Annotated in this window: 51 protein-coding genes and 4 pseudogenes; 36 read left to right on the forward strand and 19 right to left on the reverse strand. The window is 61.1% G+C overall.

What is annotated here, in order from left to right; all coding sequences use genetic code 11:
* Window positions 1–220 precede the first annotated feature (220 nt).
* Window positions 221–946 (forward strand): annotated as a pseudogene (locus tag NKI49_RS21750) (IS6 family transposase).
* A gap of 231 nt (window positions 947–1,177) precedes the next feature.
* Here the strand turns inward: NKI49_RS21750 and groL are convergent.
* The 11 genes from groL to NKI49_RS21805 form a co-directional block, all read right to left on the reverse strand.
* Window positions 1,178–2,842, reverse strand: a complete 1,665-nt coding sequence (groL, locus tag NKI49_RS21755) for a chaperonin GroEL (RefSeq protein WP_352695762.1) — start codon at window positions 2,840–2,842, stop codon at window positions 1,178–1,180.
* Between the two features lie 66 nt (window positions 2,843–2,908).
* Window positions 2,909–3,205, reverse strand: a complete 297-nt coding sequence (gene groES, locus NKI49_RS21760; protein WP_019863563.1) for a co-chaperone GroES — start codon at window positions 3,203–3,205, stop codon at window positions 2,909–2,911.
* A 430-nt stretch (window positions 3,206–3,635) separates the two neighbouring features.
* Complete coding sequence (bioZ, locus tag NKI49_RS21765) at window positions 3,636–4,619, reverse strand: 3-oxopimeloyl-[acyl-carrier-protein] synthase BioZ (RefSeq protein ID WP_352567803.1); 984 nt, start codon at window positions 4,617–4,619, stop codon at window positions 3,636–3,638.
* Complete coding sequence (locus NKI49_RS21770) at window positions 4,616–5,881, reverse strand: adenosylmethionine--8-amino-7-oxononanoate transaminase (protein ID WP_352695764.1); 1,266 nt, start codon at window positions 5,879–5,881, stop codon at window positions 4,616–4,618. Before NKI49_RS21770 ends, bioZ begins: the two co-directional genes overlap by 4 nt.
* Window positions 5,881–6,516, reverse strand: coding sequence for a dethiobiotin synthase (gene bioD / locus NKI49_RS21775; protein WP_023762822.1), 636 nt, complete (start codon window positions 6,514–6,516; stop codon window positions 5,881–5,883). The genes NKI49_RS21770 and bioD overlap by 1 nt, the downstream gene beginning before the upstream one ends.
* Window positions 6,513–7,661, reverse strand: a complete 1,149-nt coding sequence (locus NKI49_RS21780) for an 8-amino-7-oxononanoate synthase (protein ID WP_352604130.1) — start codon at window positions 7,659–7,661, stop codon at window positions 6,513–6,515. Before NKI49_RS21780 ends, bioD begins: the two co-directional genes overlap by 4 nt.
* Entirely contained in the window at window positions 7,658–8,656 is a 999-nt protein-coding gene (bioB, locus tag NKI49_RS21785) for a biotin synthase BioB (RefSeq protein ID WP_352604139.1), read from the reverse strand. Before bioB ends, NKI49_RS21780 begins: the two co-directional genes overlap by 4 nt.
* A gap of 100 nt (window positions 8,657–8,756) precedes the next feature.
* Window positions 8,757–9,611: a carboxylating nicotinate-nucleotide diphosphorylase gene (gene nadC / locus NKI49_RS21790; protein ID WP_352604128.1), complete on the reverse strand. Its 855-nt coding sequence runs from the start codon at window positions 9,609–9,611 to the stop codon at window positions 8,757–8,759.
* On the reverse strand, window positions 9,611–11,152 hold the full coding sequence (locus NKI49_RS21795) for an L-aspartate oxidase (protein WP_352604126.1): 1,542 nt from the start codon (window positions 11,150–11,152) through the stop codon (window positions 9,611–9,613). Before NKI49_RS21795 ends, nadC begins: the two co-directional genes overlap by 1 nt.
* Entirely contained in the window at window positions 11,149–12,123 is a 975-nt protein-coding gene (gene nadA / locus NKI49_RS21800; RefSeq protein WP_352567806.1) for a quinolinate synthase NadA, read from the reverse strand. The genes NKI49_RS21795 and nadA overlap by 4 nt, the downstream gene beginning before the upstream one ends.
* Window positions 12,124–12,190: 67 nt before the next feature.
* The gene (locus NKI49_RS21805; RefSeq protein WP_352604125.1) at window positions 12,191–13,159 is read right to left on the reverse strand and encodes an NUDIX hydrolase; all 969 of its coding nucleotides are present in this window, start codon (window positions 13,157–13,159) and stop codon (window positions 12,191–12,193) included.
* A gap of 170 nt (window positions 13,160–13,329) precedes the next feature.
* Here NKI49_RS21805 and panB point away from each other — a divergent pair, with 170 nt between their 5' ends.
* From panB to NKI49_RS21840, 7 genes and pseudogenes are all read left to right on the forward strand, one after another.
* Window positions 13,330–14,190 (forward strand): 3-methyl-2-oxobutanoate hydroxymethyltransferase, encoded by an 861-nt coding sequence (gene panB, locus NKI49_RS21810; RefSeq protein WP_352487472.1) that lies wholly within the window; start codon window positions 13,330–13,332, stop codon window positions 14,188–14,190.
* Complete coding sequence (gene panC, locus NKI49_RS21815) at window positions 14,187–15,050, forward strand: pantoate--beta-alanine ligase (RefSeq protein ID WP_352567808.1); 864 nt, start codon at window positions 14,187–14,189, stop codon at window positions 15,048–15,050. Before panB ends, panC begins: the two co-directional genes overlap by 4 nt.
* Window positions 15,051–15,142: 92 nt before the next feature.
* A complete protein-coding gene (locus NKI49_RS21820; RefSeq protein WP_352604122.1) occupies window positions 15,143–15,868 on the forward strand; it encodes a LuxR family transcriptional regulator in 726 nt (241 codons plus the stop codon).
* A gap of 93 nt (window positions 15,869–15,961) precedes the next feature.
* Window positions 15,962–16,594 (forward strand): acyl-homoserine-lactone synthase, encoded by a 633-nt coding sequence (locus NKI49_RS21825; protein ID WP_352567810.1) that lies wholly within the window; start codon window positions 15,962–15,964, stop codon window positions 16,592–16,594.
* 22 nt (window positions 16,595–16,616) lie between these two features.
* Window positions 16,617–16,991 (forward strand): transcriptional regulator domain-containing protein, encoded by a 375-nt coding sequence (locus NKI49_RS21830; RefSeq protein WP_352567811.1) that lies wholly within the window; start codon window positions 16,617–16,619, stop codon window positions 16,989–16,991.
* A gap of 58 nt (window positions 16,992–17,049) precedes the next feature.
* A complete protein-coding gene (locus NKI49_RS21835) occupies window positions 17,050–17,460 on the forward strand; it encodes a DUF2285 domain-containing protein (RefSeq protein ID WP_352604119.1) in 411 nt (136 codons plus the stop codon).
* Window positions 17,461–17,627: 167 nt separating this feature from the next.
* Window positions 17,628–18,142: pseudogene (locus tag NKI49_RS21840) on the forward strand (hypothetical protein); the annotation flags it as partial.
* Between the two features lie 46 nt (window positions 18,143–18,188).
* Here the strand turns inward: NKI49_RS21840 and NKI49_RS21845 are convergent.
* A complete protein-coding gene (locus tag NKI49_RS21845; RefSeq protein ID WP_023762808.1) occupies window positions 18,189–18,365 on the reverse strand; it encodes a class I SAM-dependent methyltransferase in 177 nt (58 codons plus the stop codon).
* Between the two features lie 35 nt (window positions 18,366–18,400).
* The gene (locus tag NKI49_RS21850; protein WP_352604117.1) at window positions 18,401–18,574 is read right to left on the reverse strand and encodes a hypothetical protein; all 174 of its coding nucleotides are present in this window, start codon (window positions 18,572–18,574) and stop codon (window positions 18,401–18,403) included.
* A 255-nt stretch (window positions 18,575–18,829) separates the two neighbouring features.
* On the opposite strand from NKI49_RS21850, the gene glmS reads away from it, so the two are divergent.
* Window positions 18,830–20,650 carry a glutamine--fructose-6-phosphate transaminase (isomerizing) gene (gene glmS / locus NKI49_RS21855; protein ID WP_352604115.1) on the forward strand — a complete coding sequence of 607 codons (1,821 nt, stop codon included), beginning with the start codon at window positions 18,830–18,832 and terminating at the stop codon, window positions 20,648–20,650.
* A gap of 520 nt (window positions 20,651–21,170) precedes the next feature.
* Window positions 21,171–21,425 (forward strand): helix-turn-helix domain-containing protein, encoded by a 255-nt coding sequence (locus NKI49_RS21860; protein WP_023735822.1) that lies wholly within the window; start codon window positions 21,171–21,173, stop codon window positions 21,423–21,425.
* Window positions 21,426–22,353: 928 nt separating this feature from the next.
* Here NKI49_RS21860 and NKI49_RS21865 read toward each other — a convergent pair.
* The gene (locus NKI49_RS21865) at window positions 22,354–22,743 is read right to left on the reverse strand and encodes a hypothetical protein (protein ID WP_023735820.1); all 390 of its coding nucleotides are present in this window, start codon (window positions 22,741–22,743) and stop codon (window positions 22,354–22,356) included.
* Between the two features lie 403 nt (window positions 22,744–23,146).
* On the opposite strand from NKI49_RS21865, the gene queC reads away from it, so the two are divergent.
* From queC to queE, 3 genes are read left to right on the forward strand one after another with little or no spacing between them, the layout of a single operon-like run.
* On the forward strand, window positions 23,147–23,845 hold the full coding sequence (queC, locus tag NKI49_RS21870; RefSeq protein WP_023766604.1) for a 7-cyano-7-deazaguanine synthase QueC: 699 nt from the start codon (window positions 23,147–23,149) through the stop codon (window positions 23,843–23,845).
* Entirely contained in the window at window positions 23,845–24,201 is a 357-nt protein-coding gene (gene queD, locus NKI49_RS21875; protein ID WP_023673552.1) for a 6-carboxytetrahydropterin synthase QueD, read from the forward strand. Before queC ends, queD begins: the two co-directional genes overlap by 1 nt.
* Window positions 24,198–24,932 (forward strand): 7-carboxy-7-deazaguanine synthase QueE, encoded by a 735-nt coding sequence (gene queE / locus NKI49_RS21880; RefSeq protein ID WP_023735817.1) that lies wholly within the window; start codon window positions 24,198–24,200, stop codon window positions 24,930–24,932. Before queD ends, queE begins: the two co-directional genes overlap by 4 nt.
* A 335-nt stretch (window positions 24,933–25,267) precedes the next feature.
* Here queE and hemN read toward each other — a convergent pair whose 3' ends face one another.
* A complete protein-coding gene (gene hemN / locus NKI49_RS21885; RefSeq protein WP_352604111.1) occupies window positions 25,268–26,617 on the reverse strand; it encodes an oxygen-independent coproporphyrinogen III oxidase in 1,350 nt (449 codons plus the stop codon).
* Window positions 26,618–26,771: 154 nt separating this feature from the next.
* Here hemN and NKI49_RS21890 point away from each other — a divergent pair, with 154 nt between their 5' ends.
* From NKI49_RS21890 to NKI49_RS21945, 12 genes and pseudogenes are all read left to right on the forward strand, one after another.
* Window positions 26,772–27,518 carry a Crp/Fnr family transcriptional regulator gene (locus tag NKI49_RS21890; RefSeq protein ID WP_023766606.1) on the forward strand — a complete coding sequence of 249 codons (747 nt, stop codon included), beginning with the start codon at window positions 26,772–26,774 and terminating at the stop codon, window positions 27,516–27,518.
* A 548-nt stretch (window positions 27,519–28,066) separates the two neighbouring features.
* Window positions 28,067–29,677 carry a cytochrome-c oxidase, cbb3-type subunit I gene (ccoN, locus tag NKI49_RS21895; protein WP_352604108.1) on the forward strand — a complete coding sequence of 537 codons (1,611 nt, stop codon included), beginning with the start codon at window positions 28,067–28,069 and terminating at the stop codon, window positions 29,675–29,677.
* A gap of 11 nt (window positions 29,678–29,688) precedes the next feature.
* Entirely contained in the window at window positions 29,689–30,420 is a 732-nt protein-coding gene (gene ccoO, locus NKI49_RS21900; RefSeq protein ID WP_352604106.1) for a cytochrome-c oxidase, cbb3-type subunit II, read from the forward strand.
* Between the two features lie 11 nt (window positions 30,421–30,431).
* Entirely contained in the window at window positions 30,432–30,581 is a 150-nt protein-coding gene (locus NKI49_RS21905; protein ID WP_023783782.1) for a CcoQ/FixQ family Cbb3-type cytochrome c oxidase assembly chaperone, read from the forward strand.
* A gap of 2 nt (window positions 30,582–30,583) precedes the next feature.
* A complete protein-coding gene (ccoP, locus tag NKI49_RS21910) occupies window positions 30,584–31,447 on the forward strand; it encodes a cytochrome-c oxidase, cbb3-type subunit III (RefSeq protein WP_352604104.1) in 864 nt (287 codons plus the stop codon).
* A gap of 129 nt (window positions 31,448–31,576) precedes the next feature.
* The gene (gene ccoG, locus NKI49_RS21915; protein WP_352604102.1) at window positions 31,577–33,136 is read left to right on the forward strand and encodes a cytochrome c oxidase accessory protein CcoG; all 1,560 of its coding nucleotides are present in this window, start codon (window positions 31,577–31,579) and stop codon (window positions 33,134–33,136) included.
* Window positions 33,133–33,630: a FixH family protein gene (locus NKI49_RS21920; protein ID WP_352604100.1), complete on the forward strand. Its 498-nt coding sequence runs from the start codon at window positions 33,133–33,135 to the stop codon at window positions 33,628–33,630. Before ccoG ends, NKI49_RS21920 begins: the two co-directional genes overlap by 4 nt.
* Window positions 33,627–35,915 carry a cation-translocating P-type ATPase gene (locus NKI49_RS21925; protein WP_352604098.1) on the forward strand — a complete coding sequence of 763 codons (2,289 nt, stop codon included), beginning with the start codon at window positions 33,627–33,629 and terminating at the stop codon, window positions 35,913–35,915. The genes NKI49_RS21920 and NKI49_RS21925 overlap by 4 nt, the downstream gene beginning before the upstream one ends.
* Window positions 35,912–36,703 (forward strand): cbb3-type cytochrome oxidase assembly protein CcoS, encoded by a 792-nt coding sequence (gene ccoS, locus NKI49_RS21930; RefSeq protein ID WP_352604096.1) that lies wholly within the window; start codon window positions 35,912–35,914, stop codon window positions 36,701–36,703. The genes NKI49_RS21925 and ccoS (NKI49_RS21930) overlap by 4 nt, the downstream gene beginning before the upstream one ends.
* A pseudogene (gene ccoS, locus NKI49_RS21935) lies at window positions 36,685–36,777 on the forward strand (cbb3-type cytochrome oxidase assembly protein CcoS); the annotation flags it as partial. The gene ccoS (NKI49_RS21930) and the pseudogene ccoS (NKI49_RS21935), both read left to right, overlap by 19 nt.
* A 419-nt stretch (window positions 36,778–37,196) precedes the next feature.
* The gene (gene ubiM / locus NKI49_RS21940; protein WP_352604094.1) at window positions 37,197–38,378 is read left to right on the forward strand and encodes a 5-demethoxyubiquinol-8 5-hydroxylase UbiM; all 1,182 of its coding nucleotides are present in this window, start codon (window positions 37,197–37,199) and stop codon (window positions 38,376–38,378) included.
* Window positions 38,379–38,672: 294 nt separating this feature from the next.
* Complete coding sequence (locus NKI49_RS21945; RefSeq protein ID WP_352604092.1) at window positions 38,673–40,583, forward strand: putative bifunctional diguanylate cyclase/phosphodiesterase; 1,911 nt, start codon at window positions 38,673–38,675, stop codon at window positions 40,581–40,583.
* 94 nt (window positions 40,584–40,677) lie between these two features.
* On the opposite strand, the gene NKI49_RS21950 is transcribed toward NKI49_RS21945, so the two are convergent.
* A complete protein-coding gene (locus NKI49_RS21950) occupies window positions 40,678–40,959 on the reverse strand; it encodes a DNA -binding domain-containing protein (RefSeq protein WP_352604137.1) in 282 nt (93 codons plus the stop codon).
* A gap of 104 nt (window positions 40,960–41,063) precedes the next feature.
* Here NKI49_RS21950 and NKI49_RS21955 point away from each other — a divergent pair, with 104 nt between their 5' ends.
* The 8 genes from NKI49_RS21955 to rlxS all read left to right on the forward strand — a co-directional run bounded on the left by NKI49_RS21955 (window position 41,064) and on the right by rlxS (window position 48,069).
* On the forward strand, window positions 41,064–41,297 hold the full coding sequence (locus tag NKI49_RS21955) for a helix-turn-helix domain-containing protein (protein WP_023735803.1): 234 nt from the start codon (window positions 41,064–41,066) through the stop codon (window positions 41,295–41,297).
* Between the two features lie 538 nt (window positions 41,298–41,835).
* Window positions 41,836–42,798: an ArdC family protein gene (locus tag NKI49_RS21960; RefSeq protein ID WP_352604089.1), complete on the forward strand. Its 963-nt coding sequence runs from the start codon at window positions 41,836–41,838 to the stop codon at window positions 42,796–42,798.
* A 262-nt stretch (window positions 42,799–43,060) separates the two neighbouring features.
* Window positions 43,061–43,276 carry a hypothetical protein gene (locus tag NKI49_RS21965; RefSeq protein WP_352550302.1) on the forward strand — a complete coding sequence of 72 codons (216 nt, stop codon included), beginning with the start codon at window positions 43,061–43,063 and terminating at the stop codon, window positions 43,274–43,276.
* 655 nt (window positions 43,277–43,931) lie between these two features.
* Window positions 43,932–44,255 (forward strand): DUF736 domain-containing protein, encoded by a 324-nt coding sequence (locus tag NKI49_RS21970; RefSeq protein ID WP_023735798.1) that lies wholly within the window; start codon window positions 43,932–43,934, stop codon window positions 44,253–44,255.
* A gap of 169 nt (window positions 44,256–44,424) precedes the next feature.
* Window positions 44,425–44,694: a helix-turn-helix transcriptional regulator gene (locus tag NKI49_RS21975; protein ID WP_023735797.1), complete on the forward strand. Its 270-nt coding sequence runs from the start codon at window positions 44,425–44,427 to the stop codon at window positions 44,692–44,694.
* Entirely contained in the window at window positions 44,691–45,239 is a 549-nt protein-coding gene (locus NKI49_RS21980) for a S26 family signal peptidase (protein ID WP_023783770.1), read from the forward strand. The genes NKI49_RS21975 and NKI49_RS21980 overlap by 4 nt, the downstream gene beginning before the upstream one ends.
* Window positions 45,240–45,256: 17 nt before the next feature.
* Window positions 45,257–45,913, forward strand: coding sequence for a lytic transglycosylase domain-containing protein (locus NKI49_RS21985; RefSeq protein WP_502895304.1), 657 nt, complete (start codon window positions 45,257–45,259; stop codon window positions 45,911–45,913).
* A 185-nt stretch (window positions 45,914–46,098) separates the two neighbouring features.
* A complete protein-coding gene (gene rlxS / locus NKI49_RS21990) occupies window positions 46,099–48,069 on the forward strand; it encodes a relaxase/mobilization nuclease RlxS (protein WP_352604084.1) in 1,971 nt (656 codons plus the stop codon).
* Window positions 48,070–48,793: 724 nt separating this feature from the next.
* Here rlxS and NKI49_RS21995 read toward each other — a convergent pair.
* Together NKI49_RS21995 and NKI49_RS22000 are read right to left on the reverse strand one after the other, a co-directional pair.
* Window positions 48,794–50,440 (reverse strand): MFS transporter, encoded by a 1,647-nt coding sequence (locus NKI49_RS21995; protein ID WP_031203413.1) that lies wholly within the window; start codon window positions 50,438–50,440, stop codon window positions 48,794–48,796.
* Between the two features lie 545 nt (window positions 50,441–50,985).
* Entirely contained in the window at window positions 50,986–52,131 is a 1,146-nt protein-coding gene (locus NKI49_RS22000; RefSeq protein WP_352604082.1) for a trans-sulfuration enzyme family protein, read from the reverse strand.
* An 89-nt stretch (window positions 52,132–52,220) separates the two neighbouring features.
* Between NKI49_RS22000 and NKI49_RS22005 the strand changes: the two genes are divergently transcribed.
* The 3 genes and pseudogenes from NKI49_RS22005 to NKI49_RS22015 form a co-directional block, all read left to right on the forward strand.
* The gene (locus NKI49_RS22005) at window positions 52,221–52,865 is read left to right on the forward strand and encodes a helix-turn-helix domain-containing protein (protein WP_352553827.1); all 645 of its coding nucleotides are present in this window, start codon (window positions 52,221–52,223) and stop codon (window positions 52,863–52,865) included.
* Between the two features lie 49 nt (window positions 52,866–52,914).
* Window positions 52,915–53,553: an FMN-binding negative transcriptional regulator gene (locus NKI49_RS22010; protein WP_023783766.1), complete on the forward strand. Its 639-nt coding sequence runs from the start codon at window positions 52,915–52,917 to the stop codon at window positions 53,551–53,553.
* An 817-nt stretch (window positions 53,554–54,370) separates the two neighbouring features.
* Window positions 54,371–55,023, forward strand: a pseudogene (locus NKI49_RS22015) (transposase); the annotation flags it as partial.
* 149 nt (window positions 55,024–55,172) lie between these two features.
* Here the strand turns inward: NKI49_RS22015 and NKI49_RS22020 are convergent.
* The gene (locus tag NKI49_RS22020) at window positions 55,173–57,236 is read right to left on the reverse strand and encodes a carbamoyltransferase family protein (RefSeq protein WP_023783763.1); all 2,064 of its coding nucleotides are present in this window, start codon (window positions 57,234–57,236) and stop codon (window positions 55,173–55,175) included.
* Between the last annotated feature and the right edge of the window lie 178 nt (window positions 57,237–57,414).

Here is a 57,414-nt window from a genome sequence, read left to right on the forward strand (position 1 = left end):
GCATGCTCGGCCTCCAAGGTAGGATGTCTAGGGTTTAGCAACCTCACCTTTGCCACAGCGCAGGTCGCTATCCACCCTCCTCATAGGATCTTGTGGCCATAATCGACATCGCGGCCGCCCTTGACGATGGTGTCGGCATGCGGTTCGAACGGCTCTGTCGCAAACCTTTTGGTAAGCGGAGCATGGCAAGAAACACTCCTCAGCTGTGGAGGAGCACGTGATGTTCAACGGCCACCATATCGACCAGTCGGTGATCCTGCTGTGCGTGCGCTGGTACCTGGCCTACACTCTGAGCCTGCGCGATCTGGAAGAGATGATGGCCGAATGCGGCTTGAAGGTCGCCCATTCCACCGTGCATCGCTGGGTCGCCCACTTCTCGCCGTAGCTGCTGGAGCGCTTCAACCGGCGCAAGCGTGTGGTCGGTTATGGACGAGACGTACATCAAGGTCCGCGGCCATGGATGTATCTCTACCGCGCCATCGACAGCCTCGGCGACACGGTCGAGTTGTTCTTCAGCGAAAACCGTGACCTGGTGGCGGCCCAACGCTTCCTCCACAAGGCGCTGACGCGCCATGGCCGGCCGGAGCGCATCGTCATCGACGGCAGCCAGACCAATTACGAAGCGATCCTTTCCTGCGACGCTGAAAGCCGGCTGCGGCAGCGATCGCGGCGACCGCTGAAGCCGATCCGCATCCGCAATAGCCGGTATCTCAACAATCGGATCGAACAGGATCACCGGCGTATCAAGCGCCGCATTCGATCCATCGGCTTCAAGTCGCAGGCGAGCGCCGTGGTTATCCTCTCCGGCATCGAGATGATCCACATGATGGGCAAGCGACAGGCGAGGTATGCCTACAAGTCTGTCGATCGCTGTTTCGATATCCTAAATGCCGAGATGGGCGCCTTGCCACGCTCCTCAATGCCCCTCATGATTCACCGCCTATAGCTACCAACTGAATGAATCATCGTGATTGTCGCGCAGCGGAATCCTCAAGGATCGGGCAGTTCGTAGGGGGCGCCGGTTTGACCAGGTTGAGCCCGCGAATTGCTCGATCGGACAAGATCCTAATTCTGACGAGATCCTCGGGACGCACTCCAAGTTGTCGATCATGTTCGGCACACAAGGAAAGGGCGGCATTGCTGCCGCCCTTTCCGCTGTAGGTTGATAGGGGCTGGATTAGAAATCCATGCCGCCCATGCCGCCCATGCCGCCCATACCGCCGCCGCCCATGCCGCCAGGCATGCCGCCGCCAGCCGACTCCTTCTTCGGAGCCTCCGCGATCATGGCTTCGGTGGTGACCAGCAGGCCGGCGACCGAGGCCGCGTCCTGGAGGGCCGTGCGCACGACCTTGACCGGATCGACGATACCCATGGCGATCATGTCGCCATACTCGCCGGTCTGGGCGTTGTAGCCGAAGGTCAAGCCCTTGTTCTCAAGGATCTTGCCGGCAACGATCGATGCTTCCGCACCGGCGTTGGCCGCGATCTGGCGGGCCGGAGCCTGCAGCGCACGACGCACGATGTTGATGCCGGCGGCCTGGTCGGCATTGACGCCGGTGACCTTGATGTCGGCCGAAGCGCGCAGCAGGGCGACGCCACCACCAGCAACGATGCCTTCTTCGACGGCCGCGCGGGTCGCGTTGAGGGCGTCATCGACGCGGTCCTTCTTTTCCTTGACTTCGACTTCCGTCGCACCGCCGACGCGGATCACCGCAACGCCGCCGGCGAGCTTGGCCAGACGTTCCTGCAGCTTCTCCTTGTCGTAGTCCGACGTGGTCTCTTCGATCTGCTGCTTGATCTGGGCGACGCGGCCCTGGATCTCGGCCTTCTTGCCGGCGCCGTCGACGATGGTGGTGTTCTCCTTGGAGATCGACACCTTCTTGGCGCGGCCGAGCATGTTGAGGCCGACGTTCTCGAGCTTGATGCCGAGGTCTTCGGAGATGACCTGGCCACCGGTGAGGATGGCGATGTCTTCCAGCATGGCCTTGCGGCGATCACCGAAGCCCGGCGCCTTGACGGCGGCGATCTTAAGGCCGCCACGCAGCTTGTTGACGACCAGCGTGGCGAGCGCCTCGCCTTCGACGTCTTCCGAGATGATGAGCAGCGGCTTCGAGGTCTGCACGACGGCTTCGAGGACCGGCAGCATGGCCTGCAGGTTGGAGAGTTTCTTCTCGTGCAGGAGGATGTAGACGTCCTCGAGCTCGGCAACCATCTTGTCGGCGTTGGTGACGAAGTAGGGCGAAACATAGCCGCGGTCGAACTGCATGCCTTCGACGACCTCGAGTTCAGTCTCGGCGGTCTTGGCTTCCTCAACCGTGATGACGCCTTCGTTGCCGACCTTCTGCATCGCTTCGGCGATCATCTTGCCGACCGACTCGTCGCCATTGCCGGCGATCGTGCCGACCTGGGCGACTTCCTCGGAGGTCTTGATCTTCTTGGCAGCCTTGCCGAGCGCCGCGACGACTTCGGTCACGGCCAGATCGATGCCGCGCTTCAGGTCCATCGGGTTCATGCCGGCGGCAACGGCCTTGTTGCCTTCCTGGACGATCGACTGCGCCAGAACGGTCGCGGTTGTGGTGCCGTCGCCGGCGATGTCGTTGGTCTTCGAAGCAACTTCGCGGATCATCTGCGCGCCCATGTTTTCGAACTTGTCGGAAAGTTCGATTTCCTTGGCGACGGTGACGCCGTCCTTGGTGATGCGCGGTGCGCCGAACGACTTGTCGATGACGACGTTGCGGCCCTTGGGACCGAGGGTCACCTTCACCGCGTCGGCGAGGATGTTGATGCCGTGCAGCATGCGCTCACGGGCATCACGGGAGAATTTTACGTCTTTGGCAGCCATTTTTTTACTCCTGGGCATCTCGCCCGAAATTCAGATTTGATGGTGCGAAGGAAAGGCGGCAGCGTGTCAGCCGATGATGCCCATAATGTCGGATTCCTTCATGATCAGAAGGTCTTCGCCATTGAGCTTGACTTCCGTGCCCGACCACTTGCCGAACAGGATGCGGTCGCCGGCCTTGACGTCCAGCGGGACCAGCTTGCCAGCTTCGTCACGAGCGCCGGAGCCGACAGCGATGATCTCGCCTTCCTGCGGCTTTTCCTTCGCCGTATCCGGGATGATGATCCCGCCGGCGGTCTTGGATTCGGATTCGACCCGGCGAACGACCACGCGGTCATGCAGCGGCCGGAAATTCGACTTTGCCATTTTTGGATTTCCTTGGTGCGGATGTTGAACGGTTCTCCGTTGCCGGAGCGTGCTTAGCACTCAGCCGAAGCGAGTGCTAACGCGGCAATGAGATAAGCCGCATGCTCCTGCTAGTCAAGACGGAAGAGCAAAGAGCAAAGAGAAAAGAGCAGACAGCAAAGAGAAGAGAGCAAAGAGCGTGTAAGCATCGAGCCTTTTATGTGAACAATGTCGGGTATCAGACATATATGGGGCGGCTCACCCTTTGTATTTGAGCTTTATTCAGATGGCACGAATGATGCAACGGGTGATGCATTTGATCTCATCCAGAGGTTCGCACGGGGTCGTGCTGCGTCAGCTCGGTCATGTCGAGCTTCAGAAGGCCATTTTGGCATTGGTTCTGTTGCCCTATTGCCATTCATGACCAGTCCTGCGCGCGTGAGCCGGCCGGCTAGATTCCAACCACGAGAGCGCCGCCGCTGAGACCCGCACCCGCCGCCGACAGAAGGATTTTCTCTCCAGGCTGGAATGGCTCCGTCTGGTTGGCGAGCGAGAGCGACAGCGGGATCGTCGCGGCCGAAGAGTTGCCGTATTCGGCAATCGTCTTGACAATTGCTTGGTCCGCGATGCCGAGGTTCCTCCCGACCGCGTCGAAAATCCGAGTATTGGCCTGATGTGGCACGAACCGGCCGAGATCGTGTGGCCGAACTCCGGCAGCGGCTAGCGCGCTTATCGAGCAATCGGTCATCATCTCGACGGCCATTGCGAACACTTCGCGGCCGTCCGTCATCCTCATTCGGGTTTGCGCGAGATCGAGGTCACCGTGGAACGGCTTGTTGCTTCCTCCTGCGGGAATCTGGATCAGCCCGTATCGCGAGCCGTCCGAAGCCACCGAGGCACCGAGAATGCCCCGATCAGCATCATCGCACTGACCGATCACCAGGGCGCCGGCGGCATCGGCAAACAGGACCGAGCTTGCGCGCTCGGCTGGATTGATGCGGCGACTGAGGATGTTGGCGGCGATAACAAGGCTCGCTTTGCCGTGCAGGCGGGTAAATCCGTCCGCAAACATCAGCGCATAGATGAAGCCGGCGCAGGCGCCGGTCAGATCCACCGCGCCTGCGCGGCCAAGGCCAAGCTTGTGTGCGACCAGCGGCGCGCTCGGCGGCAGAAGATGGTCGGGCGTCGAGGTGGCAAGCAACAGCAGACCGATGTCGTGGCGCGCAATACCGGCGTTCGCCAGCGCCATGTCGCCAGCCTGGGTGGCAAGACCAGACAGCGTGTCTTCGTCGGTTGCCCAGAAGCGCGACCGTATCCCGGTACGCCTTTCGATCCAGCCTGGATCAAGACCGAGATTGCTCTCGATTTCGGCATTCGCCACCTTGCGCCCAGGCGCATGATGGCCAAATCCGAGAATGCGCGACGACTTGCTCATGGCCTGGACCCGAAGCGTTCGCCGGCCTCCTCGATGGCGTCATAGAGTCGCTCGAGCTCGTCGCCTGCCATGCAATAGGGCGGGAGAAGGTAGAGGACATTGCCGAGCGGGCGCACAAGCAGGCCGCGCTCGAGGAAGAACGCACGCAGCTTCGGACCAATCTCGGCGAGATAACCTGCGGAACCGGTTCGCAGGTCGAGCGCCGCGATTGTTCCCGTGGCTCGGCAGTCGGTGAAGAAGCTGTTGTCGCGAAAGCGTCGAAGCCCGGCGGCCTGCATTGCGCTCAAGGCCGCAATGCGCTCGGCCACCGGCTCGTCCCGCCAGATCTCGACATTGGCAAGTGCTGCCGCGCAGGCAATCGGGTTGGCAGTGTAGGAGCTCGAATGGAAAAACGTCTTCTTCCGGTCCTCGGAATAATGAGCCTGGAAGATGGCATCGGTGGCAAGCGTTACGGCCAGCGGGATGGCGCCGCCGGTCAGGCCTTTCGAGGTGCACAGGATATCTGGAGAGATCGATGCCTGCTCGCAGGCGAACATGGTTCCGGTCCGCCCCCAGCCGGTCATCACCTCGTCGGCGATCAGCAGCGAGCCGGAGGCCTCAGTGATCTTCTTCAATTCGGCCAGAACCGATGCTGGATACATCAGCATGCCGCCGGCGCCCAGCACCAGCGGCTCGACGATTAAGGCTGCGGCTCGTCGATCGCGGGTCACAGCCTCTAAACGATCCAGCGTCTCCTGCTCGCGCCCCGCTGCCGGAAAGGGGATGGTGTCGACCTCGAACAGCAAGGGTTCGTAGGCGGCGTTGAACACGCCACGCGCACCGACGCTCATCGTGCCGATCGTGTCGCCATGATAGCTGTGATCCATGACGACGATGCGCGAGCGTGGGGCGCCGATGTTGCGGAAATAACTGAGTGCCATCTTCAGCGCTACTTCGACCGAGGTCGAGCCACTGTCGGAATAGAACACCCAGTCGAGTCCAGCGGGAGCGAGGCCGACAAGCGCCTTGGCCAAGCGCTCTGCCGGCTCGTGCGTGAAGCCCGCAAAGATAATCTGGTCGAGGCTCGACGCGGTTGTCTCGATTGCCTTCATGATGCGGGGATGGCGGTGGCCATGTGTGACGACCCACCAGGAGGAGATGGCGTCCAGGATGCGGGCGCCGTCGGCCCTGCGGAGATAGGCGCCTTCAGTCCGGACGATTTCTGGGATCGCAGGCTCGAGCGCGTGCTGGGTGAAGGGATGCCAGACATGGGACTGCGACATCAGTCACCTCCAGTAATCGAGGCGAAGGCGAAGCCGGCAATCATTGCGTCCCTCAGTGTTTTGCCCGTCAGCACATCGAGGTGCGGCAGCCTGCCGAGCTGCGGCGCACCGCTGAATTCCACGATGGTCCGTTGCGTATCGGCCATCTCATCGCCGATGAAAGCGATGCCCGCCAACGGGATGGAGCGGGCGCGGAGCGCCTCGACCGAGAGCAAGGTGTGGTTGATGGTGCCGAGCGTGGTGCGGGCGCACAGAATAACGGGCAGCCGCCATTCAGCGAAGATGTCGATGAACCTTGTGCGCCGGTTGAGCGGCACCATCAGGCCGCCGGAGCCTTCGATGACGAGCGGCGTCGGTAGGACGGGAAAGTTAAGATCGTCAGCCTTGATCGCGACGCTGTCGATCTCGGCCGAACGATGCGGCGACAGCGGGCTCCGCAAGCGGTAGGCTTCCGGCAGCACGCGCTCTGAGGGCAAGCCGGCAAGCCGCGCGACCACCTCGCTGTCGGTCTCGCCGTCGAGGCCCGATTGCACCGGTTTCCAGTAAAAGCCGTCGAGCAGGCCGGCGAGCCCAGCCGCAAACACGGTCTTGCCAACTCCCGTGTCGGTTCCGGTGATGACGATGCGTTGGGTCATATCGCCTCCGGCGATGTTTGGGCCAACACCTCGACCAGCGCCTCGACCATGGGGGAAATGTCGGCTTCGCCGATATTGAGCGTCAGTGAGATGCGCAGCCGCGACGTGCGCACGGTCGGAGGACGAATACCGCGTATGTCGAAGCCGCGGGCCTGCAGGCGCGCCGCCACTGCCATGGTGCGCCTGACATCGCCGATTACCAGGGGCTGGATCTGCGAGCCGCTGGGTATCACGCCGCAGCGCTCGGCCAGCTGGCGGCCGGCGAGGGCAACGCGTTCATGCAGCTGAACACGCCGCATAGGCTCGTCGGCGAGCATTGCGAGTGCTTCGCGCACTGCCACTGCCATCAGCGGCGATGGCGCGGTGGCGTAGATGAATGGCCGGCAACGGTTGATCAGATACTCGCACAGTGTCCTCGGCCCGGTCACGAGCCCACCAGATGCGCCGAGCGCCTTGCCGCAGGTGTGGAGCGCGACGATGTTGTCGCGGCCCTCGAAAGTGGCGGCAAGCCCCCGGCCGTCCGGTCCCCAGACGCCGGTCGAATGCGCCTCGTCAATGACGATGAATGCGCCGTGCCGATCGGCAAGCGCGACCAGGCTCTCCAAAGGCGCGCAGTCGCCATCCATGCTGTAAAGGCTTTCCACCGCGATCCAGACGCATCCCATGCCGCCTGCGGCGCGCCAACGTGTGATCGCATCCTCAACAGCGGTGGCATCGTTGTGCGCGGCCAGCACGAACTGTGCGCGCCCGGCCTGCGCACCCTCATGCATGCTGGCATGGGCGAGCTCATCGAGAACCAAAAGATCGCCCTTCTGCGGCAGGGCACTCAGCAGAGCGAAGTTGGCGATGTAGCCGCTGCCGAAGAACAGCGCGCGGTCGGCTCCAAAGAATGCCGCCGCGTCTGCCTCGAGCTGCTCGTGTTCCGGTGCATTGCCGCGCAACAGCCGCGACCCGGTGGCGCCAACCGGCGTGCCCCGCGCAATCGCCGCCACAACAGCATCGCCAAGTCTCCTGGACGAGGCCAGCCCGAGATAGTCGTTCGACGAGAAGTCCAGCCCGGCGCGGGGCGAAAGCGTCCGCAGCCGGTCCTTGCGCGCCAGCCTCTTCAAGGTCGCATCATAACTGGCAAGCGGCGCCCCGTTCATTGCGCTTCGAGTTCCATCGGCTCGATGCCAAGGCGCCGGAACAGCAGGGTATCCTTGTCCTCACCGGGATTGTCCGCCGTCAGCAGCGTGTCGCCGACGAAAATCGAGTTGGCGCCGGCAAAAAAGCACAGCGCCTGCATCTCGTCGGTCATGGCCATACGGCCGGCGGAGAGACGGATATGCGATTTCGGCATCATGATGCGCGCCAGCGCGATCACGCGCACGAATTCGATCGGCTCAATGGGCTTGGCATCGGCAAGCGGCGTGCCGGCGATCGGAATCAGCATGTTGATCGGAACGCTTTGCGGATGTTCCGGCAGATTGGCCAGCGTCACCAGCATGTCGATCCGGTCCACCGGCTCCTCGCCCATGCCGATAATGCCGCCGCAGCAGACCTTGATGCCAGATTGGCGAACGTGCTCGAGTGTCTCGAGCCGCTCGGCGAAACTCCGCGTGCTGATGACCTCGCTGTAGTAGCGTTCCGACGTATCGATGTTGTGGTTGTAATAGTCGAGACCCGCCTGCTTCAGACGAGCGGCTTGCTCAAGATCGAGCATGCCCAGCGTCATGCAGGTCTCCATGCCCAGCGCCTTGACGCCCTCGACCATCGCCACCATCGCATCCATGTCGCGCGCTTTGGGGTTCCGCCAGGCGGCTCCCATGCAATAACGCGTGGCGCCGGCGTCACGCGCTTTCTTCGCCTCGGCGACGACGCGCCTGACCTCCATCAGCTTCGACGCCTTCAGGCCGGTCTCGTGATGCGCCGACTGGCTGCAATAGCCGCAATCCTCCGGGCATCCGCCCGTCTTGATGCTGAGCAGCCGGCTGAGCTGGACCTTGTTTGGATCGAAATTCTGGCGGTGCACGGTCTGCGCCAGGAAGAGGAGATTGTTGAAGGGGGCATGGTAAAGTGCCTGAGCCTTTTCCAGGGTCCACGCTCCAGTGTCAGGGGATTGAGCCTGTGGCGATGTCTGCGTTGAACTTGCCGTTTGCATGTCCATGCTGTTCCTCCGGTCTGTCTTGCGGGGTCTTTGCTATCTGACTGTCGACGATCGGAGAGGACAGTTGACCAAATCCTGTTCGTTACTCAGACAATCATGAGCCCCGATGGTCGAGGCCGATATCCAGGATCGGCGCGCTGTGGATGAGTCGGCCGACCGAAATCAGATCAACGCCGGTCGCGGCAACCGCTCGCGCTGTATGGGACGTGATCCCGCCAGAAGCCTCGGTGATAGCGCGGCCACCGACGATTGCGACGGCGCGGCGAAGATCGGGGAGGGACATGTTGTCGAGCAGAACCGCATCGGGAGCGAAGCCAAGTACCTCCTCCAACTGGGCCAGAGTATCGACCTCGACTTCGATCTTGACGAGATGACCGGCCGCTCTTCGTGCTCGCTCGAGCGCTGGGCGGACGCCGCCTGCGATGGCGATGTGGTTGTCCTTGATCAAAATTGCATCGTCCAGGCCGAAGCGGTGATTGGACCCGCCACCTGCGCGCACGGCATATTTTTCGACTGCCCGCAATCCAGGCGTCGTCTTGCGTGTGCAGACGATCTTCGCGCCATATCCACGAACCGCAGCGACGATCGATGCCGTTGCTGTGGCGATGCCGCTCAGATGGCACAAAAAATTGAGTGCCGTCCTTTCGGCTGTGAGAATGGCCCGGGCCGGGCCAACCACTGATGCAATGATCTCTCCATCCACGACATTGCAGCCGTCTGCCCGCTCCACCGAGATGTCGACATCAGGATCAATCAAGTGGAAAGCGAGCATCGCCAGATCGAGGCCGGCGACAACTCCGGACTGTCGCGCCACCAACACGGTTCCCGCTTGGTATTCCTTCGGGACGATGGCAGCCGTGGTCAAGTCGCCGGCTCTGCCAAGGTCTTCAAGAAGCGATGCCCGTACAAGCGGCTCAAGCATGACCGTGGGAAGCGGTGAGAGCCTCATCACTTTGCCCCTTCCAAGTTTGGCGAGTGTCCGAGTTCGCGCGCAGCGCCCAAGGCGGCTTCGAGCGTGATTTCGGACCGTCGGGCGGCAGTCGCATGATGAGGAAAATCTGTCCGGTAATGAGCGCCGCGGCTTTCTTCGCGCAACAAGGCGGCAACCGCGATCATTAGCCCGACAGCCGCCGGATCCGAGACCGCATCCTTGCTTTCGGCGAGCGGCAATAAGGCACGCGCGGCTGCTTTCAACCCTTCACCGTCCCGGACGATGCCGAGTGCGCGCGACAGGAAAACACGCACGGGTATCGGAGCGGGCGGTGGGTAAACGTTCGCAAACGCAGGTCTTGTTCTGCGAGCAGGCGTTCCGGCGACACTTTCAGCGACCCAGCGGGCGCACACGATTGCCTCGGTCAAGGAATTGCTGGCGAGCCTGTTGGCGCCATGCAGTCCTGTCGAAGCGACTTCGCCGCAGGCCCACAGCCCCTCGACGGAGGTCCTGCCAAAGCTGTCCACGGCAACGCCACCCATGTGGTAGTGTTGGGCCGGACGAATGGGGATGAGATCGCGCGCGGGATTGATGCCCGCTCCACGACAGGCTGATGCGATTGTCGGGAAATGTCGAGCGAATGCCGGGCCAGGCCGCTGTCGGGCGTCGAGAAAAACACGGTGGCCGTTCGCAAGATGGTTCCACACGGCGCGGGCCAAGACATCGCGAGGCGCAAGTTCCGCCCCTGGCACGCTTTGAAGAAAAGCCTGGCCGGTTTCATCGATCAGGGCAGCACCTTCGCCTCGGACAGCCTCGCTGACCAGGGCCATAGGGCGTTCTGGGCCGTCAAGCGCGGTCGGGTGGAACTGGATGAATTCGAGGTCGGCTAGGACAGCTCCAGCGCGGGCCGCAAGTGCAAGGCCTTGTCCGCAACTGCCCCAAGGGTTCGTGGTGTCGAGAAACAGTCCCCCGATGCCACCGGTGGCGAGGACGACCCGCCGTGAGCCGAAGAAGAAAGGTCCGATCGAACAGCTCGCCCAGACGCCTCGGATCGCATTCTCTCGCACGGCCAGCCGGCGTGCTTCCACGCCCTCCACGACAACTATCGACGGAGTGGAACGCACAGCCGCGATCAGGGCACGCATGATCTCACGCCCGGTGCCGTCCCCATGCGCATGAACGATGCGACGTCGGCTGTGTGCGGCCTCCAATCTGAGGCACAGTGATCCTTTCGGCGTGCGGTCAAAGGGAACCCCAAAGCCCGCAAGCCCCTCTATCGCCTTGGGCGCGGCCTGGAGGATGCGGCTCGCCACGTCTCTGTCGCAGAGACCATCCCCGGCGGCAAGCGTATCGGCCAGGTGCATTGCCGGATCGTCGTCTTCGCCGAAACTTGCAGCCAGACCCCCCTGTGCCCAGGTGCTCGAATTGTCAGCTCCCAGCAGCGACCTTGACAGAAGAAGCACCGGCTCCGGCGACAGTTGAAGCGCGGTCATCAGTCCGGCGATGCCGCCGCCGATGATGATCGGCCGCCCGAAGAAGCTGCGGAGGTCGGCGCTCAAACTGCCAGCATCCGTTCGACCGCAAGCCGCGCGCGCCCGGCGATCCCGGGTTCGATGGTTACGACATGTTGGTTCTGCTCGAGCGCCGTGCGGATGTTGGCAAGCGTGATCCGCTTCATGTGCGGGCACAAATTGCAGGGCCGGATGAACTCGACCTCTGGGTGCGCTAACGCGACGTTGTCGCTCATCGAGCATTCCGTCATCAGCACGACACGTGGCGGCCTTTGCCTTTCGACATATTCGGACATGGCAGCCGTCGAGCCGGAAAAATCTGCTTCAGCCACGACGTCGGGCGGGCATTCGGGATGGGCGAGCACGACCACGCCGGGATGGCTTTCGCGCAACTCGCGGATGTCGGCCGGTGTAAAGCGCTCATGCACCTCGCAATGCCCTTTCCAGGCGATGATCTGCACATCGGTCTGGGCGGCGATATTCTGGGCCAGATATTCGTCCGGCAGCATGATCACCCGGAGAACCCCAAGGGATTCGACGACCGCCTTGGCGTTGCCGGATGTACAGCAGATATCCGACTCGGCTTTCACTTCGGCCGACGTGTTTACATAAGTGATGATCGGAACCCCGGGATAACGCTGGCGCATCAAGCGCACGTCTTCTGCCGTGATTGATTCCGCCAACGAGCAACCGGCGCTGAGATCCGGAATGAGCACGGTCTTGTCCGGATTAAGGAGCTTGGCCGTTTCGGCCATGAAATGGACGCCGGCCAGCACGATGACTTGCGCCTCGATCGTCGCAGCCGTGCGGGCTAGTGCCAAGCTGTCGCCGACGATGTCGGCCACGCAATGGAAGATCTCGGGCGTCTGATAGTTGTGCGCCAGGATGATGGCGTTGCGCTCGCGCTTCAGTGCAAGGATCGCCTCGATATCCTCGGCGAAAGCCGGCCATTCGATCGGCGGGATCACTCGTCGGACGTGCTCGTAGAGCAACGCGGCCGTAGGCAGCATGGCGCTCATCGACCCCCTCCCGCTTATACTCTAATTGAAAATAACCAGCATATACTTACTGTGAGTATAAGGGATGTCAACCCCGCGCCAGCGGCAATTTTGTCCCGGCGATGAGCCTATCGTCGAGAACGGCGTGGCGGAAACGGAAAAGCTTCGCTGGCCGGCCGCCGGTCTCAGTGGTGGCCTCTCCGGTCTCCTCGACCAGCTCCTGCTGTTCGATCAGTCGGCGAAAGTTCGGCTTGTGGATGAGCCTGCCGGCGAGCGCCTCCACGGTTCGCTGCAGCTGCAAAAGCGTGAAGACCGGCGGCATCAGCTCAAAGACGACCGGCCGGTATTTGATCTTGGAGCGCAGCCGCGCAATGCCGGTCGCCACGATGCGGCGATGATCGGCGACCATGGACTTGCTGGGCACCAGCGGAGGGGGCGCCGCGTCCCGCCCTCTTACGGCCTCTTGGACCAGGCCTGCTTCGTAGACTAACTCATAGCGTTGAAGCGTGAGTTCCTCGTTCCAAAGGCGGTCGTCGAAGCCGAAGGCTATCGTCGCCCGCTGCCAGCGTTCACGTCGCGTGGCCGAATCGCGGACGCCGTTTGCCCATTCAATCAAGCGTGGTCGCAGAACGTCCAGCACGACCGGAGGCGTGCCGGAGCGGTGGTCCTCCCATGGAAAATATTCATACCAATTCTGCCATCCGCACTTGGGCGAGCCCGCTGCCTGTTCCTTGCGGGTCAATGCAAGATAGCTGATGGAGATGACGCGCTGCTGGCGCTCGGCGCCGATGCGATCCCGATCAGCGAACGTGTAGAGTTGCTCAATGTACCCCAGCCGATGGCCGGTCTGCTGCTCGACCCACCCCCTCAAGCCGGATTGCAGCGATCGGTGCTCAAGCGCAAAGGGACCGGAGGGCAAGGTGTCTGCCTGGCCGATGGTGAGGACACAGGGTTCACTGTCGTTTACGGCGACGACAAGGGCGATCAGGTCCACTTTGACGTCGTCGGCCTTGAAGGCGGCTCTGTCTTTCCTGAGTCGTATTGCCTGATCGTCCATGTTCGCGAATTACTTGGCCAGCTCGGGGGACCTTAATCGATTTAGTGTAAGCGCGCCTGTCGGCACGTCAACACCCCACAGCTTCACGGGCATTTTTAGCTCTTCGCACCTGCACAAAAATGTGCCAAAGGCGACACCCGCGGTTGGTAACGTAGGGGAAGGAGGATCCATTGAGCGCGTTTGGTGACACCAAGGCGATCACACCGCCGGATATTCGTTCGCGCAAAGGTGGGACGCCGCTCGTCTGCCTTACCGCCTACACCACCCCAGTCGCCCGGCTTGTCGATCCCCATTGTGATGTGGTGCTCGTCGGCGACAGCGTCGGCATGGTTCTCCACGGCCTGCCCTCGACGCTCGGTGTCACGCTGGAGATGATGATCACGCACGGCCAGGCGGTGCGCCGTGGCATCAAGCAGGCGCTGATGGTGGTCGACCTGCCGTTCGGTTCCTACGAGGAAAGCCCAGAGCAGGCTTTCCGAAATGCTGCGCGCGTCATGTCGGAGACCGGCTGCACTGCCGTCAAGCTCGAAGGCGGCGAAACGATGGCAGAGACGATCGGCTTCCTCGCCGCACGCGGCGTGCCCGTCATGGCTCATGTCGGCTTGACGCCGCAGGCCATCAACGCCATCGGTGGCTACCGCGTGCAGGGCAGGGGCGGGGATGCCGAGCGCATCAGGCGCGACGCAATTGCGGTGAGCGAAGCGGGCGCCTTTGCGGTCGTCCTGGAAAAGGTTCCTGAAGCGCTCGCCCGCCGGATCACCGGGGAGGTGGCGGCCCCGACCATTGGCATCGGTGCCTCGGCAGCCTGTGACGGCCAGATTCTCGTCGTCGACGACATGCTCGGCCTCTTCGGCGACTTCCGACCCAAGTTCGTCAAGCGCTATGCTGAACTGGGGGAGGCGGCTGCGGCTGCGATCGCTTCCTATGCGCACGAGGTGAAGGAGCGCCAGTTTCCGGCCGCCAAGCACGTGTTTGCCGATGCGCCCAAGCCCGCCGACACGGACGCCACCAAGAGCGGAGAAGCAGCGTGAGCGTGCCGATCGTCAGGAGCGTTGACCAGCTTCGCGAAATCGTCGCCGCATGGCGCCGCGAGGGCGTGAGGATTGCCGTGGTGCCAACGATGGGCGTCCTGCATGAGGGCCATCTCAGCCTGGTGCGCGCTGCACTCAAGAAAGCAGACCGTGTGATCGTGACGCTCTTCGTCAACCCGAAGCAATTCAATAGCCAGGCCGATCTTGCCGCGTATCCGCGCACCGAGGACGAGGATGCCGCCAAGCTGGCACCGGTTGGCGCGCACCTGCTTTATGCGCCAGATGCAGAGGAGATGTATCCGGCGGGCTTCGCCACCACCGTTTCGGTGTCCGGTGTCAGCGAGGGCCTGTGCGGTGCCTTCCGGCCGGGACATTTCGATGGCGTGGCGACCGTCGTCGCCAAGCTCTTCCTGCAGACCAGCGCTGACTTCGGCTTCTTTGGCGAAAAGGACTTTCAGCAAATTCACCTGGTCAGGCGCATGGCCCGGGATCTGGATATTCCAATCACCATTGTTGCCTGTCCGACAGTCCGTGAAGCCGACGGTCTTGCGCTATCATCGCGCAATGTGCGGCTCTCGCCAGCGCAACGCGCTGTTGCTCCCAAGCTATCATCGGTCCTGCTCAAGACGGCTGAGCGGCTTGGGCGCGGCTCACCCGTCCTGCCAACGCTTGCAGAATCTCGCGCAGCAATTCTGGCTGCAGGCTATCGCGAGGTCGAATACCTGGAACTTCGCGAAGAGGCAGATCTGCACCCGATGACAAGCCTTGATCGACCGGCACGGTTGCTTGCCGCGGCCTGGCTCGGCGGCACACGTCTCATAGACAACGTCAGACTATTTCGGATTGGTTCAACAGATTAGCCACGTTCTCGGCACGCGCTGTATCCGTCCGGGATCGTTTAAAACAAGGTCTCTGCCTGGCATTGAGCGAACGGAGGTTACGCACAGGGCAAATGCATCGCGTGTTTGAGAACTTCGTCGAGCAACTGTCTGCAAGTGTTGATGCTGCCGATCTCTGTGAGGCAATGGCCTCCGCTGCAGCCGGCTTCGACTTCCCGCTATTCGCCTATTTCACTTACCCGTCGGCCTCCGGCGACGCCCCCCAATTGATTTCAAACTATCCTTCATCCTGGACATCACGTTATCTGCAACAGCGGTACCACAGTCTTGATCCGGTCATCCTGCGCGGCCTGCAAGGCTGGGATACATTCGATTGGGGTGTGGACCGCGCTCGACACTGTCTGCCGAATTCGCAGCAACAAATTCTGGAGAGTGCGGCTGAGTTTGGCATCTGCGGCGGCCTGACGATGTCCATGCATGATCATCTCGGCCGGTTTGCTGCCCTGACCTTTGCTTCCGACGAGTCCCGTCCGCCTCTGTTACGGTCACTGGCACGTTACGAAAAAGCATTGCTGCTGGTGGCCATCAACTTTCATATCCACGTCCGGCGCAGGCTCGCCGACGATCGCGTGGTGGATGGTGTAACGCTCACCCCGCGGGAGTTCGAGTGCCTGAAATGGGCGGCGCGCGGCAAGTCGGCTTGGGATATCAGCCAGCTTCTCGGCGTCTCAAAGCGCACCGTGACTTTTCACTTGGAAAACGCCAAGGCAAAGTTCGGCGTCCGAACGATCAACCAGGCCGTTGCACGAATGGCTGCCTCCGGCCAGACGAGATCCTGATTCTTCAGCCACGATACCTGTAAACCTCTACAGGCTGCATCGCTGTCAGCTTTGCCCTTCGATGGCGGGAACACATCCCACATGGAGGCGACCATGATGCAACTGATAACACCAGACTTTTACAACGAGTTTGCAGGCGAACTCAAAGAGATGCACGGGCTCAGGTTTCGGGTGTTCAAGGAAAGGCTCGATTGGGAAGTTGATACCGAAGACCAGATGGAATCCGATCCGTTTGATGCTCTGAAGCCCGTCTATCTGCTCCTCAAAGGATCCGACTGGCGAATTCGCGGTTGCGTGCGTCTTCTGCCCAGCACCGGACCCACAATGTTGCGCGACACCTTCCCGGTGCTGCTGGGTGCTGACGTCGTGCCCTCGACCACCGACATATGGGAGAGCAGTCGTTTCGCGCTCGATCTTCCTGCGTCGGCGCCCAAGGCTGCGGGCGGGCTGGCCCAGGCGACCTACGAGCTCTTCGCGGGCATGGTCGAGTTCGGCTTGGCCAAGGATCTGACCCGGATAGTAACGGTGACGGATACGCGCATGGAGCGGATCCTCCGCCTGGCTACGTGGCCATTGTCGCGCATCGGAGAACCCAAATGCGTCGGCAAAACGGAGGCGGTGGCTGGGTTTCTCGAGATTTCCCACGCGAGCCTTTTGCGCATCCGCAGCAGGGGACGTCTGATTGGACCGGTACTGTGGCAACCGGTTCTAGGCCCGTCGGCATAGCGCCATAGTGGACACCTGAGCCATGAAGGATGCTGGTCTGTCCAAGGAAGCGACGGTCGGCCTTGTATGCTGGCCGGACTGGCGTCGCCAGGACGCTTACCACTACGCCAGACAATTGCCACGCACTGGCTGGGCCTGGGAGTTTCTTCGGCGCAATCCACAATTCCAGCGCGACCACGCCAAAATGGCACCGTCCGCCTGCTTTGTCGGAGCCCAGGCCGACATGAAGATAATCGAGTTGACGACAGAATCAGCTTTCCTAAGACAATGGTGCCTCCTCTTTCGCGGACGCGCCACAGTCGGACGCTACATCGGCAAGGGTCTTTTGGGATCCACGCGATTGCGCCTGTATTCTACGAGCGGCTGCGGAGCCGCTTGGGCTCGACCACGATTTTGAACCGCTTCACCTTTCTTCGCTCTCATGCTGCAAGGACATCCTGCTGACAGCTGCGGGCGTGCAGCACGTGCTGCTGAGGGAGAACTGCCGGAGTCTGCAGATCGCCGTTTCCGGTGCGTCCGTCCTCCGCCCGTTGCGGCTATATGTCGACGCGATCCTTCAGCCGCGCCACCTCAAGTTCCATGTCTCTGCCCTTCAGTTCCTGAACGACGTCAATGGTTGCCGCCGTCTGTCAGCTGCTTGCTTTCCGCCGGAACACCGCGGAGCGCGTCTGCGTATCGTACTCCAGGCTTTGGACGGCTCGCTCGCGGGAGCATCTCATCAGGAGGTCGCCATTGCCTTGTTCGGCAGACGCCGTGTCGAAGAAGATTGGCGTCATCCAGGTGGCCATCTTCGCGATCAGGTACGTCGCGCCATCCAACGTGGCCGCTACCTGATGGGCGGCGGCTACAGACAGTTCCTGAGGTAATTGGGGTGGTTGTGATTGTCTTATTCGAACGCGCAACCTCCATTTTCTCACTGCAATTGTGCGTTGCGCAAAACGTGGCAAGCGCCTAGTTCTTCCCGCGGCGAATCGCGGCGAAGCACTGGGACCCAACCTTCGTCGATGAGTGCATTCATGCCTTGAGGATCCCGATGACCGTTATGAACCCCGACAAAGCCGGCGCGGCAAGCCTTGAAACGATCGCGCGAAACGGCAGCATGCTGCGTCGCATAGCCGTACGCATTCCGACCTACCTGTCGGATATTCGCGAGAACCCGGCGTGGCTGCCCATGTTCATGTTGGCGCGCACCATGCCGGCACGGAGAATGCACTGGCGTGGTGCAAAGCCGGTCCGAAGGTCGCAAAGAGCCCAGGACACGATGTTTGCCGGTGTCAATTGCCAGGACGTTGTCGACGCGCTGCGGATGGATGGGCTTTTTCCCGGCCTCGTGAAGATGTAGCCGCATTCGCCAGGTGCACACCTTGTTTCGGCAATTTCGATCGCCGACTCGAATTCATGCCGGCGGAGCATGCGGAGGCTGAGGCGCGGTTTGGCCGTCCGTTGCTCAGCGGCCATTATTTCGAGCGCATTCTGGGCTGTAACTCGGCCGTTGCCGTCCAAAACGATCCGCTGCTCATGGATATTAGCCTGAGTTCGCTTCGCGGGCCGCGCGGCTCGCCCAGGACCGTCGTCGTCTCGCGCGGCGCCGGTGTCAGTTGACGATGGCATAATGCCCGCCGGGGGCGAGCGCCTCGCGCACGGCACGTGCCAGCCGCGGTCGGTCCGGGACGCCATGGAAAGCGTTGGCCATGAAGACGAGGTCGACGGGGCGTGACACCAGAGTAGCGAGTTCATAGGCGTCGCCGGCGACGAATTCGCAATTGGTCACGCCGGCGCCGGTAGCGGCGCTGCGTGGCCTCCAGCTTAGTCAGGCAGTCCGGCATGTATGAGCATTGTGCCGCCGACTTCGGCATCGGCGATGGTCTGTCTCGGCGACAAGCTGCGGCGACGGCTGTGCCGATCGCCACGGTCGCCCGCCATGTCGTCGCCATAGACATCGACGCCGACCAAGGGCTCGCAGGCCGGTCGTCCGTCCACTGTCCAAGGCCTGCTGGCCTTTCTGAGGCCGTGATCCTGCCGCGGGTGAGTTTGCGATTCTCATAAGAGCGTCAGGCGCGAATAGAACTTTAGGTCCCCACAGCAGCCGACCTATCCATGGGGTGGATGGTAGTGATCACTACAATCAATTGTACCAATATTATGGAATCCTACTACAAGGCCGCCACTTAAAGCGGCCGGATGGGTATCCGTCTCGCGTGGGCTGATGCTGCCCGCAAAAATGCGGAGACGAACATGTGCGGGATTGTTGGCATCGTTGGGCAACAGCCGGTGTCGGATCGGTTGATCGGCGCGTTGAAGGGTTTGGAATATCGCGGCTATGATTCCGCCGGCGTTGCGACGATCATCGACGGTGCCTTGCACCGCCGGCGCGCCGAGGGCAAGCTCGTCAATCTCGAGAGGCGACTGAAGGAAGAGCCGCTGAGCGGCAAAGTCGGCATCGGCCACACGCGTTGGGCAACCCACGGGGCCTCGACGGAACGCAATGCGCACCCGCACTTTACCGACGGTGTCGCCGTCGTCCATAACGGCATCATCGAGAATTTCACCGAGCTGAAGGACGAATTGGCGGCGGATGGCGCCGAGTTCCAGACCGACACCGACACCGAGGTCGTTGGGCATCTGTTGGCAAGATACCGCCGCGAGGGCATGAGGCCGCAAGAGGCCACGCGTGCCATGCTGAAACGCGTCAGGGGCGCCTATGCTCTTGCCATCCTCTTCGAAGATGAACCGTCGACCATCACGGCGGCGCGCAACGGACCACCGCTGGCGATCGGTCACGGCGACGGCGAGATGTTCCTGGGCTCCGACGCGATCGCTCTTGCGCCCTTCACCAATGAAATTACCTATCTCATGGACGGCGACTGGGCCATTGTCGGCAATTCGGGCGCCCATATCTTCGATATCGACGGCCATCCCGTCGAGCGTCCGCGCCATATCTCCACGGCCGCGGCCGATCTGGCCAACAAGGGCAGCCATCGCCACTTCATGGAGAAGGAAATATACGAGCAGCCCGAGGTCATCGCCCATGCTCTTCGTCATTACATCAACATCATAGAGGGTCGCGACATGGTTCCTGGCATCGATTTCGCCAAGGTTCCGAGCTTGGCGATCTCTGCCTGCGGGACCGCCTATCTCGCCGGACTGATCGGAAAATACTGGTTCGAGCGCTATGCGCGCCTGACGGTTGAAATCGACGTTGCGTCTGAATTCCGTTACCGCGAGATCCCTTTGCCGCCGCAGTCCGCGGCTCTTTTCATTTCGCAGTCCGGCGAAACCGCCGATACGCTTGCATCGTTGAGGTACTGCAAGGAGCGTGGGCTGAAAATTGGCGCTATCGTCAATGCCTGCGAATCGACCATCGCTCGGGAGGCCGATACGGTCTTCCCGATCCTTGCCGGACCGGAGATCGGCGTCGCCTCTACCAAGGCTTTTACCTGCCAGCTTGCCGTTCTAGCCGCACTCGCCATCAGCGCCGCCAGAGCCCGCGGGACCGTCCCCGAAGGCGAGCTGCAGGCACTCGTCAGGAGCCTCGCCGAATTGCCGCGCGTCATGGGCCAGGTACTCAACAGCATCCAGCCGGAGATCGAGTTCTTGTCGCGCGAACTGTCAAAGTGTCGTGACGTCCTGTATCTCGGCCGTGGCACCAGTTTCCCGCTAGCGATGGAAGGAGCGCTGAAGCTCAAGGAGATTTCCTACATCCATGCCGAAGGCTATGCAGCGGGTGAATTGAAGCACGGGCCAATCGCATTGATAGACGAGAACATGCCGGTGATCGTCATCGCGCCCCATGACCGCTTTTTCGACAAGACCGTCTCCAACATGCAGGAAGTGGCTGCCCGTGGAGGGCGGATTATCCTCATCACCGATAAAAATGGGGCAGCCGCATCGAAACTCGACACCATGCACACGCTCGTGCTGCCGGTAGTCGACGAGATTATCGCGCCAATGATCTTCTCGCTGCCGATACAGCTTCTTGCCTACCACACGGCGCTCTTCATGGGGACAGATGTAGACCAGCCGCGCAATCTCGCAAAATCGGTCACGGTCGAATGATTGTGAACCTGTACAGATGGCGAAGCTCTCGATGGAAAGCTACCCTTTGTCTGGATCCGGATGAAAACCAGATGACCAGTGTTTGCTGGAATTTGGAATCCCTTTTTTCGGCCGGTCGATCGGGGCACAGGGCGATCGAGCTTCCTAGAGCCGACGTCAGCACGCAGCCGGGGTCTTTCAAGAGTGGGTCTTTCGCTCCCCCGCCGGTGGAGATTGGCCGAAGGAAGCAGTGTCCGTACCGGGAGTTCGAGTTGGTGTTCAGAGTTCCAGGGCCCCCTCCTGAGATGGCCTGATCGGCTGTAGCGCATCCGACCTGCGATCCTTCGCGAATAATTCTCGCCGTTGGCTTTCTTGATTAGAAGGAGGTGAGCCGCCATATTCCGACCCAGCTCCTAATTCAGGCGGCCCATTCCATGGATGAGGCCGGTCCGGCTGAATGGACGTCCATTTTTTGATTTGCTTGATCTGCGCCGCCGGGGGGGTATCTCCCGAGGGAGCTCCCATGTTCTTGGAGATGTTTATGAACGATTCGCGCATTCCCGAACCAGTCTTGACGGCTATGTCGCAGGGGACCCACATCGTCCGCGCTTATCGTGAGCACCTTGGGTATTCGATCGAGGACCTGACGGTCGCGAGCGGGCTTGCCGCTGAGGAAATTCAAAACATCGAGCGAGGTCTGAGGTACAACAAGGGATATCGGGATCGGATAGCGAGATCGCTTTCCATACCTGTGGGAATCCTTGAGGCAGAGTCGCACATTTCGGACGCCGCCTGATCAGTCGGATGATCCGCAATGGGTGGACTGCCGCTCTTGTGATGTGAAGCTTGCGGCTGATTGTAGACGCTGATTCCCGTTGGGATGCCTGTGGCGCAGTACCGCCAAGAGAATCTCGTCAACTTTCCGATGCAGGAACCGTTCACATGGCATCGCGAACAACAAGGCGATATAGCCGCCCGGAGTGCTACGAAACGTGCACGAGGGCATCGGCTCGCGACGAAGGATTGTAACGGCGAACTCTTGGTAGTTCGGCGAGGCGATGCTGGCGCTTGAGCATCAACTCGGCCTACGAGAGTGGCTACTCCTAGGCTGAATCGGCCAACATGGCCGGCATCGCGCCGCTCTGAAAATAACATGGCGGGCATCCTGACGTTTCCGGGTTGACTATGGGTGTTCGAACCACGAAAAGGGGCCGCTCTTCGTGAGTGGCGTGCGCCGGCAGTCTAACCCCAAGCCCCCCCGCCCAGGCTGCCGGCGCGCTTCTAGAAAGATCGAGGTAGGCACTCGCTGCGCTCTGCCCGCCGACACCTTGTGCTTCCTCCAGCGAGTCCAGCGGACCACCATGGGTGTTGCCAGTTCTGGTGCTTACCCACGTCCATTTGCGATCTCGGGTCATTGAGAGTACCGCAAGCACCCTCTCTGCTGGACGGCAACGCGGCTCGCGCCGCCCGTATGCAGCGCAAGCTCCATGCATGAGGTCGTCCCTTCAAAATACTTGATGCAGTTGCGCTTGCGTAGCTCCTTGCATGCGCTCGATGCCAGGAGGAGACCTCTGTCTAAACGCTCGCATCGATGCAACGCCGTTGATCACCATCATCGCGGCGACCGCTTCGCGGGGGCCGCAGCGGTTTTGGAGCATGACGATCATGCCGGCGCCATCGCAGTGACGCACATGCAAAATTCACAGATGCATTCTCGCCCAATGCTAGGTGCCCAGCATATGTCCGGCATCCCGCAACGCGGCTACGAAGAGACGGGCATTGCCGTTGGCATCCATCTTGGCCTGCATCGACAGGGGCATCCTGTGCCAGCTCTCCAAGGACGCAATGTAATGTGAGAACATACCGTTAACGATGCAATAGTGGGTAACTAGGCCGTGTACATCCAACGCCAGCACGCCGAATTGGCCGCCGTGATATCGGATGGCTGCGACTCGCTGGACCTGCGCGTCACCGTCGATCCGCACGTCGAAAAGCAGGATGCCGCGGCTCCTGGTGGCTATCTCGGCGGCTTTTTCAGCGAAGCTCAACGAGAGCGAGCGGACGCTTTCGACTGCCATCTGTAAAACCATCAAGTTCAGTTCATCCACTGACATAAGGTACCTGTGCGCAAGACATGGGTGATTGCAATCGACCACACCGCTTGTTCACAGATGTCGGCTCATCACCGGTTATTCAGGGTTTGCCGGTCATCTTTGCGGCAAGCCATCCGGGCTCCTTGTACCCTGCAACCGTTGCAGTGGCGTCCCTCGGCGCTCGGAACCGCCAGGCTCTGCTCGTCGAGAACTTTGTCCGCGAGCAGCGTTCGCTTGAGCATTCCGCTGAAGCGTGACGTCTCACCAATCCGTGTCCTTCCAACTCACCGCGAGGGCGTTTTGCGCACCGCACGCAAGCGCACGAAACTGGTCTCCGTTCACTTCACAAAATGGTTTTCCTGAAGTACTGGAGCGCAGAGAAATCTCCGGTCGCAGCCTACCCGGTTAAAACAAGGACCCAACGATGAAGACTCTCGTCGTCTGCTCCGGCGGATTGGATTCCGTTACTCTTGCTCACAAGGTGGCAGCGGAGCACCAGCTTACCGGCCTGCTATCGTTCGATTACGGCCAACGGCATAGGAAGGAATTGGGCTTCGCCACCCTTTGCGCGGAGCGCCTGGGCGTCCCGCAGCGAATCATCGATATCCACGAGATCGGCGGCGGCCTTTCCGGCTCCGCGCTGACCGACAATGTGGACGTGCCCGACGGGCACTATGCCGAAGATACGATGAAGGTAACGGTGGTGCCCAACCGGAACGCCATCATGTTGGCCATTGCCTTCGGCCTCGCCGCAGCGCAAGACGCTGACGCGGTGGCGACGGCCGTGCATGGTGGGGATCATATTGTCTATCCCGATTGCCGTCCGGCCTTCATCGATGCTTTCCAGATGATGCAGGACCACGCGCTTGACGGCTACGCGCAGATTCGCCTTTATGCACCCTATGTGAACCTGACGAAGGCGGACATTGTTAGGGATGGAGCCACATACGGCACGCCGTTTGCGCAGACCTGGTCCTGTTACAAGGGCGCCGAGCGTCATTGCGGGAGGTGCGGGACCTGCGTCGAGCGGCGTGAGGCGTTTCACATCGCTGGGCACCCGGACCCAACCGAGTACGAGGACTCCGACTTCTGGCTCGGAGCGCTGCGAAGGACCACCGCGTAATGTTCCGCATCACCAAGGAATTCCACTTCTCAGCCTCGCATCAGCTCACCTCATTGCCACCCGATCACCAATGCGCGCGCCTGCACGGACATAACTACATCGTCGAAGTGGAGCTTTCAGCGGATGGACTGGACGATCACGGCTTCGTGCGCGACTACCACGATTTGGCGCCATTCAAACGCTACATCGACGAGAGCTTCGACCACCGACATCTCAACGACGTGCTGGGACACGAGCAAGTCACGGCGGAATATCTGGCCAGACATTTCTACGACTGGTGCAAGGCACGCCTGAGCGAAACCGCGGCCGTGCGGGTGAGCGAAACGCCGAAAACCTGGGCGGAATACCGGCCATGACCAATACTCATCCCGCAATCCGCGTTAGCGAGATTTTCGGGCCGACGATCCAGGGCGAGGGCGTGCTCATAGGTTTGCCGACGATCTTCGTCAGAACCGGCGGGTGTGACTTTCGCTGTTCCTGGTGCGACAGCCTGCATGCTGTGGACAATCAATTCCGCCATGAATGGGAGATGATGTCCGTCGGCGCGGTGTGGAAAAATGTGCTTGCGCTTTCCGGTGGCCGCCCGCTTATGGTGTCGCTGTCAGGCGGCAATCCGGCCATCCAGCCGCTCGGCGCGCTCATCGACCGAGGCCATGGTGACGGTTACCGTTTTGCGCTGGAAACCCAAGGTTCGCTTGCCAGGGACTGGTTTGCGCACCTTGACGTGCTGATCCTCAGCCCAAAGCCGCCGTCAAGCCAAATGACGACAGATTGGGCCGCTGTCGAGGCGTGCCTCCAGGCGGCACAAGGCAAGCCCCAAATCGTGCTCAAGCTCATTGTTTTCGACGAAAGGGACTACGCCTACGCGAAAGACGCCGCTGCGCAATTTCCGCAACTTCCGATCTATCTGCAACCCGGCAATCACACGCCGCCACACCCGGCAAATGATGACGCGCCCGTCGACCTTGACGGAATATTGAAGCGCATGGAGTGGCTGGTTGACAGCGTGACCCGCGACAAATGGTTCGAAGCCCGCGTGCTACCGCAGCTGCACGTTATGCTCTGGGGTAACAAGAGAGCCGTCTAGGCCAGGCCCTTTCCACCTGAACTGCACCGGCATATTCGGGTGAACGGGTGGTTCAACGTTGACCGCGCTGCCGGGGTGCTTGCGGACTTCTGCCACCGGCCCAAGTGTTGTCAGCCGCTTGCACGACACCTTGCATTCTCCTTGCAAGGTCGAAGGGAGCTGTCGCCGACAACCATGATCTGACAGGCAGGGCATGAGCGGGCGAGATCGTCGCTATGCCAAGACGCGTCTGGTCCGCTTCGAACCGTCTCGGCCGACGGTCGCCGGTCAACAGTGGAAAACGATCGCAATCGGTTCACGATCGAGTGAGAGCCATGACCGTTCCTCTGCGGTGCTCAGACTGTCGCCGAGTGCCTGGCCGTTCCAGTTTCGAAATATTTGTCGAACCTGGCCGCGATGCTTCGGACGAAAGGGCGACTTTCAGCCGGCACAACGAATCTGTCGCCATCAAGTTCAAGCAATCGAACCGGATCGTGTAGGGCCATGGAACTCGACTGAAGGAGGAGCCTCTGGCCGGCTTCGCCGAAGCGTTCCACCAGATCGATGGCCGAGAAGGCGAAGTCGCACATCAGCCGCTCGATGATCCAGCCGCGAACGCGGTCGTCGTCGGAAAGTGCGATACCGCGGACGGCGGCCAGCCCGCCGTCATCAACCATGCGTCGATATTCGCTGGTCGAAGGCATGTTCTGCGCATAGCCCTGCCGAAACTGACTGATGGATGACGGACCGAGACCGATCAATGTCTCGCAGCGATCCTCTGTATAGCCCTGGAAATTGCGATGCAAAGCCCCCGCGCGAGCCGCTACTGCCAACGCATCGCCCGGTTTGGCGAAATGATCGAGCCCGATTGCTTCGTATCCTCGGTCAAGAATAGCGTGGGCTGCCAGTTGTGATTGGGCAAACCGCTCCTCCGGCCCTGGCAACCAGGCCTTATCAATCATGGTCTGATGTTTCTTGAACCACGGCACATGGGCGTAGCCAAAAAGCGCTATCCTGTCGGGTTCCAAGGTCAGCGCCTGCGCGACGGTGGAGGAGACGCTCTCCCTCGTCTGGTGCGGCAAGCCGTAGAGCAGGTCTAGATTGACCGATTCGACGCCGCGCGAACGAACACCGTCGACTACCGCTTTGGTCTGCAAAAAGCTCTGCTCGCGGTTGATTGCCTTCTGAACCTTCGGATCGAAGTCCTGGACGCCGAGGCTCGCACGGGTCGTGCCGATTTCGGCAAGCGCATCGAGGCGGGCATCGTCCATATCATTGGGTTCGATTTCAACGCTGATCTTGGCGCCGGGAAGAAAGGCGAAGCTGTTGCGCAGGACGCTTCCCAGCGCCACTATATCTTCAGGTTCCAGCATCGTCGGGGAACCGCCGCCGAAATGAACCGCGCGAACTCGGCCCTTGCCGGTAACAAGGCCGCCAACCGTGGCGATCTCCGCATACAGCGAGCGCAGATAAGCGGCCACCGGCTCGTAGTGGCGCGTCTGTTTGGTATGGCACGCGCAGAACCAGCAGAGCCTGTCGCAATAGGGAATATGCAGGTAAAGCGATATCTCGTCACCACCTTCGAGCGCCTCCAACCAGCCTCGGTAAACGACGGCATCGACGCCCGCATGGAAATGGGGCGCAGTCGGATAACTGGTATAGCGCGGGACGTTCTCGCCAAGTCTGGCAGCTAGCTTTTGTCGCATGTCGTGGTCCACCGTGTTTGCGTCGCCCGAACTGTGGATGCTTGGATGAGCCTAAGCCCTGATTTCGATCAACCTTCAGCACGGACAAACTGCCGCAAGGATTTTTCTACCGTGGATTGCTATCCTGCCCGCACTGGACCGGTAGAGCGATCGAATGACATTACGGCAGGATATTCACAGTTCCGGCATTCCCGTTCTTTGCCTGCCTTGCGAGGCACGGCGCCGCGGTGTCTGTGGCGCGCTCGAGCCAGACGATTTGGCTCAGCTCGCCAAGACGTCGTCGCGGCACAATATCGAGCCGGGGGTCGAACTGATCGGCGACGCCGAGGCGGTCGACTGTTATTCAAACGTGCTTTCAGGCGTGGTGAAGCTCACGAAGAGCCTTTCGGACGGCCGCCAGCAGATCGTCGGTCTCCAGTTCGCGCCGGATTTTCTGGGACGGCCCTTCAAGATGAAAAGTGCGATCAATGCGGAAGCGGCAACAGCTGTCTCGCTATGCTCGTTTCCGAGAGCGGCCATCGAACGGATGATGAAGCAGTCACCCGAATTTGTGCATCGCCTGCTCAAGCAGGCGCTGAACGAACTTGACGAGGCCCGCGAATGGATGGTGACTCTGGGGCGCAAGACCGCACCAGAGAAGGTGGCGAGCTTTCTCCTCATGATTGCCCGGAACATCGACTCCAATGTTGACCCGGCGGCTAGGTCGGCGTGCTTCGAGCTGCCGATGACGCGTGCCGACATCTCTGATTTCCTTGGAATCACAAACGAGACCGTGAGCCGTCAGCTGACCAGCCTGAGAATGGACGGCGTGATTCGGATCGAGAACAACCGCCGCGTCACCGTGGACAGCATGAGCCGGCTGGAACGGCGCTGCGGCGGCCGAGGCGCAATAGCCGTTTGAATGACACGAAGCTGCATGGCCCACGCCACTTACTTCATTCGGGGCAGGGCATGCTCGCGTTGGGCTCAGAAGACATCGCGTAGCGACAGCCCGTTCTAATTCCGATCGTATACGCCAGTTGCGTTTGGGCTCGTCGGCGAAGCATCCACACTTGGCCGAAGTCAATATGCCTCATACGCAGGCGAAAATCGCCGTCCAAACCATAAATGTAACGAAGGCAGCGCAACGCTGGCGCTGGCTGTTCCAAGGCATTGAAACGATCGACGTTCGGTAAGGCATCGGCCTGCTTACCAGCGTCACAGAAGGTGCGCTTGCCCACACGCCCGCGATCGCCTCCATACCCGGGCCCCAACTGGGGACGCCGGGCCTGTCCATAAACCGGCGGCCGCTGCTGCACTTCCACATTCGACACAGTCTGATCGCACCGAACTCGATGCTGCTCGAAGCAAAATGGTGCGGCTCTGACATGGATCAGGGCGAGCGGGCGACGGCTGCGCAATAAGGCACCGCGGTTTGGCATCCGCCGGAATTGGAAATCGGGGCTTGCGATGAAATTCGGCAAAGAAATCGTGCTTCTAAGCCTGTTCGCATTCGCGGCTTTGGTGGCCGCTGGCGCTGGGGTGGATGAACCCTTTCGCCAGCATATGTGGGTCTTGTTCTTCGCCTTGGCTGGCTTCACTGCGATCCTGTTGCGCAACACTGAGTTCAAGCCTGCCGCGCCGATCGATCCGGCCGCCTACATGGATGGCCCAATCCGCTACGGCGCCATCGCCACCATGTTCTGGGGTGTCATCGGCATGCTTGTCGGCGTGGTCATCGCGCTGCAGCTTGCCTATCCCGATCTCAACATCCAGCCCTGGTTCAACTTTGGCCGTTTGCGGCCACTGCATACGTCGGGAGTCGTCTTCGCCTTCGGCGGCAACGCGCTGCTTTGCACGTCTCTCTATGTCGTGCAACGCACCTGCCGCGCCCGGCTGTTCGGCGGCGATCTCGGCTGGTTCGTGTTCTGGGGCTACCAGCTCTTCATCGTCATGGCAGCGACTGGCTACCTGCTCGGCATCACCGAGAGCCGCGAATACGCCGAGCCCGAATGGTATGTGGACATCTGGCTGACCATCGTCTGGGTCGCCTATCTCATCCTGTTCCTCGGCACGATCCTGAAGCGCAAGGAACCCCACATCTACGTCGCTAACTGGTTCTACCTCTCCTTCATCGTCACCATCGCGATGCTGCATGTGGTCAACAACCTCTCCATGCCCGCCTCCTTCCTGGGCTCGAAGAGCTATTCGGCTTTCTCCGGGGTCCAGGACGCTCTGACGCAATGGTGGTATGGCCACAACGCCGTGGGCTTCTTTCTGACCGCCGGCTTTCTCGGCATGATGTATTATTTCGTGCCCAAGCAGGCGAACCGGCCGGTCTATTCCTACCGGCTGTCGATCGTCCATTTCTGGGCAATCATCTTTCTCTACATCTGGGCTGGACCCCATCATTTGCACTACACCGCCTTGCCCGATTGGGCGCAGACGCTCGGCATGGTGTTCTCGATCATGCTGTGGATGCCGTCATGGGGCGGCATGATCAATGGCCTGATGACGCTGTCGGGCGCCTGGGACAAGCTCCGCACCGATCCGATCATCCGCATGATGGTGATGGCCATCGCCTTCTACGGCATGTCCACCTTCGAGGGCCCGATGATGTCGATCAAGACGGTCAACTCGCTGTCGCACTATACCGACTGGACCATCGGACACGTCCATTCGGGCGCACTCGGCTGGGTCGGCATGATCTCGTTCGGCGCGCTTTATTACATGGTGCCGAAGCTGTGGAACCGTGAACGGCTCTACTCGCTGCGCCTCGTTACCTGGCACTTCTGGCTGGCGACGCTTGGCATCGTTGTCTACGCGTCGGTCATGTGGGTGTCCGGCATCATGCAGGGCCTGATGTGGCGCGAATACGACGAGCAAGGCTTCCTGGTCTACTCCTTCGCCGAAACGGTCGCCGCCATGCACCCCTACTATGTCATGCGCGCCATCGGCGGGGCCATGTACCTCTCCGGCGCCCTGATCATGGCCTGGAACGTCGCCATGACCATCCTTGGCTACCGGCGCGAGGAGGATCCGATGCCCGGCTCCGTTCCCGCCCTCCAGCTTGCGCGATGATGAGACAGAAAATGAGGTTGATGAACAGACACGCGGTCATCGAGAAGAACGCTACACTTCTGCTCGTTGGATCGCTTCTCGTGGTCACCGTTGGTGGCATCGTCGAGATCGCGCCGCTCTTCTATCTCGACAACACGATCGAGAAGGTCGAAGGCATGCGGCCTTACTCGCCGCTCGAACTTGCCGGGCGCGACATCTATGTGCGCGAGGGCTGCTATCTCTGCCACAGCCAGATGATCAGGCCGTTCCGTGACGAGGTCGAGCGCTACGGCCACTACAGCCTGGCGGCCGAGTCGATGTATGATCATCCCTTCCAGTGGGGATCGAAGCGTACCGGCCCGGACCTCGCCCGGGTTGGCGATCGCTACTCCAATCTTTGGCATGTCGAGCACCTCACGGACCCACGTTCCGTGGTGCCGGAATCGATCATGCCGAGCTATGGCTTTCTGAAGGACACGCCGATCGCGGTGAAGGACTTCTCGACGCATCTGGTCGCAAACAGGCGTGTCGGTGCCCCTTACACCGATGACATGATCGCTAACGCCAATGCCGATTTGATGACGCAGGCTGATCCCAACGCCGACACATCCGGCCTCGAGGCCCGCTACCCCAAGGCCAAGATCGGCGACTTCGACGGCAACCCGCAACAGGTCACAGAAATGGACGCCCTGGTCGCCTATCTGCAGATGCTCGGCACGCTGGTCGATTTCAAGAACTACGATGAGACCGCCGGCTACCGCTGAGGAGAATGGCGATGACGTACAATTTCATGCGGGAGTTTGCCGACAGCTGGGGCCTGCTTGCCATGGCTCTTTTCTTCATCGGAGCCGTTGCCTTTGCACTTCGTCCCGGCAGCCGCAGGCAAGCCGGCGAAGCAGCTCAAATTCCTCTGAAGGAGGACTGATCATGAGCAGCGATCACATTGACGAGGTTTCCGGCATCTCGACGACCGGTCATGAGTGGGACGGCATTCGCGAGCTCAACAACCCGCTCCCGCGCTGGTGGGTCATCACCTTCTACATCACCATAGTCTGGGCGATCGGATACACCATCGCCTATCCGGCATGGCCGCTGCTGCACACTGCAACGAAGGGTGTGCTCGGCTATTCCAGCCGCAACGATGTCGGGAACGAGCTGTCGGCGGCCGAAGCGGCAAAGGGCAAATATGTCGCTGCAATAGAGTCGAAAAGCGTTTCGGAGATCGCGGCGGACGATACGTTGCGCGAATTCGCAGTCGCCGCCGGCGGCGCCGCGTTCAAGCTCAATTGCGTGCAGTGCCACGGTTCCGGCGCCCAGGGTTCCAAGGGCTTTCCGAACCTAAATGACGACGACTGGCTGTGGGGCGGCGAGGCGGACCAGATCCAGCAGACGATCACAAATGGCATCCGCTTCGCCTCCGATCCGGATACGCGCCTGTCGGAAATGCCGGCCTTTGGCGACATCATCACCGCCGATCAGATCAAACAGGTCAGCACCTATATTGCCAGCCTGTCCGGCACTGTCGGCGATCAATCGTTGGTCGCGCCCGGCGCCAAGGTCTTCGCCGAAAATTGCGTGGCCTGTCACGGCGACAATGCAGAGGGCAACAAGGAACTCGGCGCTCCAGATCTGACCGACGCCATCTGGCTCTACGGGTCAGGCGAAGCGGCCATCGCCGCCCAGGTCACCGCGCCGAAACAGGGCGTGATGCCGGCCTGGGGCGCGCGCCTCGGCGAGATCAAGGTCAAGGAACTGGCGGTCTACATCCATTCGCTTGGCGGCGGAGAATAGGAGCAGAAGCCTATTCTCGTCCTCCCCCTCCCGCCAAGCGACGAGGCCCGGCGCAAGCCGGGCCTCGGCATCATCCAGAACCGTTGAGTCGGCTTCCGGCGAAATCGTCGCTGGTGACTGGAGCTTCTCGTGCTTGATAACACGCAAATAGGACGGATCGAACCCACGCCGGTCAACTCCGCCAAGGTGCGTCAGTCAATGTATGCCGCGCGCAAGAAGATCTTCCCGAAGCGGGCCTCGGGCAGCTTTCGCCAGTTCAAATGGCTGGTGATGGCGGTCACGCTCGGCATCTACTATCTGACACCGTGGTTGCGATGGGATCGGGGCTCGTTTAGCCCGGACCAGGCCGTGCTGCTGGATCTTGCAAACCGGCGCTTCTATTTCTTCTTGTTCGAGATATGGCCGCAGGAATTCTACTATGTGGCCGGACTTCTGGTGATGGCCGGCGTCGGTCTTTTCCTCATCACGTCGACTGTCGGCCGTGCCTGGTGCGGCTATACATGCCCGCAGACCGTATGGGTCGATCTGTTCCTGGTGGTGGAGCGGGCCATCGAAGGCGATCGTAATGCTCGTATCAAGCTCGATGCCAGTCCCTGGACCGCCCGCAAGCTGATGCTGCGGGTGTCGAAGCACGCCATCTGGTTGGTCATAGGTGCGCTGACCGGCGGCGCCTGGATCTTCTATTTCGCCGATGCGCCGACGCTGGTCGGCGAGCTCTTCACCGGCGCTGCGGCACCCGTCGCCTACATTACCGTCGCCGTGCTGACGGCGACGACCTATACGTTCGGCGGGCTGATGCGCGAGCAGGTCTGCACCTATATGTGCCCATGGCCGCGCATCCAGGCAGCCATGCTCGACGAAAGTTCGCTCACTGTCACCTACAATGACTGGCGGGGCGAACCGCGCTCACGTCACGCCAAGAAGGTTCTTGCCGCAGGGCAGCCCGTCGGCGACTGCGTCGACTGCAATGCCTGTGTCGCTGTCTGTCCGATGGGGATCGACATTCGCGATGGCCAGCAGCTCGAATGCATCACCTGCGCGCTTTGCATCGACGCCTGTGACGGCGTCATGGACAAGCTCGGCAAGGAGCGCGGGCTGATTTCCTACGCCACGCTCTCCGACTACAACGCCAACATGATGCTGGCGACCGCAGGCGGTGCGAGTTCGGTCGATCCGTCGCTGGTCAGGGCGGCTGATGGCCTGTTCTCCGACAAGGTGGCGCATTTCCATATCCGCAAGATCTTTCGGCCGCGCACCTACGTCTACATGGGTATGTGGTCGCTGATCGGCCTGGGCCTGCTCTATTCGCTGCTGACGCGCGACCGGCTCGAAGTGAACGTGCTGCATGACCGCAATCCGCAGTTCGTGACGCTGTCCGACGGTTCGATCCGCAACGGCTATACCGTCAAGCTGCTCAACATGATCCCCGAACCAAGGACGATCATCGTCACGATGCAAGGCTTGCAAGGAGCTGAAATGAGCGTGGTCGGCGACGACGTTCAGGCAGGCCGCTCTTTCGCCATTCCGGTCGAACCCGACCGCCTGAAAATGCTGAAGGTCTTCGTGCGCCAGCCCGCCGATCAAATCCACGGCACGGCGCAGACCTTCACGTTCCGTGTCGAGGACAAGGCGAGCTTCGAGGCGGACGAATACACCGCCACCTTCAACGCGCCGGAGATCGCCAGATGAACGCCACCACGCGAAAGTCCCGCGAGTTCACCGGCAAGCACATGTTGACCATCATCCTTGCCTTCTTCGGGGTGGTGATCGCGGTCAATTTGACAATGGCGACGCTCGCCAACACAAGCTGGACCGGCCTTGTGGTCGAAAACACCTATGTGGCGAGCCAGCAGTTCAACAAGAAGGCCGAGGAAGGGCGGGCGCAGGCAGCCCTCGGCTGGACCGGCAAGCTGACCATCGCCTGGGGAGAAGTCCGCTATAGCCTCACCGACGCCGCTGGCAAGCTGGTTCCTTTGCATGGCGTTAAGGTGCTGTTTCGCCGTCCCGCTTACGAAAAAGAGGATGGATCCATCAAGCTCGCCCTCGCCTCGGGTCAGGAATTCGCCGCGCTGCACACGCCGAAGGATGGTGTCTGGATCGTGGAAGTCGACGCCGACGCCGGCCTGAAGGAACCTTATCGCGACGTGCGCAGGATCATGATTTCCCATGGAGCGCTGAAATGAGCTGCTGTGCGCCGGGCGCCGAAATGGCGCTGGATCTGGTCGGCGCCACCTCGGTCCTGCCATCCAGCCAGGAAATAAGGCTGGCGAGCCGATCGCTTGGCGATGATCTTCGTCAGACCGACCTTTCCGTACCGACCGTTCACTGCGGCGCCTGCATCCAGACCATAGAGACGGCGTTGGTAAAACTCGATCACGTCGAGGCCGCTCGCGTCAACCTGTCAACGAAGCGGCTATCGGTCCGGTGGCGCGGGAGCGAGGTTCCACCCTTCGTCACCGTGCTGGAGCGGCTAGGTTATCAGGCTCACCTGTTCGAGACCGAGATCGATGCAAAGGACAAGACGCTCTCGGAGCTCATCCGGGCCGTCGCTGTTGCGGGCTTTGCGGCGGGTAACATCATGCTGCTTTCGGTCTCGGTCTGGTCCGGTGCCGAAGGCGCGACACGCGACCTGTTCCACTGGGTCTCAGCGCTGATCGCCATCCCGGCGCTGGCCTTCGCCGGTGGCATCTTCTTCCGCTCGGCCTGGAATGCGTTGCGCCACGGCCGCATGAACATGGACGTGCCGATCGCGGTCGGGGTCTCGCTCGCTTACGCAATGAGCCTCTACGAGACGATCAACCATGGCGATCACGCTTATTTCGACGCGTCGGTGTCGCTGCTGTTCTTCCTGCTGATCGGCCGCACGCTGGATCATGTAATGCGGGAGCGCGCCCGCACCGCCGTGAAGGGCCTGTCGCAGCTGGCCGCGCGTGGCGCCATGGTGCTGCGCGGCGATGGCGCACGCGACTATTTGCCGGTTGGCGAGATCGAACCGGGAATGCTGCTGCTGATCGCGGCAGGCGATAGGATACCCGTCGACGGCGAGATCATCCAAGGGGCGTCGGATCTCGACTGCTCGCTGGTTTCCGGCGAGAGCACGCCCCGAAGCGTAGAGCCAGGCGAAGCCGTGCGGGCCGGCGTACTCAACCTTACCGGCTCGCTGACGATCGAGGCGACAGCCGCCGCAAAGGATTCGTTCCTGGCGGAAATGGTTCGGCTGATCGAGGCTGCCGAGGGCGGTCGTGCGCATTATCGCCGCATCGCCGATCGCGTCTCGGCACTCTACGCGCCCGTGGTTCATCTCACCGCCTTCGTGACGTTCCTGGGCTGGATGGCGGCGACCGGCGACTGGCACCGCGCGATAACCATCGCCATTGCCGTTCTCATCATCACCTGCCCGTGCGCGCTCGGCCTCGCCGTGCCGATCGTTCAGGTGGTCGCTGCGCGGCGCCTGTTCGAGAACGGCATCATGGTCAAGGACGGTTCGGCCATGGAGCGCCTGGCGACTATCGATGCCGCGGTGTTCGACAAGACCGGAACGCTCACGCTCGGAAAACCGCGGCTCGTCAATGCATCGTCGATCGATCCGGCCATGCTGGCAATTGCAGCCGACATGGCGGCGCATTCGCGCCACCCGTTTTCAAAGGCCATAGCCGGCTTTGCCGCGCCTGGCGGGCAGCGCAAATTCGATGTCGTCACCGAACAGCCGGGATTCGGCATCGAAGCCGCTGCCGCCGGAAACATCTGGCGACTGGGTCGACGCGGATGGGCTGGATGGAAAGCCCGCACCGGCGGCGAAGGCCGACATGGCTATGGCGGGACGGTTCTGACGAAAGACGGGATCATCGTCGCGACCTTCGATTTCGAGGATGCGCTGCGCGTCGATACCAGGGCAGCCATCGATCAACTGCACAACGCTGGTATGAGCGTGGAGATGCTGTCGGGCGACACCGCGAAAGCCTGCGCAGAGGTTGCGGACGCGCTTGGTGTCGATGACTTCGTTCCCTGCCTGCTGCCGTCCGGCAAGGTTGAACGCATCGAGAGCCTGGCGAGAGACGGGCACAAGGTACTGATGGTTGGCGACGGGCTCAACGATACGCCGGCGCTCAGCGCTGCGCATGTCTCGATCGCACCCGCCACGGCCGCCGACATTGGCCGCAATAGAGCCGACTTCGTTTTTCTGCGCGAAAGCCTCTTGGCGATCCCGCTGGCGCTGGACGTGTCGCGCAAGGCGGGAAGCCTGATCCGACAGAACATAACAATTGCTATCGTTTACAATGCTGTGGCGGTGCCGATCGCCATTCTTGGCCATGTTACGCCTCTTATCGCGGCGGTCGCGATGTCAGCCTCGTCATTGCTCGTGATTGGAAATGCCATGCGTCTGCAAGGCTTCGCAACGGGTGCGTCGTCCGCAATTGCGCGGCAAGACAGGCCCGCGCGGGCCGGCGCCTTGGCCAAATCGTCATGACGACGCTCGTCTACCTCATCCCCGTAGCCCTATTCCTTGGCGCACTCGGCCTGTCCGGCTTCCTTTGGGCGTTGAGAAGCGGCCAGTACGAGGATCTCGATGGCGCGGCGAAGCGCATTCTCATCGACAGCGACGACGGCGCGGAGAATACCACTCGCTCCAAGTGCCCCAGATCAAAGCGCCGCGGGTCGGGATGCCCTATCGTCGTCCGAGCAAAAATCAGGAGGGTGAGGATGCAAGCCGAATCCATAATGACAAAGCCAGTCATCACAACGGATGCGAACGCAACAATCGCCGAAGCGGTCGAGCTCATGCTTTCCAACAAAGTCAGCTGCCTGCCGATAACGAACAGCGACGGCACCCTGGTTGGCATTGTAAGCAAAAGCGACTTCTTGCGCCGAGAGGAACTCGGAACCCAGCGTGTGCGTCCGCGCTGGCTGGAGCTTGATCTTGGCCCGGGCACAACCGCCAATGACTATGTGCGCTCGAACGGACGGATCATCCATCAGGTGATGAGCCCACAGGTTATCTCGGCGCCTCCTGGCGCCTCGATTGCAGATATTGTCGACCTGATGATGCAACACCGCATCAACAATGTCCCGATTGTCGATCGGGAAAGGGTCGTCGGCATCATCACGCGAACTGATTTGCTGCTTGTGCTGATCCGCGCCATGTCAAAACAGGGCACCACGCCACCCTGTCGGCAGCAACACGCCCGTCCTGACGGAAATGCGATGGCCGCTGCCTGTTTTGGTGGGGCTTGGACCGGGGCTTCCTGTGGACCTTGAAGAGCGGCCAATACGAAGATCTTGACGGCTCCGCCGAGCGGGTCCTTATCGATCGGGAAGATCCGCGAGGCTGAACCGGCTGGCGGCGCCAACGACTGTGCGGATGCTGGTCGTCAGTCGACCTAGTCTTCGCTGGCGATTGCCCGCGTCATGACGATACGGCGCGCGTGCGAAGAACGGATCAGCCAATATACGTTGCCGAACCTTTGGCCAGGAGTGGCACGCCGGTTGGGAAGCCGACCATTCAGAATGCCCAGACATGCAGACCTTTTCGCGGCAATCGACCACTCGACCGTGAACCCGCCGCCGCCGGGTTTGTCGAGCCTGGTTGATCCAGATCAGCGTTATCTCTTCAACGGCGTGGTTTCATTGACCCGTCTCTGAACGGAGAACGCATGTCTATCGACGCTGGGGAGATGAGCGGCAAACCGTGGGTGATTGCGATGCTTCAAGAGCGCTTCGTATCGCAGATAGCCGCTATGGCGGCACGCTGATGGCCGGCTCTGTGGAAACATTCGACATCATTGTCGTCGGAGCTGGGCCGGTCGGGCTTGCCTTCGCAGCATCGCTCGCCCGGAGCCAACTCAAGGTGGCAGTGGTTGAACGGCAGTCGCTCGACAGCCTGGCGAATCCGGCTTTCGACGGTCGCGAGATCGCGCTGACCCACGCATCAGTGAGAATCCTGCGCGAGCTCGGCGCCTGGGACGCCATCCCCGCATCGGACAAATCACCGCTTCATGGCGCGCGCGTGCTCAACGGATCGAGCCCTTTCGCCCTGTGCTTTGATGCTCTCAGCCGATCTGGGGAACCACTCGGATTTCTGGTCCCAAATTGTCAGATCCGCGATGCCCTGTTCAAAATTGTCTACTTCCAGGACCATGCCCGGCTGCTGTGCGGCAACTCGGTCGTCAATGCAACAAATAGCGAAGACGAGGCGGTCATAACGCTTTCTGATGGCAGGCAATTGGCCGCTCGGCTGCTCGTCGCAGCGGATTCGCGTTTGTCCGCGATGCGCGACCTGCTCGGCATTGGCGCAAACATCCATCCGCTTGGCCACTCCATGCTGATTTGCCGAGTGAGGCACGAGCGCTTCCATCACCAGATCGCGGTCGAATGGTTCGACCACCATCAGACCATCGCGATGTTGCCGCTCATGGGAGGCGTGTCGTCGCTGCTTCTGACTTTGCGCTCAAGTGAGGCCGACAGACTGTTTGCTCTCGATGACGAATTGTTCCTCATGGAATTGATGAACCGGTGTCGAGGACGTCTCGGAGAGATGACCCTGGCAAGCACCCGCCATGCCTATCCGCTGGTCACGACCTGGGCGCACAAGTTCTCGGCTCCGAGTGCGGCACTGATCGGAGACGCTGCCATCGGCATGCACCCGGTGACCGCGCATGGCTTCAACATCGGCCTCAGCGGCCAGAAGCAACTCGCTCATAAAATACTGACAGCATGTCGCGCCCGCCGCGACATTGCCGATCCCGACATGCTCGGCAGATACGAAAGCCGGCTGCGGCTGTCGGCGGCGCCGCTCTATCATGCCACCAACATGCTTGTCGGTCTTTACTCAAGCGAGCACCCGGCGGCACGGCTTGCAAGACATGCTGGGCTCCGCTTTGCCCAACATCTTCCCTTTGTCCGCCATGGCATTTCGGCCATGCTCAGGCGGTGAATCGCACAGAGCGCTGCCGCTCTGGAACGCTGTCTCGGCGAGGCTTCCTTGTCTTGCTGGCGCGCGTCGTCGCGGGGCAAGGCTGTCTCCTGGTGACGTTGCCGATCATGGCATGATTCGGATCAAGGCACGCGCGCGGGCGAAGCCTTGATGATTCGGCAATGCTAAGCCAAAGGTGTGACCCGAAGCATGGTGAGCGCACTGGTTACCCTCGCTGGGTAGTTAACCCGTCCTTCAGTGGGCTTGCATAGGTTTGGTCCTCGCGAACAACGACGCAAGCAAGCTGGTCCATTCATGGCACCCCTAAAGGAAGAAGAATCGCTGGAGGCCAAAATCCGTCAGGATCAGCTTGCTGACCTGAGGGCCGGGCTCTTCGTGTCGATGCCGATAAGCGCCATCCTGTCAGGCCTGATTTGCGCGGTGCAGGCCCTTTCTGGCGGCGGCTTTGCCGCTGCAAGCTGGTTCCTGGTCGTCAATGCGCTAAATGCCGCCCGGCTTGCACTCGCCCGTTTTCAGCTAAAGGAAACGGAGCGCCATCAGGATTTGCTTGGCGTTTTGCCGCGCCTTCGCATGTTTGGCGTCCTTGCCCTTCTGGCAGGGTTTGCCTGGTCCTTCCCGGCCGTCCTGACTGTTGGATACACAACACCACAAGCGCCGATGCATCTGGTCATACTGGCGGGCATTTCAGCTGGTGCGGTTACATATGGCAGTTCGTATGCCGCGGCGGCGACCAGCTTCATCACACCTCCACTCCTCATCACGGTCGCGTGCCTTTTGGTGAAAGGCAATTTTGAACGCTACATTCTGGCTTCCACCGTTCTGCTCTTCATGGGCGGCTTGGTCCGAGCTTCGTTTGTTGGGCAGGCGCGCTTCCGCGAAGCAAGCCGCCTGAGACATGAGGCAGAGCGATTTGCGTCGGAAATGGAGCGCAACTCCAAGGAGGACCATCTGACCGCCCTTCTCAACAGGCGGGGCCTCGAACACGCCATCGGTCGGTTCAAGACCGCGGATGGCCCCTTCGTGGCAATGCTGATTGATCTGGACGGCTTTAAATCTGTCAACGACACCTACGGTCACAGGACCGGTGATGAACTGCTTGTCATGATCGCCCGCCGCATAGAGCAGGAAGCACCCGAAGGCTCAACGCTCGCTCGTATCGGCGGCGATGAATTCGTGCTGGTTTTTCCCTCAACGAGAGCTTCGCTTTCTGCCAGTGATCTCGCCTCCAATATCATAGCCAAAATTGCTCGCCCCTATATCGAGGTCGCGTCCGTGCGGGTCGGGGCATCGATAGGGATATACTTGGCGCAGACGCCGAGCCTGACTGAAATGTTGTTGCGGGCGGATATCGCCCTGTATACGGCCAAGCGCCATGGCAGGAACGAATTTTGCCTGTTCGATGCCGAACTCGACAGGGAACTGCAACGTCGCCAGTCCATCGAACGGGATCTTCATTCGGCGATAAAGACGGGAAGATTGCAACCTTGGTTCCAGCCGATCGTGAAACTCGACACCGAGACCGTGGTCGGTTTTGAAGCCTTGCTGAGATGGTCCCATCCGACGCATGGTGCCATCTCTCCACCCGAAATCATCACGGCCGCACGCGAAACCGGAATGCTTCAGCTGCTGACGCAAACCGTATTCGCCGACTGTTGTGCTTTTATCGACGGCTTGGTGAAGGCTGACTGTCGTGACATTCGTGTGGCGATGAATGTTTCCCCTCGCGAACTGGAAGCCGGCGATATCGACGACATGGTTCTGCATGGTCTGGCGGCAAGAGGCCTGCCTGCGACGATGTTCGAAATCGAGATTACCGAAGAATCGCCGGTGGACCCGGACAGAGTGGATGAAAAGCTCGGACGGCTTTCACATGCCGGTATTTCCATCGCGCTCGATGACTTCGGCACCGGCTTTTCTACCTTGGCATCTCTCAAGGACCGTCGGATACGCAAGGTGAAAATAGACCAGGGCTTCATTCGCGGCTTGGCCAAGTCCCGAGAGGACCGACTGCTTGTCAAATCGGTCATCGAACTCGGTGAGATGCTCGGGATCGAGGTCATGGCCGAGGGCGTCGAAACAGAGGCGGATCGGCAAACCCTGCACAAGCTTGGCTGCCGAACCGCTCAGGGCTTCCTCTTCTCCAAGGCTGTGCCTTTGATGCAAGCACTGGAAATGGCAGTCAAACAGCACGCGAACCAGTTGTGACCGCTCCCGCCGCGCCGGCTGTCGCGGCCGTGCGCTGCCGAATTTGGCTACAGAGACTTGCCTGCTCGAAGCACGTGGCAGTGGGCGTTGTGCATCAGCCGGCGAACAGTTCCTTGTAGCCGGTCGTCACCATCCAGTTCGCACGGTCGATATGGCTGCGAAGAGCTTTGCGGGCGCGGACCGGGTCAATGGACGGGTCGATGCCGAGAATGCGCTCGGCCATCTCCTTTTCGCTGGCATTGTCGGCGCAGGCATCCAGGATCCGCAGGTAGATTGTGAAATGCTCCCTGTCGTAGCTCGTGACGTTCTCCGACCAGGGGACTTCATCGCTCAAAGTTGAGCTTCGAGTCTCATCTGTTCCCATTGGTCCATTCATGCCTGCGAACCTCGCCTGTGAGCGCACGCAGTATATCCCAAAATGGGATAATCCGAAACCGGGATTAGTCGCTGATCCGGTCTTTACCCGACCGGTTCGCCTCCATGCCCAAATCCCTTCGATCGCCCCGCCACCAGCGGTTTCTGGCCCAGCTGGTTTCGCTGCGCAAGGCCAAAGGCCTGACCCAGGAGCAGCTGGCTGACAAGCTTGGTCGTCCCCAATCCTTCGTGGCCAAGTACGAGGGCGCAGAGCGGCGTCTCGACGTCATCGAGTTTCTCGACATAACTGCGGCCATTGACGCTGATCCGTGCGAGATTCTGTCCAGCCTCCGGTCCTAGCGGGCGCGCCGCATCTATCATGATCCGGACAGGAATATTGTCTAGGACAATGCCTCAATTTGTTGAAAGGCGAGCGCTGGTTTTCGGAGGAAGCCGCGCGCACGGCGGCGGTGCCTGTGGGTTCTCGACGTAACTGCGCCGCCTGACCATGTGCGAAAAAACTTGGCTGCGCCCGCGCGCCTGACGACGCGCACCAGGTGCTCGTGAACCGAGCCCGCTTTTCTTCGGCAAGCTCAGGCGGTCTCGGCCAGTCGGCTTCGCCCCTTGGCGTGGGCAGCCCTTCGGGCTGTGACGGCCGCCGCCTTTGCGGGCGGCGCGGTTTGTCTGTTGGCCTTTCCCGGCGGCGCGGGGTGGGCGGCACTCCCTTCTAGACCCGCCGCGGCAGCCCGCAACCCTTCGCGTGCCGGTCAGGGTCCTCCTCTTCGTTCCGGTCCTTCGGATGCGGTCCGCCTACCACGGCGGGCCTTTCCGGTCGCGACTCGCCGCCCACCCCGCTTCCGGGGAAAGGCGCGGCGATTGGTGAGCGGAGGATGAAACGATGCATGCAAACAGCAAGCGTACCACCAGCGGAGAGGCTGGCGCAGGCAAGGGCAGGCGCCCGGGCGCCAGCCTCTATCAGGAGATCACAGACCGCATCATTGCCGAGCTGGAGCGCGGTACCGTGCCATGGGTCAAGCCATGGGGCAGCGCAAAAGCAGGCCTTGGCCTGCCGAGGAATGCGTCCACGGGGCGCAGCTATTCCGGCATCAATATCCTCATCCTGTGGGGCGCCGTCATCGAGCGCGGCTATCCCAGCCAGAATTGGGTGACCTTCCGGCAGGCGCTTGCCCTGGGCGGCAATGTCAGGAAAGGCGAGCGCGGCACGACCATCGTGCATGCCGACCGCTTTGTCCCCAAGGACGAGAAGGAGCGCGCACGCCACGAGGGCGATGCACCACAGGCCGTGCCTTTTCTGAAGCGCTTCACCGTCTTCAATGTCGCGCAGTGCGACAGTCTTCCGGAACCCCTCCATGCCCCCGCCGAGCCGCTGCCTCAGTGCGAGATCGTGCCGCAGGCCGAAACCCTGATTCGCGCCAGCGGTGCGGATTTCAGGATCGGCGGCGATCGCGCTTTCTACATGCCGGGCAGCGACCACATTCAGGTGCCGCCGCAGCCAGCGTTCCATCAGCAGATCGACTATTACCGGACCTGCTTTCACGAGCTTGGCCACTGGACCGGCCACCCGACGCGGCTTGCTCGCGACCTCTCCGGCTCGTTCGGCTCCAAGGCTTACGCGCGTGAAGAATTGGTCGCCGAAATCACTGCCGCCTTCGTCTGCAGCAATCTCGGCATCGAGCCGACCGTGCGTCACGCCGATTACATCGGCTCATGGCTGAAGGTGCTGCGCGAGGACAACCGCGCTATATTCCGTGCCGCCAGCCTCGCTTCGAAGGCCGCCGATTTCCTGCTTGGCCTTCAGGCCGATGCCGAAGGCGAGGCGCAAGAAGGGATTGCGGCATGACGATGCACCATGCTCAACTGGCCGACGCCGCAAAGCGAGCAGATGCCCATTTCTGACGGCGCCGGAACTCACCGGCCCGATGCTGAACTATGCCGATCTGCATCGCCAAGGTGCGCCCCGAGCCGCAGCGCGCAGCCAACGAGACAGTGACTGCCAGCCTTGCCGGCTGCAAGGCTGACGCCGCATTCGGCAATATGCGGCACAAGCTGTTGGCCTGCCCGGTGGTGGCCAGCGGCAATCGCGACCCCTTGCTGCCGCCGGCATGTTCGCGCGCAAGGTGGGCGCTTGGCGACGACAATATCGTGCGCGTCGTCGGCATATGGCGGCAACCGGACAATGGCGTTTCGATCGCTTGCGCGACAAGGAAATCGCCGATTCGATGCTCGCCGAAATCGGCGGCAAGCATGGCGCGGACAGCAGTTTCGCCTGGAAGGTCCGCGGCTTCCTGGTGGCGAGAATGGCCGCCGCCTCAAGTTGAGGCCTGGCTGCCGCGCTGGATCAAATTCCCGGCCGAAAGCTGCCCAGCCGCGAGGCCTTCCTATTCGCCGATCTGTGCGCAAGGAAGCAGTCGCTGTTCGTGGCGAATAGTCGATCAGGGCCCGAGCGGCGTTTTCTCGAGTACTGCCGCTAAGGACGCGCGCGCCGCTCCGGGCCGCGCCGGCTCCGATTGATCGTCTTGCCGATCCAGTGCCGCGTGCGATAAATTCCAACGCCAATTCGCCCCCATTTGGGCAGCCCCGCACCGCCCCGGATTGCTTGCTGAGGCGCCAGGCGCATGGGGCCAATTGTACATCCGGTTGCCGAGAGAGCCCGCGCCGCCGGCCCCCCGCATATTGCCGCCTGCTCGTTGTGCCCCCGATCGCGCAACCTGTCTCCATTGTGTCTCAGGGACCATTCCCCTGCGCCTGGCTTGACGACCTATGGGCGGATCCGGCCCGCCCGAAACCCTCGCCGGCAGCTTTTTTCCCCGCCGCCTGCGGCGGCTTCCTCGCGCCGCTTCGCTTCAAAAAAACTCCCCGCTCGGGTCCTCCGCTATCGCTGCGGCCGTGCCGGTTCCGGCGGTCCGGACGCGCCCATCACGGTCCGCCATCGCAGGGGAATGGTCCCCTGCGAGCACCAAGAGGAGACTGAAAATGACCGCAATCGGATACGTCACCAAACAGGAAAACGGCGGCTACAAGGGCCAGCTCAAGACGCTCAGCGTCCGCGCCGACATCGACATCGTGCCCAATCAGGCAAAGAGCGCCGACACCCATCCGGACTACCGGGTGCTGACGCAAGGGGTCGAAGTGGGTGCGGCCTGGATCCGCACCGGCGAGACCTCCGGCAAGGACTATGTGAGCCTGTCGATTGCGGCCCCCGAGTTTGGCCCGCGCAAGCTCTACGCCAATCTGGGCCGCGCCGCCGGCCAGGATGACGACGACACTTACGCCATCATCTGGAACCCGGTCGACTGACCGGCCGACCCGCAAAGCCCTGCGCCGCCAACCGGCGCAGGGCCTCTCTCAGGACCCGTGAGGCCGCCGAAGGGGCGGCGAAAACTCGCCCCCCACTCTTCGCCCGTCCCCAAAACGATCTCGCTCGCCGATCCTCGCCTCGCTTGCCCGTAACGAACCGAGGATCATCATGGACGACGAAAACGAACGCGCAGCCCGCGCCAAGAAGGGCAGTCCGTTTCTCAACACCGCGCAGGCGGCCTTCTATATCGGGCTGTCCCAGCGCACGCTGGAGAAGATGCGCCTCAAAGGCGGTGGCCCACAATTCCGCAAGCACGGCCGCTATGTCCGCTATCACATCGACGAACTCGACGACTGGTCGAAGGGGCACGCGCAGGAGACCGCGCCCGAGGATGGCGCGCACGAATCCGGCTCGGCCGGTGAGGGAGGCCGCTCATGAGCCGGCGTCCCACCATCCGTCTGATCGGCAGCCATCTGCGGCGCATTCGAGCCCGCAAGACGATCGTCGTTGCCACAATCGGCCTTGGCCTGATCGGCTTCGCCGCCTTCGGCAGACCATCGCCCTGGCTGGTCTGGAACGCCTCGGCGAGTGCGCCGGTCGGCCTCTATCGCGTCGCATCCGGATCGCCCGCTCGTGGTGGTCTCGTACTCGTCCGCCCACCAAGACCGGTCGCCGATCTCGCCGCCGAACGCTTCTATCTGCCCAGCAACGTGCCGCTGGTCAAGCGCCTTGCGGCGCTGCCCGGCGAGCATGTCTGCACCTTCGGCGACGCCATCATCATCGGCGGCGAGATAGCCGCGCGCCGGCTTGCAACCGACACGCAGCACCGTCCGCTGCCTTGGTGGAATGCATGCCGAAAACTCGCCGCCGACGAGGTTTTCCTGCTCGGCAGCGATAAAGATCGCTCGTTCGACAGCCGCTATTTCGGGCCGGTGCCGACCGAAAATATCATCGGGAGGCTCGTGCCGCTATGGACCGAGTGACCCTCCTTATGCTGAGCATGGCGTGTCTCGCACCATGCTCCTGTTCCGCCGCGACCAACACGAAGCCGGTCGTCATCTCCCATAGTCCGCAGCTTGCAAGATGGCAGCCCTTCGTAGCCGAAGCAAGCCGGCGTTTCAGCATTCCACAGACCTGGATTTATGCCGTCATGGATGCCGAAAGCCGGGGGCAGACGACGCTCAATGGGCGGCCGGTCACGTCGAGCGCCGGCGCCATTGGCCTCATGCAGGTGATGCCAGGCACCTACGAGGAGTTGCGCGCACAGCTTGGCCTGGGAGCCGTCCCGCACGACCCTCGCGACAACATTCTGGCAGGCACTGCCTATCTGCGCGCCATGTATGACCGCTTCGGATTTCCAGGCCTGTTTGCAGCCTATAACGCCGGGCCGGAGCGCTACGAGCAGCATTTGCAGCGCGGGCGACCGCTGCCCAGCGAGACGGTTTCGTATCTGGAAGAGATCAAGGCGGCGGGCATTTCGGCCGCCGATATGGACGCGTTCACCGGCAAATCCCGTTCCAAAAGCGCGCCGGGAATCCCGTCCGGGCAGTCGCTGTTTTTTCTCCGAAACGGTGTTTCCGTGACCGGCCCGAATGGCCAACTCCTGGTGCCGCTCGGATCGGAGCGAGCAAGGTCAGGCCGGCCGGATCGCAGGTGAGGGCAGCGGCTACCGTGGTTCGGGCGGGGCAGGGAGGCAGGTGCGCGGAAGGCAAGATAAAGGCAGCGCCTCCTGGAGGCGGCGAAGTGTTTGTCTGCACATCGTTTTCCCAGGAGGTTGCCTCCGAGTCCAGGAGGGTCTGGCGGGCAAGCTTCTGATTTTGCTGCTGGTTCATCGGAGGCCGCATGCAGGATGACGAATTCACGCCGAAGCTCGGCAAAATTGGCTCGCTCGGCTCGAAGGCGGGCAAACGCTACGCCGGCCAGGTGCAGGCCGCGGTCAACCGAGCAGGCGGCAGGAGCGGACGCGGCAGCCGCTTCATCGGAAGCCGGGTGGGGCGCGGCGGGGCCGCTGCCGCCGTTCTTAGAGCGCGCGACCGCCACGCGGCGTTTCGGCAGCGGCGCGCAGTCGTCAAGGCACGCATCGTCAAGCTGGCCGGCAAGGGAGTCGACGGGGCTCGTGCGCACCTCCGCTACCTCCAGCGCGACGGCGTCACCCGGGAAGGCGAGCGTGGCGAGCTCTACGCTGCCGACAATGACCGCGCGGACGGCAGGGCCTTTCTCGATCGCGCGAACGGTGACCGTCATCAGTTCCGCTTCATCGTCGCCCCTGAAGAGGGTATCGAGTATGATGACCTGAAGCCGCTCACCCGTCGCCTCATGGCGCAAATGGAAGAAGACCTCGGCACCAGGCTAGACTGGGTGGCCGTCGACCATTTCAACACCGGCCATCCCCACACCCACATCATCGTGCGCGGCAGGGACAATCACGGCGAAAACCTCGTCATAGCGCGGGACTACATCTCCTCTGGCTTGCGCGAGCGCGCAGCCGAACTGGTTAGCCTCGACCTTGGCCCGCGCACCGACCGCGAGATCGAGCAGCGCTTGCGCCAGGAGATGGAGCAGGAACGCTTCACCAGCATCGACCGGCAGCTGATGCGCATGCGCGACGATGAGGGGTGTGTCTCACTGGCCAGCCGAGACACCTTTCGCCAGACGCTGCACCAGGGCCGCCTGCGCAAGCTCGAGCGGATGGGCCTCGCCGAGGAGATGCCTGCGGGTCGCTGGCGCCTGGAGGATGAGCTCGAAGCCACGCTACGCCGCATCGGCGCGCGCGGCGACATCGTCAAGACCATCCATCGCGAGCTGACCGGCAAGGGGCTCGTCCGCAGTGCCGCCGACCATCTTATCCACGATCGATGCGACGGGTCGGCTCAAACCGTGGTCGGACGTGTCGTCGGGCGCGGGCTGGCCGACGAAATGACTGACCGCCATTACCTCGTCGTCGACGGCGTGGACGGCAAAAGCCACTATTTTGATATCGGCAAAGGCGAGGCCACCCAACCGACACCAGAGGGCTGCATAGTGCGGGTCAGGCCGAGGGACACCGGGCCAAGAAAAGTCGACCGCGCAATTGCCGGTATCGCCACGGTCAACGACGGGCGCTACAGCATCGATATACATCTCAAGCATGACCACTCGGCCACCGAACGCTTTGCCGAAACGCACGTGCGGCGACTGGAGGCGATCCGCCGTGCGACCGGTGGCGTCGAGCGCGAGCCGGACGGCACATGGACAGTCGCGCCCGACCATCTCAACCGCGTCGCGGATTACGAGCGTCAGCGAGCGAGGGCCCAGCCTGTTGTCGTTGACAAGCTCTCATCAATGCCGCTGGAGAGCCAAGTAGGCTTCGACGGCGCCACCTGGATCGACCAGGAGCTGGTATCAGCCCACCCTGAGTCCTTGCGCGACTCTGGCTTCGGTCGCGAAGTACGTCAGGTCCAGGCCCGCCGACAGCAGTGGCTGATCGCGCAAGGTCTTGCCCATGATGCGCAGGATCGGGTCATCTATCGCGCCAACATGCTTTCAATGCTGCGCCAACGAGAGCTGAACCGTGTTGCCAGTCAGCTCTCGGACGAACTCGGGCTCTCGTATTCTGAAGCGCGGCATGGCAATCGAATAGACGGAACGCTGCGCCGCTGCGTCGAGCTCGCCGGCGGAAAATACGGTGTCATCGAGAAATCGCGCGAGTTCACGCTGGTGCCTTGGCGGCCGGTGCTTGAGCATCATATCGGTAAGGAGGTGTCTGGCGTGGTGCGCGCCGAGGGGATTTCCTGGACGATCGGACGCCAGAGGAGCGGGCCCGGCGTTTCGTGAACTGGCTACAATTTATTTGTCCGCGTTGAAACACATACTCAGCCCAGACGGAGTTCCTCCGCCTGCTGCTTGCTCACAGCATTCATTTGGCGGAGAGTCAGTGTTCTGCATTTTGTAGTTCGCTCTGTCAAAAAGCGCTGGGAATATGCATCATGTTCTGCGTTGACACGGAAGGCGCGCCGACAGGTGCTGCGGATCGGCTCCCGATGCGCTGCCAGCTAGAAAGGTGGGCTGACTCGTGACAGCGCAAGGGGCTCTGGCGGCCGCGGTACGGCGACGCGAGCTCTGGCATCGAGGATGAAGCCGCACTTCCCGATCTTATTCTACTCGCAGGACCGGCAGACGCGGCGGTCGCCCGTGCGAGCATGCTGTTGGCCCTGGCGTGAACTGGCAGTCCGTCCCGGGGGACTTTGTAACGGAGAAAACTAGGCGGAAAAGGCGCGCGGCCCGTCTCCCCAGCAACCCGCCTTGCGGATCCTCCTCTGCCCGCTTCGCGGACGGGGATACCCTCCGCCCCCTTGCTATTCGTTGCCCGCCGCTATGCAAAGGACAGGCGACCTGAATCCGTGCTCAAGCCGATCTGGCGGCAGAGAGGGGGGTCTCGGGCTGAACATGGGACCCGTGATGGACATAATTGCCACGCGAATCCTCATGCTCGCCTAACCGGCCGGAACGATTTGCAATAGCTCGTTCCGTGTCCAAGCCCAGACAAGTCTTGGTTTTCTCACGGGCGCGATACAAAAGGCACAGGCTGGACTTGGCTGCCGGGGGCGGGGCTTGTCGACCGCTCGATTGAAAGTGAGATGCGAGGCGGAGAATCACCCATGTGCAGGGCGGCAAGGCGCTCGCCTATGTCCCTGTCATTCACCGTTAGTCGATGGTTTAGACGAAGATAGTCCGTCCATGTCGGCGTGCGGAATGTCTCGGTCCAAAGCGTCGACTTCTGAAGGTCGCGCTGGAGGGTCCAGTCCCGCGCACCGGCGCGGCTCTGAACGCGCCGCCTTTCGCGCATGCAGCTCAGAAATTCATCGATACTCTCCTCGAGTATCGAGTACTCCACCTTGATCACGATCGGACCGCTCCTGGGCTTCAAAGGGAGGGCCAGTTCTGGTGGCCTGAAGTCGACGGCCGCTTGATCCGATTCCTCCCATAGCCGCACCGGCAATAGCTTTCCCACAGCCGCGACCAGCAACAGTGCCGCTGCAGCACCTTCCAAAGCCCACGTCAGCGAATAGTACTGCGCGACAGCACCCCAGATCCAGCTACCCGCTGCCATGCCGCCGTAGGTCAGGGCGTAATAAATGGACAGGGTGCGACCAACGACCCACCTTGGGCTTGCCAACTGCACACACACGTCGGTTCCGGTCCAGGTGACAACCCAGCCAGCGCCACCGATTGCAAGCGCGATCGCCGCCACAGCCACCGACGATGTGAGGGCCATCAAAAGGCAGCACGTTGCGCAAGCAACGGATGCGAGCGTGATCAACCGGTTCTGGGACGTGATGCGTCTCAAGTAGCTGCTGCCAATGCCGGCGATGAAGGCGCCTGTACCGAAGCCGGCCAATAGCACGCCGTAAACAATTGGCCCTCCCGCCAGCTGGTCGCGAACCAGGAGGGGGAGCAAAGCAAGGATCGAGATGCTTGATAGCCCGAACAGGGTTGCACGCACGATCGCCACTCTGATCTCTGAGGATATCGCCGTGAATCGCATGCCATCATGAATGGCCGTAGTCATCCGCTCGCGCGGAAGAGGCGAAGAGCGAACTTGCCACTGTGAGCGCAGAACAGCGCTCAACGGGACCAGGTCACTTAGCGCAGCGAGGGCGAAAGCCGTAAGGGGGCCCAGCAAAGCTAAGATTACACCGCCCAGCGCCGGTCCTATGCTGCGAACCACGTTGTACCCCACCGACATCAGCGTCACTGCAGCGGGTATGTCGCGCTTTTCCAGGATATCGCCGACCGAGGCGTGCCAGGCTGGATCGTTCAAGGCAAAGCCGCATCCGGCCAAGAAACTCAGTCCCAGGATTAGCCATGGACTAGCAAAGCCCAGTCCCACAGAGAGTGCCAGCGCCGTGGATGCCAGTGCGATCAGGCAGTGTCCGGCAAGCATCACGCCACGGCGGCTGAAGCTGTCTGCAATGGCTCCAGCAAGGATCGACAAGAAGAACGCGGGCAGTGTCGATGCAGCCTGTACGAGCGCAACCATCAGATCGGAGGCTGAAATCGTGGCCATGAGCCAGCTTATAGCCACGCTCTGCACCAGCCAGCCAAGGCTGGATATCTGCGTGGCTGTCCAGATAGAACGAAAGACCGGGTTGTGAAGAGGGATCAGTGTGTTTGCCGCAAAGCGCGGAGGATCTTGACGCCGCATCACTTCTCACCTCCACTGGGTGTCGTTCTTCCGCTCATTTGCTTACAGGGTGCGCTCTGTGCACTGACTGCGTCACAGCGAAGTTCCGAGATCGCGCTCGCAACAAGGACAATGTGGCATCCACGGTGCTGATGCGCGTTGAGGTACCAACCTGGCCGTTAGCTGATGGGTCCCGCAGCCCGCTTGGTGCGGTCAGTTCTGCCCTGCGACTCTTGGCTTTGGACGGTGCTAGCGCCCCGATGGCCGGCTTGTCAAACTGCCGTAGTGCCAGCACATCCATCCCATCTGTTGACCGCGATCTCCGACGAGGTCGAGCAGCAGTAGGTCAACGGCAAATCTGGGTATTTCCGCTTCCGGTCGAGCGCGTGGCCATCGTCCAGAAACCCGAAGACGTTCATCACCCATGCGACCACGCGCCCGAGACGATGCGACACGGCGATAGCGGTTCACCAGAGGACGTGCGTTCTACTCAGCAGGAACATTGTTCTGCCGATCGTCGGCTGCGCCAGCCGCCACATAAAGCGGCGCCAGAGTTCTTGCACCCGTCATTGGACTCCCGCTTTGAAGGTTTCGCCTAGGGCCTGCATCAGGTCATCGATAATGTCCTGAGGATGTTCAAGCCCTACAGAAATTCGCAGCAACCCGCCTGGCGCTTTGGACTTCGCACCTTCAACGGATGCGCGATGCTCTATCAGAGAATGCGTCCCGCCAAGGCTTGTCGCCCGGACAACAATCTTCAGGCGGCCGGCCACGGCCATTGCAGCATCGGCTCCGCCCTCGACGATAAAGGATAGCATCGCTCCGTAATGGCTCATTTGCCGCGTAGCAAGATCGTGTCCCGGATCAGTTTGCAGACCAGGAAAGAGCACTTTTTCGACGCGCGGATGAGACGCCAGGGCCTCGGCCACTTTCTGGGCGCCTTCGCAATGGGCGCGCATGCGGACCGGCAATGTCTGCAGGCCCCGCAACGCCAGCCAACAGTCGAAGGGCGCTGCGACGCTGCCCTTGTGTTTCTGGACCATCCGCAATGGGCGACCGAGGGGTGACGCGTTTGGGACAATGACGACACCGGCCATCAAATCCGAGTGGCCGCCAATGTACTTTGTCGCCGAGTGCATCACCGCGTCTGCCCCGATTTCGAGTGGCAGTTGAAGCACTGGGGTGGCCCACGTATTGTCCACCACCGCCAAGGCGTTTGCCTCGTGCGCGATTGCGCAGATGGCCGCAATGTCGACAACGCGGATCATCGGGTTTGACGGCGTCTCGATCCAGACGAGGCCAGTCCGCTTCGATGTCACCGCGGCGCGCAAAGCGTCCAAATCGCGCATGTCGACTGGGGCAAAGTCGAAACGAGACCCAATGTCGGTCTCTTCGATCAGCGAACGAATGCCGAAATACATGTCATCCGGCAGAACGATCCGACCCGCCGACGGATGGCTCTCGAAAACTGCAGCGATCGCGGCCATGCCCGAAGCGAAGGCGATGCCGTCTTCCCCTCCCTCAAGCGTCGCCATGGCCGCCTCGAACGCATTGCGTGTAGGATTTCCATCCCTTGTGTATTCGAAGCCGGACGGAAATGACCCGTTGACACCGCGTTCGAACGTCGTGCTGGTGTGCAGCGGCATGGATACGGCCCCCGTGGACGCGTCGACCCCTCGGCCGCAGTGGATCGCCTTCGTCTCAAAACGCATCGGTTATTTCCTTCCTAACGGGCAGTTGCAATTTCGCCCCGGTCATTATACTGACCGCAATAGGTGAGCCGAGGTCCTAAGTCAATATAATGACCGATGTTACGACAGCCTTTGATGCCGAGCAGGTCCTTGGGCAAGCGATAGCTGTTCGAATCCGAGACTTGAGGCGCGACCAAAATCTGACCCTGGATCGCCTGGCAAAACTGAGCGGCTTGTCCAAGGGAACCGTCGTCTCGCTGGAGCAAGGCAAGGCGAACCCTAGTATCGGCATACTTTGCCGACTGGCGGCGGCGTTTTCGCTCTCCGTGGCCGATTTGCTGAATGACGATCCTTCCACAGTTCGCCTTCCTATTGAGCGGACAGAGACGAGGACGCTTTGGACAAGCGCCAAGGGAAGCTTTGCACAACTTCATTCATCGACCTCGGGGCGCACGATGTTCGAATTGTGGAGCTGGGTCATTATGCCGGGCGACGTGTTTTCCGCAGATGCTCATAGTCCGGATACGCGCGAGTTGATCTCGGTCAGTCAGGGTGCCCTGAGCGTTGTGGTAGGTACCCATGTGGTCATTTTAAGCGAAGGCGAGAGTGCGCGGCTTGTCACTGACCAACCGCACTCATACGCGGCGGCATCTGATGTGCCCGCCCATTTCTCGATGGCGGTTCTTGAGCGTGGTGGACACCGAGATCCGGGGCACTCGTCGACGGCAGCGAAGATTCAGGAGCCCGTTCCGTAAGGCTCCGCCGATTACTAGCAACCGCACATTCGCGACAGGAGATAAACCGTTGTACGTTCCGCCTCATTTTGCCGTCCCTGATCAGAACGCCCTGTTCGAGCTTATCGAGAAACACCCGCTTGGTATCCTCGTCACCCAAAGCAAAGGCACACTGGACGCGAACCACCTCCCCTTCGAGCTTGACCGCTCGAAGGGAGACAAGGGCGTTCTCAATTGCCATGTCGCTCGCAAGAACCCAGTCTGGGAGGAAGTCGCCAATGGCGATGAGGTTCTCGTAATCTTCCGTGCGGCCGACGCTTACATCTCGCCGAACTGGTATCCAAGCAAGCACGAACTCCACAAGCAGGTGCCGACGTGGAACTATCTCGTCGTCCACGCCCACGGACGCATCACTGTCCGGGATGATGAGCGATACGTACGCCGTAACGTGGCGAAGCTCACTCATATGCAAGAAGCCTCGCAGCCTGCCCCGTGGAAGATGGGCGACGCGCCGAAGGACTTCATCGACACGATGGTTAAGGCAATCGTCGCCCTGGAGATCGAGATCACCGGCCTGGTTGGAAAATCAAAACTCAGCCAGAACAAAGACTTGCGCGACATTCAGAACCCTGGTGAAATGCTGCGTGCCCAAGGGGCCATTGCGATGGGAGAAGCGATGCTCGCGGCTGCGGCGGCCAAATCCCAATAGCATTTGTCTTGTCCGGACAAAGCCGCTGGTGCCGGCCTCCGACGGGTCACCTAGCCCGCCTTGACGCACGGCAATAGCTTTTGACGGCCTGAAGCGACGCTGTGGTCACCGTTGTGATACTTTCCCACGCGCCTGGTCAGGCGGCAGGATTGCTCCGTAGTGGCCGACGGGTTCGTTTCAGGCGCCTGCGCCCCGTTGTATGTCGGCGACCACCCGCTACCGGTCTTGAATGAGGCGCAATCGCACGCGTTTCGAAGCCACGTACCTTGGGCGGCAAGCTCGACCATGCACTCGACGCAGCTCCCAAGTGGCGGCGCCGTCAACGATCTCCTTGAACCTGCGGAACTTGCCTGAAAGCACTTCTCTTACGGGAGATGATTGGCTATGTCGCCGAACCGATGATGGAGATGGTGGCGGGCGCCGCCCTAGCGATCAGACCCGCCTTGCAGCGCAATGGCTACCCGGGCCCGACCGGGAGATGCGGGCGGGACTGTGAACTGCGGAGACGGAGCGGATCGGCATGGAGCCGTGACCGCTTGCGGTCTGGCTCTGGAACGAGTTAACGAAGCGCGGACTTCCGATCGTGTCAAGCGCCGCCCTCTCGATGATGCCGAACAAATCGGGCCCCGACGAGCGGCGGGCCTTGCCAGATCGGACGGACCGGATGGTTTAAGCAGGTTCGCACCAAGAGCCACGGCACCTGTGTCGTGCGGGTGCTGCTGTCGGCACGCGACCTTCTCGTCAGCCTAGTAGGCAAAATCGAGAACAGATGCCTGGGCTTCTTGAGGCCTTCGGCGTCATATTCGGCAAGAAGATCGATGCCCAGGTGATCCTACACATGCTCAGGATCCAGGCGACGCAGGTCTACCATGATCCGCTGCGAGCCGGCATCAACGACGTGCAGGAACTGTCGAAGACACATGAAGCGATCGCCAGGGCCAAGACCGAGATCCAGCACCGCATCCTGACAACTACCTGCCGCTGTATTTTCCCGAGATCGATCGCTTCCGGGGGAACAGCCGCAGCGATTGGTTCTTTGCCTTCCTCGATGCCTTTTCGACCCCAGCAAGCATCACGGCGCTGACGAAGGAGGAGTTTGTGGCAGCAGCTTGGGATGTCGTCCGCCGCAAGGTCAGCAAGACACAGATTCTGATGGATATTTTCGAGACGGCGCGCCCAGCGATCGGACTGCCACTGCCATTTGATGCGCCTGCCATTCGCATGTTCCGGATGGTCATTGACGAAGCACGCAGCCTGATCCGGCACCGCAATGAGATCGAAGCACAGGCCGACGATCTGCTGCGGCACAGCCAGGATTACCAGCTCCTGCGACAAATCCCGGGCATCGGACCGATCAAGGCATTGACCGTCATTGCCGAAGCCGGCGATCTTCGCCGCTTAGGTCATCATCGCCAGTTTCTAAAGTTCTGCGGGCTGGACCTCTCGACACAGAAGTCCGGTGAGGCCAGACCCGCCTTTCCAACCCAGGCACACGACCCATTCAAAGCATTCCTAAGCATACTGACCAGGGCGACCTCGACCCCCCCAAATCACAGCGGTGAGCTCGCAGGCGGGGTCGATGAACACTATTGATTGGCCGAGCTTGAGCGGCATCTCTATCACATTGATAGCCTATTAGGCTGGTCCGGCGTTTTATCGGACCCATGATCCATCCGAGCAGCTTGTGAGGGATGCAGCCGAACCAGGCGCTGCTCCCACAGTCTTCGCAGGTCCTCCAGCAGAGCTTCATGCTCAGCCTGATCCGGCGCAATTATATTGAGGTGATCGCTTAACACGGCTTCGCCCTCAATCCGCATCAGCAGATTAAACAGGTCGTTTGAAATTCGCACACTGTCAATGCTGGAGTGGTTCGGAATAATCTCGCAGACAGTCTCCTGATGATCTCGCGCTGTGTAAGCACGGGTTTGATGGAGGGAGACTGAGGGAGGCAATGAAATCGCAAGCGCAGTCCAATCCTGCAGCGTTGCAGCCCGTTTTTTTACCAGGAAGGGCCCGACCACAAGTCCATCCAGCTCTGTCGTCAAAAATGTGGCAATCGCGTCTGCAACCGTATCCACGATCGGTTCAGCATTGTTGTTAAAGGACGTATTGAGCAGAATTGGAGTGCCTGTCCGCTTCTTGAACGCATTGATGACCTCCCAGTAAGCGGGGTTGGCATCGCGCGATACTGTTTGCAGCCGAGCCGTACCGTCGACGTGCGTAATGGCACCCAACAAGGCGCGCTTTGAGTCACGCACGCGAACGACGAAATTCATGAATGGAAATTCGTGCTTACCGTCTGGGAGGTCGAAAAATTCGCTCGCATCCTCTTCCAGCACAGATGGTGCGAAAGGCCTATAGCCTTCGCGCTTCTTGACCATGGCATTGATCCGGTCCTTGTTTGCAGCGGGCCGAGGGTCGGCAAGAATGCTGCGGTTGCCCAGCGCACGTGGCCCAAACTCCGAACGACCCTGCACCCAGCCGATCACGGCGCCGTTGGTGATCCAGTGGGCTGCACTGCTCGCTACGTCATAAGAGCGTTCAACCTCGAGATGTCCGGACCATGCATTCAGTTCCTGTTCCACGGCGCGGTCGCTCCCGAGATCAGGACCCCAATAGACCTCCTGCAGTCGCTCACGCGGCGCGGGGCGGCCCATCTCGTTAGAGACTATCAGCGCAGCTCCCAATGCGCAGCCAGCGTCGTGAGACGCGGGTTGCACGAAGATGTCTTCGAAAAGCCCTGAATACAGCAGCTTGCCGTTCATCGTGCAGTTGTGGGCTACCCCTCCCGCCAGACACAACCGCTTCATGCCGGTGGCCTCACGGTGGTGCCGGAGAATGTGGAACACGATCCGCTCAAGCGCTTCCTGCAGTGACGCACTCACATCTCGATGCTGCTGGGTGAAAGGCATTCCCTTTCGCCTGATCTCGATGTTGCGGAGCAACGCCGGACCGATGCGGTCGAGGTGAACACGGTAGCCACCGTTGGCGGAGAGCTCGTAGAACTGCTCGAAGAGCTCGCGATAGGGAGCGGGGTCGCCATAGGGCGCGAGTCCCATTACCTTATACTCGTCGAACATGCCGTAGCCGAGACAGCGGATCGTCTCGAGATAAAACAGCCCAAGAGAATTGTCCTCCGGGAAAGCCTCGATTTGCGTAATTTCTGTGCCAGACCCTACCGCCACAAGGCCCGACAGGAAATCACCACAGCCATCAATCGCTAGAATGAGACTTTGTTCGAAGCCCGACATTGCAAAGGCGCTCACGGCGTGCGCCTGATGATGACCTACGAATGAAATACGCGAACTGTCCAACTTAGTGCCGAACTCACGCGCTAACAGGTTCTGCACCAACATTTTAGCATCCAACGGAGTGGAGAGAATGTCCGGTTGGGAAGCGGACATACCTTCAAGCATGGCGTTGGCATAGGGCTCGCTGGCGTAGACCGCGACACGATCAATGTCGCTGAGCTGAACCCCGGCCGTCGAGAGACAGTATTGAATCGAACCACTTGGCAGCTTGTTCGAGTGCTTGATTCGATTGAGGCGTTCCTCTTCTACGGCGGCTATCACCTTTCCGTCTCGGACGAGCACCGCGGCGCCATCGTGCATAAAGGCGTTCTGACGCTCGAATCGGTTTTCATGGACTTGGTCAAGTCCGCCGCTGATTCCTAGGCACAGCATTTCTTTCTCCAGATAGTAACGGGAAGCCAAATTGGCTTACCTCGACTGTTTCCAACTAAATAGGCCGTGTTGTCGCCTGCAGCTGCGACCGCCCGTCAGGCATCAGCGGCATCGAAGAAAGCCCCATAAACGATCAATGAGATGCTTCGACTGTGACGCCTACAGTGCCATCACGCCG

It is taken from the genome of Mesorhizobium sp. M0587, assembly GCF_040320945.1.
Taxonomy (GTDB): Bacteria; Pseudomonadota; Alphaproteobacteria; order Rhizobiales; family Rhizobiaceae; genus Mesorhizobium.

Excerpts from the sequence above, each read along its gene's own strand:
- groL (WP_352695762.1), bottom strand. The coding sequence starts at position 2,842 with ATGGCTGCCAAAGACGTAAAATTCTCCCGTGATGCCCGTGAGCGCATG.
- groES (WP_019863563.1), bottom strand. The coding sequence starts at position 3,205 with ATGGCAAAGTCGAATTTCCGGCCGCTGCATGACCGCGTGGTCGTTCGC.
- bioZ (WP_352567803.1), bottom strand. The coding sequence starts at position 4,619 with ATGAGCAAGTCGTCGCGCATTCTCGGATTTGGCCATCATGCGCCTGGG.
- NKI49_RS21770 (WP_352695764.1), bottom strand. The coding sequence starts at position 5,881 with ATGTCGCAGTCCCATGTCTGGCATCCCTTCACCCAGCACGCGCTCGAG.
- bioD (WP_023762822.1), bottom strand. The coding sequence starts at position 6,516 with ATGACCCAACGCATCGTCATCACCGGAACCGACACGGGAGTTGGCAAG.
- NKI49_RS21780 (WP_352604130.1), bottom strand. The coding sequence starts at position 7,661 with ATGAACGGGGCGCCGCTTGCCAGTTATGATGCGACCTTGAAGAGGCTG.
- bioB (WP_352604139.1), bottom strand. The coding sequence starts at position 8,656 with ATGCAAACGGCAAGTTCAACGCAGACATCGCCACAGGCTCAATCCCCT.
- nadC (WP_352604128.1), bottom strand. The coding sequence starts at position 9,611 with ATGAGGCTCTCACCGCTTCCCACGGTCATGCTTGAGCCGCTTGTACGG.
- nadA (WP_352567806.1), bottom strand. The coding sequence starts at position 12,123 with ATGAGCGCCATGCTGCCTACGGCCGCGTTGCTCTACGAGCACGTCCGA.
- NKI49_RS21805 (WP_352604125.1), bottom strand. The coding sequence starts at position 13,159 with ATGGACGATCAGGCAATACGACTCAGGAAAGACAGAGCCGCCTTCAAG.
- NKI49_RS21820 (WP_352604122.1), top strand. The coding sequence starts at position 15,143 with ATGCATCGCGTGTTTGAGAACTTCGTCGAGCAACTGTCTGCAAGTGTT.
- NKI49_RS21825 (WP_352567810.1), top strand. The coding sequence starts at position 15,962 with ATGATGCAACTGATAACACCAGACTTTTACAACGAGTTTGCAGGCGAA.
- NKI49_RS21830 (WP_352567811.1), top strand. The coding sequence starts at position 16,617 with ATGAAGGATGCTGGTCTGTCCAAGGAAGCGACGGTCGGCCTTGTATGC.
- glmS (WP_352604115.1), top strand. The coding sequence starts at position 18,830 with ATGTGCGGGATTGTTGGCATCGTTGGGCAACAGCCGGTGTCGGATCGG.
- NKI49_RS21860 (WP_023735822.1), top strand. The coding sequence starts at position 21,171 with ATGAACGATTCGCGCATTCCCGAACCAGTCTTGACGGCTATGTCGCAG.
- NKI49_RS21865 (WP_023735820.1), bottom strand. The coding sequence starts at position 22,743 with ATGTCAGTGGATGAACTGAACTTGATGGTTTTACAGATGGCAGTCGAA.
- queC (WP_023766604.1), top strand. The coding sequence starts at position 23,147 with ATGAAGACTCTCGTCGTCTGCTCCGGCGGATTGGATTCCGTTACTCTT.
- queD (WP_023673552.1), top strand. The coding sequence starts at position 23,845 with ATGTTCCGCATCACCAAGGAATTCCACTTCTCAGCCTCGCATCAGCTC.
- queE (WP_023735817.1), top strand. The coding sequence starts at position 24,198 with ATGACCAATACTCATCCCGCAATCCGCGTTAGCGAGATTTTCGGGCCG.
- hemN (WP_352604111.1), bottom strand. The coding sequence starts at position 26,617 with ATGCGACAAAAGCTAGCTGCCAGACTTGGCGAGAACGTCCCGCGCTAT.
- NKI49_RS21890 (WP_023766606.1), top strand. The coding sequence starts at position 26,772 with ATGACATTACGGCAGGATATTCACAGTTCCGGCATTCCCGTTCTTTGC.
- ccoN (WP_352604108.1), top strand. The coding sequence starts at position 28,067 with ATGAAATTCGGCAAAGAAATCGTGCTTCTAAGCCTGTTCGCATTCGCG.
- ccoO (WP_352604106.1), top strand. The coding sequence starts at position 29,689 with ATGAGGTTGATGAACAGACACGCGGTCATCGAGAAGAACGCTACACTT.
- NKI49_RS21905 (WP_023783782.1), top strand. The coding sequence starts at position 30,432 with ATGACGTACAATTTCATGCGGGAGTTTGCCGACAGCTGGGGCCTGCTT.
- ccoP (WP_352604104.1), top strand. The coding sequence starts at position 30,584 with ATGAGCAGCGATCACATTGACGAGGTTTCCGGCATCTCGACGACCGGT.
- NKI49_RS21920 (WP_352604100.1), top strand. The coding sequence starts at position 33,133 with ATGAACGCCACCACGCGAAAGTCCCGCGAGTTCACCGGCAAGCACATG.
- NKI49_RS21925 (WP_352604098.1), top strand. The coding sequence starts at position 33,627 with ATGAGCTGCTGTGCGCCGGGCGCCGAAATGGCGCTGGATCTGGTCGGC.
- ccoS (WP_352604096.1), top strand. The coding sequence starts at position 35,912 with ATGACGACGCTCGTCTACCTCATCCCCGTAGCCCTATTCCTTGGCGCA.
- ubiM (WP_352604094.1), top strand. The coding sequence starts at position 37,197 with ATGGCCGGCTCTGTGGAAACATTCGACATCATTGTCGTCGGAGCTGGG.
- NKI49_RS21945 (WP_352604092.1), top strand. The coding sequence starts at position 38,673 with ATGGCACCCCTAAAGGAAGAAGAATCGCTGGAGGCCAAAATCCGTCAG.
- NKI49_RS21950 (WP_352604137.1), bottom strand. The coding sequence starts at position 40,959 with ATGAATGGACCAATGGGAACAGATGAGACTCGAAGCTCAACTTTGAGC.
- NKI49_RS21955 (WP_023735803.1), top strand. The coding sequence starts at position 41,064 with ATGCCCAAATCCCTTCGATCGCCCCGCCACCAGCGGTTTCTGGCCCAG.
- NKI49_RS21960 (WP_352604089.1), top strand. The coding sequence starts at position 41,836 with ATGCATGCAAACAGCAAGCGTACCACCAGCGGAGAGGCTGGCGCAGGC.
- NKI49_RS21965 (WP_352550302.1), top strand. The coding sequence starts at position 43,061 with ATGTTCGCGCGCAAGGTGGGCGCTTGGCGACGACAATATCGTGCGCGT.
- NKI49_RS21970 (WP_023735798.1), top strand. The coding sequence starts at position 43,932 with ATGACCGCAATCGGATACGTCACCAAACAGGAAAACGGCGGCTACAAG.
- NKI49_RS21975 (WP_023735797.1), top strand. The coding sequence starts at position 44,425 with ATGGACGACGAAAACGAACGCGCAGCCCGCGCCAAGAAGGGCAGTCCG.
- NKI49_RS21980 (WP_023783770.1), top strand. The coding sequence starts at position 44,691 with ATGAGCCGGCGTCCCACCATCCGTCTGATCGGCAGCCATCTGCGGCGC.
- NKI49_RS21985 (WP_502895304.1), top strand. The coding sequence starts at position 45,257 with ATGGCGTGTCTCGCACCATGCTCCTGTTCCGCCGCGACCAACACGAAG.
- rlxS (WP_352604084.1), top strand. The coding sequence starts at position 46,099 with ATGCAGGATGACGAATTCACGCCGAAGCTCGGCAAAATTGGCTCGCTC.
- NKI49_RS21995 (WP_031203413.1), bottom strand. The coding sequence starts at position 50,440 with ATGCGGCGTCAAGATCCTCCGCGCTTTGCGGCAAACACACTGATCCCT.
- NKI49_RS22000 (WP_352604082.1), bottom strand. The coding sequence starts at position 52,131 with ATGCGTTTTGAGACGAAGGCGATCCACTGCGGCCGAGGGGTCGACGCG.
- NKI49_RS22005 (WP_352553827.1), top strand. The coding sequence starts at position 52,221 with ATGACCGATGTTACGACAGCCTTTGATGCCGAGCAGGTCCTTGGGCAA.
- NKI49_RS22020 (WP_023783763.1), bottom strand. The coding sequence starts at position 57,236 with ATGCTGTGCCTAGGAATCAGCGGCGGACTTGACCAAGTCCATGAAAAC.